The sequence below is a fragment of the Shewanella vaxholmensis genome (assembly GCF_031932135.1).
Classification (GTDB): domain Bacteria; phylum Pseudomonadota; class Gammaproteobacteria; order Enterobacterales; family Shewanellaceae; genus Shewanella; species Shewanella hafniensis.
The window spans coordinates 346,030-403,700 of the sequence record NZ_JAUOEV010000001.1 but is presented as its reverse complement, the minus strand read 5'-3'; the positions used below and the strand labels follow the sequence as shown (position 1 = coordinate 403,700).

The window sequence follows — 57,671 nt, the reverse complement described above, 5'->3', positions numbered from 1 at the left end:
AAACGAGCAAGAGTCGAAACAGTAAGATCACGCAGGATGCGAAAATGGCAAACAGCAGTGCCAGTATGCACAGTTGTGCACTGATCCTCGCTTGGGATAAATGGTCACGTAGCTCATTGGTTAAATACTTTTTGGCTGTGACTATGGCATGTTGAATAGCGACTTTATTTATCGTTAATTGCACTGCATTGGCCTGAGTTGTATTGTATCGAACTCGTTCTTGAGTTGATTGTATTTTATATAAGGGGCTGTTACCTAATGCCAAATTATCATCGTTGGCTAGATCGGCTGCAAGTGATGGATCTCAAGTATCGTCCATCTTCAGTGTATTTATCGCTTTTAGTGTTAGTTTCTATTCTTTTTGGGGCTTGGATAAGTTTTCTGCTACTAAGCAGTGATGAGCCCGTGGTTAAACACATCAGCAGCAAAACCCAACGCTTGAGTGCTGAATTAGAAACACAGACCCAATTACTAGCGACCCGAAATCTAGAGCTGTCCGTCGAGCGTGAGGCTAACGCCCAAATGCAAGATATGTTTGGCCAGCAGATGAAAAAGCAAAAAGAATTGGAACATGAGCTGGCGTTTTACCGTAGCATTATGACACCGGATGATAATGCCGAAGGTGTCGCCATCCACGGACTTGAAATGACGCCGGGCGTTTTAGCCGATGAGTACAATCTCAAACTGGTATTAACTCAGCTGCAAAAGCGCAAGCAAGCGATTCAAGGTCGAGTCGAATTGACATTAATGGGCGTGCAGGAGGGGAAATCCGTTAGCTTGAGTGTGAACAAACTCACGGGTTCTAAGTTGGAATTTGATTTTCGCTATTTTCAGGTCATAGATACCAAGGTCACTGTTCCTGCAGGCTTTAGTTTACAGCAAGTGAAAGTCAAAGTGCTGGTGCCTTCGAGCCGCTGGACCAAGAATTCGCAGACAGAACATGTCTATAGTGCCCCTGAGTTATTACAGGGTGAAAAAGAACCACGGGTAATACTTGAACAAAACAGTCAGGTAAAGGATAATTTGCCCCAGAAAACTGATGTAAGAGGTAGTAATGACTGATCAAGCTGATACAGCAATGCCAATCCAATTTACCGATGCGGCAGCCGCTAAGGTGAAAGGTTTGCTGGAAGAAGAGCAAAATCCTGCACTTAAGCTACGAGTCTATGTGACTGGTGGTGGTTGTTCTGGATTTCAGTACGGCTTTACCTTTGATGAAAAGGTCAATGACGGCGATTTTACGATAGAAAAACAAGGCGTCCTCTTAGTTGTCGATCCTATGAGCCTACAATATTTAGTCGGTGGTGAAGTGGATTACACTTCAGGACTCGAAGGTTCTCGCTTCTTTGTGAAAAACCCTAACGCAACCACAACTTGTGGCTGTGGTGCCAGTTTCTCTGTATAAAGATTGCTCACTTAGCGCTTTTAAGGTGTGAAGTGAGATCAAAAAAGCCGTCGCAATGACGGCTTTTTGTTGGGCAAAATTCAGTATGCTACGAACTTAACTCATGATATTCAGGTTAAGCTTAGGTTTAAACCACGCCTTTACCTTTTTATCAAAAGCGACCCAGACTTGCAGTAATGACAAGATGATTAACGCGATAAAAATCACATAGTCAGGCAGTTTGCCCTGCCATTCACCTAAATGCACCGTCGTCGGGCCTACCACTAAATTGCCGGGATCGTACATGATTACTGGCAGCATGCTAATCAAGCCAAGCTGCACGACTGTGTAGCCACGCAGCATAATAAGCGCCGCCTTTTGTCGACCAATAATGGCAATCACCATTAAAAGTGTTAGTAGACAAAATAACACGCCTTGTTTAGCGACTAAGCCACTCACGGACGCAACAACATACACTAGCAGCAGGGCAATCAGTCGTTTGGGTAAACGTGAACTCACGGCCGCGTCAGCCTTAGGTGTCGGTATAGCCGATTCTTGCTCGCTCATAGACATTCTCGCTTAGCGATTGAGATTAATGGCTTTGCTTAGGCGCTAATCGTTGATCTAACTCATAAGGTGGGATAACCACACCTAAATCATCTAATACTGGGAACACGGCAACGAACAGGTCGTCATCTTCCATGCCTGGCACCCATCTTTCGTGAAATTCATCGAATGGGATCGCTAATGTTTGGCAATCGCTCCACTCATCCACAGCCCAAGATTCAGCCGCTTCTTCGGTTGGCCACATTGGAATGCAATCTTCTTCTTCAGTGGTCAGCATTACGCAACCGTCTTGGTCTTGTAATGTCCAAAGAACTTTATGTTCTTTGACTTGCTCAACGAGGTAATCGTAACGGGCTTCTGGTGTCATTGCTGCTGTCTCAGCGAGGGTTTTAACAGTCTTGCTCATGAAAAATATCTCTTTTGCTTGAATAGGGCGAAGCCTGTTGTGTCTCTAATGTAAAAACCTAGGGCACAGCAAAATTCACCAGTTGGCTAAATGGTAACATTAGAGCGGGATTAGAAAAAGAACAACAGCGCCAAGAGGGCGCTGTTGTGTTAGATCTTCGATGTTTATTCTGCCGCGCGGAAGTAGCGATAGATAAAGCCTGCCAAAATGGCGCCGACAATCGGGGCTACCCAGAATAACCAGAGCTGCGATACCGCCCAGTCACCGACAAATAACGCAGGACCTGTACTGCGAGCAGGATTTACCGAAGTATTGGACACTGGAATACTGATAAGGTGGATCAAGGTTAAGCCTAGACCTATGGCAATCGGGGCAAACCCTTTTGGCGCGCGTTCATCGGTGGCACCTAAAATAATGATCAAAAAGAACAGTGTCATAACGATTTCGCAAATCATGACCGACAGCATGCTGTAGCCACCCGGTGAATGTTCACCAAAACCGTTAGAGGCAAATCCACCCGCAAGTGAAAATCCTTCCTGACCAGAAGCAATAAGATACAAGATACCCGCGCCTGCAATCCCGCCCGCGACTTGGGCTATGATATAGGGCAATAATTCTGCCGCTGGAAAACGTCCGCCAGCCCAAAGGCCGAATGACACCGCTGGGTTAAGGTGGCAACCTGAAATATGGCCAATCGCAAAGGCCATAGTGAGAACTGTTAAGCCAAATGCGAGCGCGACACCGAGTAAGCCTATGCCCACCTCGGGAAATGCAGCGGCAATTACCGCACTGCCACAGCCTCCAAGGACTAACCATAAGGTGCCAAGAAATTCCGCCGCCATTTTTTGTGACATATTCATTGATTGATTTCCTATTTAGTCGATTTATGTCTGTGTGGCTTTTGACGCCATTACATAAACCCTTGTTTATCTCGCTGGTTAAGTTTAGCTAGATAAATAACCATTCCCTTAATTAAAGTTTTGCACGCCCAGATTGTTCATGCCAAAGCTGGCCATCACAATCAGAGTGTTGTGTCTTTACTGCTTAGTTAACAATCACTTTAGTTCGTTTACATGGCATAACTGTGATCAAGCATAGATGGGTTTTCATATTGTGCATTTTTGATCATGGCTTATTGCGTCAATGAGCGGATTTTCTGGGGTATTAGCCATTTTTGTTTTTTTACCTGCATAGATTGTATAGATGGCAACCTGGTGATTGAGGGATTGCTTTTCCCTCACCTCTTGCGTATCAAGCCGTTGAGTTATTCTTATAAGTTATTGAAAATAAATAAATAGATATTTAATAGATATAAAACGGGGAAATAAACGAGGGGTATTTCGTTGTCGCTCATTACTAGGCAAAGTAAAAGGGTTGAGTTACTTGAATGTTAATTATGTGTTTCTGTGTTGCTAGCCATGATTAGACCAAAGTCCTTGAAGAAAAATCGCTGACTAAGGCTTTTGGATTAATTCAAGTAACAGTGCCAAACAACAACAAAAATGGTTTGCGATGCCTAAAAGTGAAGGTGGGAAGGATGAAGAAGAAATTATTGACCTTGGCAATCCAAGCTTCGATGTTTGGTATTGCTCCTTCGGTAGCATGGGCTGCCGATACGATTGAAGTGAATGCGGTGAATGAAAGCGCTAATCGGGTTGAAGTTGAGGTAGCTGATAAACAAGAAAGCATCGAAAAAGTGACAGTCACTGGCTCGCGGATTAAGCGTGACAGCTTTTCACTTAGTACTCCACTGCAGGGCCTAGATGCGAAAGATATCGCCGATAGCGGTATTGGATCATTGGCGGATATTCTAGTTGACCAAATTCCTGCATTAGCAGAAGGCGTTAGCAGTACAAATAGCCAATCGAGCGTGCAAAATACGGGTCTTTCAACCATTGATTTACGTAACCTAGGTACAGACCGTACCCTGACCTTGATCGATGGTCGCCGCGTAGTATCAAACAGCTATAGCGGTAACTATGTCAGCTTAAGCACGATTCCAGCCGCTATGGTCGATAAGGTCGAAATCATTACCGGTGGGGCGTCGGCTGTTTATGGTTCCGATGCGATTGCTGGGGTGGTGAACATTATCACTCAACAGAACAAGACGGGCTTTGAGATTAACGCCCGTGGTGGTGAAACCACCGAAGGTGGTGGTCGTGAAACCACTGTCGATGTAGGTTATGGTACTGATTTTAATGGCGATAAAGGTTACATCTTCGCCAGTGCGACTTACGATAAGCAACATGGGTTATTTGCGACCGACAGGGAAAGAGCCCTGTACGAGTCAAGTTTTGCCTACGATGAAAAGCAAATGTGTAATGCCATGAACACTGTCGATGGCGACCAGTGTATGCGCGATATTACCCGAGACGATTGGCGCGAACGCAGTAATGACATCATCGGTGGCCGCTTTAAATCAAACTCTTGGTGGTACGATGGCACTGAGCTTAAAACCGATTTTAAAGAAGAGCGTGATGGTTATAACGGTTACACCACAGGTTTATTAAAAGTCCCTGAGGATACCTTGGCCGCGGCGGTCAAAATGAACTATGACCTAAGTGACGATGTGCGCGCGAATGTGCAAGTGCAGTTTAGCCGCAATAACGCGTTTCGTCGTACCGATGCCGAAGGCCAAGACTATAACGACACTGAACTCTATATCGACCCTGTAACGGGTCTTCCTGGCACTATTGCTGCGGGCAGTATTTCACCAAACAATCCTTATGTGCCAGCCGAAATTGCTGCAATAGCAGGCAAGAGCATCACTTGGGATCGCCGCTTCCAAGAAGTTGGGCCCGTTGAGAGCGATAACGAGCGTACTACTTTGCGTACTTGGGCGGGATTGCAGGGCAACTTATTTGAAACTTGGACCTGGGATGCCTCACTGGGTTACGGGAAGTTTGAACAGCGTCAGCGCCGCAGCAATGAGATCAGTATTCGTCGTCTGCAATATGCTCTGGATGCTGAATACGCCGCAGATGGTGTGACTATCCAATGTGCCAGTGAAGAGGCAAGGGCCGAGGGTTGTGTTCCCGTCAATATCTTTGGTGAAGGTTCAATCAGTAAGGAAGGGGCGGACTATATCCGTGCCAATCCCTATATCAACACGGATATCACGCAATTTAATGCCCTAGGATTTATCTCAGGCGAATTGTTTGAATTGCCCGCGGGTGGCGTGCAATCGGCATTCGGGGTCGAATATCGCCGTGATACTCAAGCCGTCGATACCGATAAAGCGATGCGTGGCGATGCGATAACGTTTAACGATGTGCCGCCCTTTGAAGGGGATGTGACCGTATGGGAAGCCTTTGGTGAAGCGAATCTTCCTTTGTTAAGGGATGAGGCTTTTGCTAATAGGCTCGACCTAGACTTGTCATTACGTCTTGCCGATTACAGCCAGAAAAACATCGACTTAATGTCGAGTTATCGCGCGGGTATCCTGTGGGAGCCTATTGCCAACTATGCACTACGTGCTAACTACTCTCGCTCGCAACGTGCGCCGAATATTACCGAGCTGATTTCTCCACCCCGCGGAGATTACGACAGTATTCGCGATATTTGTGATGGGGTAACAGCAACCTCTACAGGGGCAGGGCATGATAGTTGTCGCCAAGACCCTGGTATTGCAGCCGCAATTGCGACTAACGGTATCTTTGAGGATGCGGGCGGTTCTAAATATTCGCCGAACGCTGGTAACGAAAACCTTACCGAGGAAACCGCGGATACCTATACCTTAGGCTTTACCATGGCGCCAGCCTTCCTCGAAGGCTTTAATCTGGCGGTCGATTATTACGATATCAAAGTTACCGACGCCATTGGTTCACTAAGCAACGAGGATATTCTGGCCGAATGTTATAACTCGAGTAATCCCTATGGCGCCGATAACGAGTACTGTCAGGTCATCAGCCGCGATACTGAAGGGCAAATCACCCAGGTTATCCAACAGGAACAGAACCTAAATGACATTGTCACCCGTGGTGTTGATATCGCCATGGCCTACGAGTGGCAGTTAGACGGTTACGGTGAGCTTAGCTTAAAAACTAACTGGACCCATGTGTTGGAATTCAGCACTAGCTACTATGGCGCCGATGGTTTAGTTGAAGATGACTATGTGGGTGAGCTTGCCAGCGGGATTTTTGAGGACAGAGGTTCAATCTCATTAACCTGGAGCAATGATGATTGGCGTGTACGTTGGAGCGCTAAGTATAAAAGTGCCATGGTCGATAGCCACGATAGAGTTGAAGAGTGGAACGTGCTGAAAGCCGAAAACCAAGCCAAACTCGATGCTGGCGATGCCACTGCGGTAGCCAATCCAGAAACGCCTGCATTCCTATTCTACAGCTCGTATATCACCCACGATTTGTCGGTGTCTTACACTATGGACGTAAGTCAGGCTGAATTACGTTTATACGGCGGTGTGCGTAATATTTTCGACAATCAGGGTCCTTGGGTGGCCGATACTGGTGATTTAGTCGAAACGGGTAATGGTAACTACAGCAGCGCCTATGGCGGTGGTGTTGGTCGCTATGCCTACCTAGGTGCAGAGCTTAAGTTCTAATATCGTTGAATTGATACTAACCACTTAAGTTTGCTCAACCGCATGTGGCTCCCTGCATGCGGTTTTTTATTGCCAATCACCGTTAGACACGGATATCAATAAGTTCATCGTAATCAGTTCATCGTAATCAGTTCATCGCAATAAGTTCGTAGTAATAGGTTTGGTGCACGTAGCAAGCCATAAACTGGAGAGGGTGGTACTAAGCTTTTACTGGTTTTAGACTACGGTAATTAACTTAAACTCTTAACTCTGGCATTTAACTTAAGCTTTAAGACAGGCAGTTAACACAAGCTCCTTGCTCTCGCGGTAAATCTTGGCTCCTCACATAGGCGAATGCTCTTCGGGGCGCTTTGAGTGAGAAAAACAGAGCATAAAGTCAACAGGCTAACGGCGGAATAGTAAAAGACCTAAGAGACAAAGGCTAAAGATACAGAGGCTCAATGCACCAGTGAGGGGGAGATACTCTCTTGAATACTGAATAAACACAGTATTTAGGGATAAGTGATAGCAGTAACTTGTTAAGCGATTGGCGGCTGGTTATGCCGCCAATCCTTTGATGGGATGTACTTGTGGAATGCTAAGCGTTATTTAGCTTATTGGCTCACAGGTTTGTGGACGGCAGATTTGCCTTTAAGAACTGGCTTTGTTCCCAGAGCAAGTGTTCTAGGGATTCCTTAGCCGCATAACTGTGTCCTTCAAATGGCAGGATAACTAATCTTGCTTTACCGCCAAGGCCTTGAATGGCATCGAACAAACGCTCAGATTGCAGCGGGAATGTGCCTGAGTTTTGATCCATCTCACCGTGAACTAATAGCAAGGGTGATTTGATATTATCGGCGTAATTAAACGGTGACATTTGCTGGTAAATATCATTGGCTTGCCAGTAGTAACGCTCCTCATTTTGAAACCCAAAAGGAGTGAGACTGCGATTATAGGCACCGCTTCGGGCAATGCCTGCATAAAACAAATCCGTATGGGCGAGCAAGTTTGCCACCATAAATGCCCCGTAGGAATGCCCGCCTACGGCGATTTGTTTACGATCGGCAATGCCTAAATCCACCAAGGTATCGACAGCCGCCTGTGCGTTGGCAATGAGTTGCTCGCGAAAGCTGTCATTGGGCTCTTTATCCCCTTGAGCGATGATGGGCATAGAGACTTTATCAAACACCGCAAAGCCTTCGGCGACTAATGGGATTGGGCCCATAGGGCTGATGCTGGGATATTGATTGGCGCTAAAGTTAATTTGGCCCGCGATGTCGGGATCGTTAAATTCCCGCGGATAGGCCCACATTAACACGGGTAGGGTGCCTTGCTCCTTGGTGTAATTGGCGGGTAAGTAGAGAGTGCCAGACAGGGGCACGCCATCGGCTCTTTTGTAGGTGATAAGCTGCTTCTGCATTCCCCGATACGCACTCAGTTCATCGGCCTGTTGGTAGAGCACACTTTCTTTGGCGCCATCGATTAAGACAAGGCTTGGGGCTTCAGTCGGGCTTTCACGGTTGATAATCAGTTGTAAGGGCTCAAGATTGAGCACGTAGCGCACCGACTCTAATTGCTGGGCTGGCGATTGCCAAAGCAGTGACGACTCACCCGTCAGTAATGAGGTGCGCTTTAAGAAAGGCTTATCCCCCTGTGGCGATGCCCCTTGGCCGTAGTGAATAAGCCCTGCGGTTTGCGTCGGCTGCAGGCGGATCACATGCCCTTTGCCTTGGGTGTATTCTCTGGAGAATATTCCAAGTTCTTGATATTTATCGCGCAGATTACGCTCGTTCAACGTCTGTAGCCTACTTTCTCCAAGGCGGGTATCTAGGCTACTCAGTCGCAGTAACTGTGCTTTGCTATTGCGCTGGGTCACTAAGGCGATGTTGTTCTCCGCCCAGTCGATATCGATGATCCGCCAAGGGGTTTTGGCGATGAGTTTGGCCTTTTGGGTAAAGGGCGCGTCGAGTTGCCATAGACTGTCCCGTAGCGGCGCCTCCAGCTGGCTATCGCCCTGATCTAGAGCCTCGGTAAAGGCTAAGGTTGCGCTTCGCCCTTGAACCCAATGGAACTGGCGTGGGCCTGGGAGCACTGAGTCTCTTCCTTGGGGCTTAGATTCTCCACTCTGGCTTTGGTGCAGTTGCGTTATGCGTTGGCCATCAAGATTATAAATCTCTGTTAAGGTTGGAAAATCATAATACTTTACTTGGGTTGAGAAGGGCGCGGTGAGCTGATGGGTTAAAATATAGCGCCCATCGGGTGACACCGAAAAGTCCTCAAAAATACCCGGCGCGGCGATAGTTGTCAGCTTGCCATCTAAATCCACTCGGGCCAATTGACTGGTCGTCAGTTGGCTAAAGCGTTGTTTGTCAGCGCTGGTTTTCAATAAGTCCTGATAGGTGCGCTGCGGGCTTTGTTTGCCTGAGGTTTCCTTGGTTTTCGGTGCGTAAACGGCCTGAGCCATGCTTGTGTTGGCATTGGAGGCTAACACAAAGCGAGCGAGTAGACTGTTATTGTTAGCCCACTGATAATCAAGGCTAATCGTGCCATTCAATCTGTTGTCTGACAGGCGCTTGTGGCTATCTTGAGCGAGGTTGTAAACATATAAGTAACCGCCCTCTGGCGTTATGCTCACATAGGACAGATAGCGACTGTCGGGGGAAAACTGCAGCTCAGTAATATCATGGCCGCCGGGCAAGCTAATCATTCGCTGCTGATTGTTTTGAATATTAATTAGCCTGAGTTGGTGGTAGCGTTTGCTAATACGGCTGGGTAAATATTGCTCGGCGGCGATACGTAATCCTGCCAGCTTTTGCTCTGGCTGGGCCAACGTGGCAATGCTCGGCGCCGAAATCGGGCTGATTAATGCCAGCCATTGATGATCGTTTGAGAGTCGTGTCGTGAGGCTGGTACTGTGGTTAATGGTTTGCTGCAATGCAGAGGAAGGTTTTTGGTAGTCTTGTGCTAAGGTCTGTGGGGTAAAAATTGGACATAACATCATCCCGATGCAAATCAAGGCTAAACGAAGCATGTTTGGGTCCCTAACAAAGTGCATAACTCCCGCACAGATAATTTGTAACAGGAGTAAGACGTTGACGCATAAGTTTTTATTGGTCATGCAGTTGTAAGCAATCTGTTGCTTTGTCGCAACCCGCCTCGACTCGATTCTATATTGTTTAAATCTCTATTTTAGATTTTATACGAGCTAATATTTTGAATTTTATATAGTTAGTTTAATTCATTCGTTTGCTAACTGGGCTAAGTCTTAGGTAGTATCTAACCGAATGATGCACTCATTACCCTAACCATAAAAAGATCAATAACTCAGGTGTGAGAAAAATGAAGGATAAGAATAAGTTGAGTTTTTGCTTAGGAAGTTGTCGCATTGACCCTTCCGATAACTCAATTTCATTTCAAACGCAGGCGGATGAAACGTCCCAACATGAAGCCGCTAAGGTGTCACTTCAACCTAAGTTTATTGAAGTGCTTAGCTATCTTGCCTTGCGTCATCCTAATGTGGTGACCCGTGATGAGTTGATCGAAAAAGTGTGGGAGGGCAATGTTTACGTAGGAACTAAGGCACTCACTAATGCGATTTGGCATTTACGGCAGCAATTGTCGCCACTCGAACAGGATGGTGGTGTGATTGAAACCGTGCGTAAGGCTGGGTACCGCCTCTTATTGCCCCCTGTCTACGACATTTCTGATGACACCGACATCGATAAACTCCAAATCACTGAGGCGAAGTTACAGCATACGATGCGACGACTGCATTTTATGGTGATATTGATGGGGGCGGTCATTGTGACTGTTGGTCTATTGATTGGCGTGCACCTGTACCAAGATAAACAGCGGATGACAGAGACCCAAATGACAGTGCTGACCAGAGATCCGGGATCGGAGCGTTATCCTAGGTTATCCCACGATAGGCGTTGGTTAGTGTATGGTGCGAGTCGTCCTGGCGTTACTTCTAGTCTGTATCTTAAAGATTTTAAACGTGAAGACATCCCCGCCCGTCAGTTAACGCCTTCCACATCGGCAGAGCTTCGCGCAGTGTGGAGTTTAGATGACACTAAGTTGTTTTTTGCCTCCCGAACTCAGGGAACGGGAGAGTGCCAAATTACTCAGTTAACCCTTGCAACCAATGAAACCCTCGCCTTAGCGCCTTGCTCGACCGATATGGCGGCAATAGATATTTCTGCTGACGGCCAATATCTTGCGTATGTTTCCTCCCTTGAGGCGGGTAAGGTGGGTGGTATCTACCGTTTGTCTTTGGTGCAACCTGACGCTAAGGCTGAAAGATTATCCTGCGAAGTGCACTGTAACTATGAAGACCGAGATTTAGCCTTCAGTCCTGATGGTCGTTGGCTGGCAATAGCGAGACGCTTTAGTAATATCTCGGAAGATATTTTTATTCGGGATTTAGCCAGTGCCAGTGAGAAACGCTTAACCCACGGACTAGAAGATATTCGCGGCTTGAGTTGGACACCTGATAGCCAGTCGCTGGTTTTTGCCACCGAAGATTCCGGCAGTCGCAACGGTTTTACTATCGATATTGCAACCACGCATATTCAATCTCTCGATGTAGAGGGAATGAGTTATCCCAGCAGTGTATCAGCGGAAGGTGAGCTTGTTTATCACCAGTATCGTCGTCAATTCCAAATGGCGTATTTTTCCCTTGGGGAGTCGGTATCTGGCAGTTTGTTTCCGCTCCTGTATTCTAGTATCAGCCACCGAAATCCCGATTATTCCCCCGAGGCGAAACGGATAGTATTTGTCTCTAGTGAGACTGGCTATAACGAGATTTGGGCGTCAGATATAAACGGCAAAAAACTTGAGCAACATACTCATCTCAAGTCGCGCGTAGCTTACCCGCGTTGGTCTCCCGATGGCTCTAAAATAGCTTTTATCGCCCCCGATGATCGCAATGAAGGTAATCGCATTTTTATTTTAGATTTAGCCAATAAAAATATTACTGCCTTAGCCTCGAGTTATCACAATCACGGTCGCCCCAGTTGGAATTGGCAGGGCACTGCCGTATTAGCATCGACCAGCGATGGCATCACGGAGTTTTATTTAGATAACAGTACACCAAGAGTGATCAGTCCTCTGACTATGGCTGTGGGATTTGCGAAATCGGCTAACGAATTTGTATTTAGCCGTTATGGGGGGAATGGACTCTGGCAGATTGATTTAACGCAGCCTGAGCAGGTTCGAGAGTTAATTCCTAGCAAAGTATTCCGTGCAGGTAATAACTGGGTGCTTACGGCAAACGGGGTGTATTTTAAATCGAGTAATGGTAACGAGCAGCGGCTGAATTTTTGGGAGGCGAGCAATCAACAGCTGACATCACTCCTAAGGGTTCCCCGTTCGAGCTTAAGCGGTTTTGGCTCTATGACGTATATCCAAGAGTCAAACCGCTTAGTGATGACGCTCGATGGCTTCCCACAACGGGATATCATCTTGCTTAAGCATAAGTTACTTAAATAAGTTGCTTTAAGGATTACTTAGCGCTAAATCTTCCGCCGAGTACAGCTTCGCGGGAGGCGCCTGTGACAGCTGGGAGGTTGGCGGGTAAGCCTAAGTGGTTACGCATGGCGAGCCAGGCGAAGGCGATGCCTTCGGCCCATTTAGGGTCGACGCCAAGGGCCGAGGTAGTATCCAGCTTATAACCTGGTAATAAGGCGGCAAGACGTTGCATCAGTTGGCCATTGAACGCGCCGCCACCACAGACGAACAATTCCCCTTCATTGGATAGTTTAATAATGTCTTGGGCTATGCTGTGGCAGGTTAAATCCAATAACGTCGATTGGATATCTTCTTCATCTAAATGATTAAAAGGCGATAATTGCTGTTCTAACCAAGCTTGGTTAAATAGCTCTCGCCCAGTGCTTTTAGGGTAAGCAAGGGAGAAATACGGGTGCGAAAGCAGTTGCATTAACAGGCCTTGGTCGGTTTTGCCCGATGCCGCCCATTCGCCATCTCTATCGAAGGGCTCACTTTTCACCTGCTGGATCCAGGCGTCTACCAAGGTATTGCCAGGTCCCGTGTCGAAGCCCAGCACTTGGTCACTGTTGCCCGGTAAATAAGTAATGTTAGCTATGCCGCCAATATTTAAAATAATGCGTTTTTTGCCAACTTCAGCAAAGGTTTGCTGGTGGAATGCGGGCACTAAGGGCGCGCCTTGGCCACCTAGGGCAATATCTTTACGGCGAAAATCGGCAATCACATCGATACCGGTTTCAGTTGCTATAGTGTTTGGATCGCCAATTTGCAGGGTAAAACCCACTTCAAGGTTTGGCATGTGGCGCACGGTTTGGCCATGGCTTCCAATGGCGATAACCTCTTCTTTGGCAATGGTGCATTTGCTCAGCAGATTATTGACTGCTAAGGCAAACAGTTGACCTACATTACGATCTAAACGGCCGAGGCGGTTAATTTCATCTGTACTGGGTAAGCAAAGGCGCTGTAGGCCTTTGAGCAAATGGCTCGGTATGGCTTCGGTATGGCTGGCGATAAGCTGCGGCTGCGCGCCAGAAAAGTCGACCAATACGGCATCGACACCGTCCATGCTGGTGCCTGACATCAGTCCAATATAATAAGCGTTTTTCATTGGGAGGAATCCGTCCGTCGTTATTGCATTGCCAATTGCGTTTGCTTGTTTTGCGAAAGTGTAGTCATCAATTGCTGGCTGAGTGCATCAAATTGATGTTTTTCTTTTCTCGCAATTGATTCGGCTTTAGGTAGCGTTATGGTTCTTGGGTTGCGGTGGACGCCATTGACGATAAATTCGTAATGCAAATGCGCACCCGTGACGCGCCCCGTTTTACCTAATGTACCTATGATTTGCCCTTGCTTAACGCTGGCTCCTTTGCTGACGTTGCGCTTCGTGAGGTGAAGATATTTGGTGGTATAGGTATCGTTGTGTTTGATAAACACATAGTTACCGTTGAATTGATTGTAGCCCGCTTCGATGACGCGTCCGCTCCCCGCCGCTTTAATGGGTGTGCCAATGGCGGCGACATAATCCACACCACGATGGGCTTTTACTTGGCCCGTTACTGGGTGTAAACGCCTTGGATTAAAGTTGGAACTGACATATTTAAAATCGACTGGTGAGCGTAAGAAGGCTTTACGCATGCTAGTGCCATTTTCGGAATAATAGTTGCCGTCGGTATAGCGAATGGCGGTATAGCGCTCATCTTGGTTAACAAATTCTGCGGCTAAGATATTGCCGTTACGCAAAAATTCACCATCGGCATATTCTTGCTCATAAATAATGGCAAAGTTGTCGCCTTCGCGTAAATCTAAGGCGAAGTCGATGTCCCAGCCAAATACGGTCGATAATTGCATGATCTGATTTGCACTCATGCCTGCATCGACGGCGGCGTTCCAGAAGTTGCTCTTAATCTTAGCACTGGTGAAATGGCTGCGAATTTCCACATCCTTCTCAGAGATTTTTTCTTGGTATTGCTCTTGATTCTTAGTAATCACTAAGGTTGAAATTGCATTGACGCGATAACGCACTTCGGTCAAATCACCATTAACATCCTTTGAAATCACGATTTCTTCGCCTGGCATAATCTTAAGTAAGTTTTGTTTGGCCAAGGGGAGTTGGGTGATTTCATACACGTCTTTACTGGTTAATCCTGCGCGATCAAATACTGCGGCTAAGGTGTCACCGTTTTTCACGTTAAAATGTTCGACGTCCCTGTGATGGGCACTTTCGAGGGATTCTGTCGCTGGATTATTAGCATCACCCGCGGCAAGCACGTCGGTTGACGATAATGGCGCAGCATTGGTGGGCGCATTGTCTGTTTGGCCCTCTAATAACTCTGGACGTTCAGGCGAGCGAAACGCTAAAGGCACATCATAACGGGTGTTGATTTGAGCTTGGTCATCAATGCTAGTGGTTTGTCTTGAAGCTTGCGCTTCTTCAGAAGGGAGTAGCATGGTTATCATGGTGATAACTGAAAGAATGCTGAGGAGAATTTGATGCTTTTTAGGCAACAATTTAAATAACGTTATAACCTTTCCCATTGACGCCGATACCAATAACCAGAGACTTAAATAATCCCGTTAGTGTACACACTTTCAATTGTGGTGGCTAACAAGTAACATAAGTCTCTTCATTTTATGATCATGGCCTTAGGAGTCCCTGCCGAGATGGCTGATTTAGACCAAGTATTAGCAGAAATTAGACGTGGTACCGATGAGATTTTACTCGAAGCGGATCTGCTTGAAAAACTCAAAGAAGGACGTCCACTCCGTATTAAGTTAGGTGCCGATCCTACCGCTCCGGACATCCATCTTGGACACACAGTAATCTTAAATAAATTAAGGTTATTCCAAGAGTTAGGTCATGAAGTCATTTTCTTGATCGGTGACTTTACTGGTATGGTGGGTGACCCAAGCGGTAAAAACAGTACGCGTCCACCGTTAACCCGTGAGCAAGTATTAGCGAACGCCGAAACCTATAAAGAACAGGTTTATAAGATACTTGATCCAGTTAAAACCCGTATCGAATTTAACTCAAGCTGGCTAGAGCCATTGGGCGCAGCGGGGATGATCCGCCTTGCTTCCAAGCAAACTGTGGCTCGTATGATGGAGCGCGATGACTTTAAGAAGCGTTATGCCTCGGGCCAATCTATTGCTATCCATGAGTTTATGTATCCTTTACTGCAAGGTTATGACTCAGTTGCGCTGCAGGCCGATGTTGAGCTGGGTGGTACAGATCAAAAGTTCAACCTATTAATGGGCCGTGAACTGCAAAAAGCGGAAGGCCAAAAGCCACAAGCTGTGATCATGATGCCGCTGCTCGAAGGTTTAGACGGCGTGAAGAAAATGTCTAAGTCGGCGCACAACTATATTGGCGTGAGTGAACCTGCCAACGAAATGTTTGGCAAGCTGATGTCGATTTCGGACGATTTAATGTGGCGCTACTTTGAGCTGCTATCATTCCGTCCACTGGCTGAAATTGAGCAGTTTAAGCAAGATGTGGCCAATGGGTCTAACCCACGTGACATTAAAATCGCTTTGGCGAAGGAAATCATCACACGTTTCCACGATGAAGCGTCTGCAGAAAGCGCACACCAAGCCTTTGTCGATCGCGCTAAGGGCATGATCCCTGACGATATCGAAGAAATCGAGTTAGTGGCGGGTGAAGGTATTGCGATTGCAAATCTGTTGAAAGATGCTGATTTAGTGGCGTCGACTTCAGAAGCCATGCGGATGATCAAGCAAGGCGCGGTGAAGATGGACGGCGAAAAGCTGGACGATAGCCGTATGACTTTGTCTGCTGGTACTGTCGCGGTATTCCAAGTCGGTAAACGCAAGTTTGCCAAAGTGACTTTGGTTTAAGACATTGTCTGTTAAATGAAAAGTCGTTAATCGAACAAAAAGAGCGCCTTAGGGCGCTCTTTGTTTTTAAATCTGTTTCACCCCATAAGATTAAGGCGCTGTGTTGGCTTCATGCTCGGCGATATTACATCTGTCGGTGCCAAAGTGTTGCCCATCGCTGCATTTCCACGCCAGTTGCGCCGAACTCACCTGCCATTGTTTTGCATTCTGCTTTAAGGAAATAATCAACAGCATTTGTGGATGTTGCTTGGAGAGCTCGCTCACCTGATAGGTCAAAATGCTGTCTTTATTGGTTTGGGTTCGCACTAAGGTAAATTTGTTGCCTGCGTATTGGCTGCTGATCTGACTTGGGTCTTCCGACCAAGGTTGATGTTGCGCCTGAGCGACACGCAGCTGCTGATTAAAATGACTGACGGGCTGAACGGCGTAGGACACGATAATGGGCTGTAAGGCCTGTGCTTTTGGTGCCAGCATTAAGCCATTAAGGGCGAGTAGGGCTATCAATCCAAAAAACTTCATACAAACCTCATTGAAACGAAACGACTCAGTCAACCTAGCTAAGGTGAAATACGCAGTGGTATTGACTCATTGTTAGTTTCGACCCGTTTTTAGGGATCAAGTTTCAAAGACGGGGAAATTTTGTGACTACTGCATCGCTAATTGATCAGACATGGTCTGGTAATCGATAAGATCCACATGCTCAGTCACCCTATGGTTGAGCATATCGAGTTTAAGGCTAGTGACGCCAGGAATAGCGATGTCGATGATTTTGCCAGGTTTGCCGAATTGCTCGCCCGGCCCTTTGAAGTGATAGTTACCTATCATTACTACCAAAGAGCCAGCGTTATACATATGTTCTATGTTGAAGTCGTACTCGAGTACGCCCTCATGGGCGCGCTCAAGAAAGTCGATGATGAAGCGGCCGCCGGTGTATTTACGGTTAGCGGTTTTGTCGAAGAAGATACTGTCGCGGTTATAGAATTTTCGTAGTGTCTTATAGTCGTGTTCGGTTAGTGCATTCATATACTTTACGGCTAACAGCTGTTCTTGCGGCATTTCACCTGAGTTGGCTTGCGCCGCTGCAGGATTGAGGGCAGGAACAAAAATGAGGCACAAAATAAGACACAATATTCGCAAACTATTCCCTCTTGGTTTTGAGATCAAAGGCCGGTAACGACAGATGCCACTTGATGGCGCTTAAGCGGATAAATAGGGCACTGGTCATCGCCAGAAACAGCGCCGTTTTCTCGCCCATACCGTAGGCTAAACTCACGGTATAGCCGATACCACCAATGATTGAAGCTGTGGCATAGACTTCTGTACGTAACACCATAGGAACTTGTCTGCACAGTAAGTCTCGAATAATGCCTCCTCCCACGCCTGTGATCAAGCCCATAACCACGGCAATCATGCCACTTAAGCCCATATTGAGGGCTTTTTCGGCACCAATCACAGTAAACAAGGCCAATCCAAAGGCATCTGCGACGGGTAAAATATACTCGGGTACCTTACGAGGGCGACGGACTAATAGCAAACAGGCGAGCACAGTTGCGAGGATCACTATGATGTAATTCGGGTCGCGGATCCAGAACACTGGCGTTGCACCAATTAAGGCATCACGAATACTGCCACCACCGACAGCGGTAACCGAGGCGAGCACGATTACGCCAAAGGGGTCCATTCTATGGCGTCCAGCGGCAAGTGCGCCAGATAGCGCAAATACAGCGGTACCCCATAAATCAAAAAAGTAGATCCACTGGCTCATTTACTCATCTCTTTGATATGGATATTTAATGCGTCCACAGAGATGCGGATTTCAATCACAGATAAAATCAGTGAATAGAGCAGTAATAGCAGGCTAGCGCCAAAAATCACTGAGCCAGTTTTATTAAAGCCGACATAGATGAAAATCATGCACAGTACGCACAGGGCAAAGCTAGATACGCCCGCTTCTTGCATACGACGAATAATGGAAATGCGTTGACTCAGGTTTTTGATTTGATCTTTATGAACGGGTTTCTCACCACTGCTTAAGCTCCGTATTAATGCCGCGAGGGCAAAAAAACGATTAGTATAAGCTAATAGTAACAATGAGATAGCAGGAAATAACAACGCAGGTGTTGTTAATGAAACATGCATGTTTTCGAGCAAGATAGTCAGCCTTTAACTTCACGTTGAGATAATGCGGCATCATATCACAGGCTTTGTAACCAACGTAAACTTGCCCATAACAAGGGCAGTATAATGATAAAGCTAAACCAGATAGCACAGGCACGTGAGGTCAGCTTGATTGCAGGCGTGATGTCATCACTGGTTGGCTGCGGACCATAACGTAGTTTGTCCACATTAATACGCACGCCAGCAAACTTCTGTGGTCCACCGAGTTCGATTCTCAAAATACTGGCCACGAGATTCACACTGAGAACATAACCTCGAATAGCGTGATGATTTTTAGGGGCTCTAAAAAGTTTTGCAAACGCCTTAGGCCCGCCTTGAATGGCGAGCGACAGGCTCCACAACCAAGCCGGAATCGCCAGCAAGATAATGGATACACCATTCACAGTACTGCAAAAATGTTGATACTTTGGTTGAATGGGCGGCCAGCTTAATTCGAGTTGTTTGAGCATGCGCACCGCCAGCACTAGCGGTGCTCCGGCGATAGCGAAAAAGAAAATGGTCGATGCTGTGCCGTAAATAGGCGCTGTGGCGAGTTTTTCTATGGTGGCTTTGGCTAGGCCGATTTCCGACAAACTATCGGTATCGCGCAGCACCCAAGGCTGTAACAGCTTTTTTGCGCTGGCATTGTCTCCACGTTTTAAGGCCTTAGCGATTTCATCGGCAACTTGGCTAAACCCTGCATCGGTTAAACACAGATAAAGCACTAAAAATTCGAAAAACCATGGAAAGGCGGCCAGTTCGAGCAAAAAGGTGATAATGGCCCAAAACGGGAACAGTAACAGCAACATAGCTAAAAAGCCTGCTGTGGCTTGTTGGCTTGGAGATCGTTCAGGGCGATTCACTTTGGCTGCGAGTTGCTTGGCTAAATGGCTAAACCAAATAAGCGGCTGCATTTCCCGTGGCAATGGTGCTAAGCGCGCCAATAACAAAGCAAAAAAAAGTACCAAAAAGCCTTCAAACAAAGCGCCATCTATCTCGACAAGTTGTTGATAAAAAGAGGTGTGCATTCGGTACTTTCCGCTTAAGTGATTATTTTACTGAGTCAGGATTCAGTTGCTCAAGTAGCAGCATCACCATCAACGCCGAGTGGTAACCCGCTTTGACAATATAAGAATCAAAATCCACTGGCGAGTCATTGTTGGCGTTATCCGATAAAGAGCGGATAACCACAAATGGCACACCAAACTGATGACAAACTTGAGCAATTGCCGCGCCTTCCATCTCACAGGCGGCCATAGTCGGGAAGTTTTTGAGCATGGCTTGGGTGCGAACAGGATCGCAAATAAAGCTGTCGCCAGTACAGATCAACCCTTCAATCGCTTTGACTTCACCCAGCTGAGCAATGGCCTTGTTGGCGGCTTCAACTAAATGTGCGGCAGGAATAAACGCAGCGGGTTGCTGTGCCATTTGGCCAATTTCATAACCAAAGGCGGTGACATCCACATCATGGTGACGTACTTCAGAAGAAATCACGATATCACCAATGGCCAACGTATCGACAAAGCCACCGGCAGAACCTGTGTTGATCACCGCATCTGGCGCATATTTTTCGATGAGCAGTGTGGTCGCAATACTTGCGGCGACTTTACCTATGCCTGAGCGAGTCACGACTACGTCTTTACCTGCGAGTGTACCAGCAATAAATTCAATACCAGCAATGGTTTGCGATGTCGCGTTTGTCATGGCGGCTATAAGGTGAGCGACTTCTGGCTCCATTGCGCCAATAATTCCAATTTTCATGGGAGACCTTTTTGATTCAACACTTAAGAGTGGGACACGAGAATGCTGGCTAATATACCACACAGTTTTATGCAGTCGTTATGGTGAGATTGGGATTGCTTAATAATGGCGCGGTAAAATGCGGGAGGGTTAACGGAAAAGTACGCTCATAAGATGCGCGCTTATATCTATTTCTCCATCAACCGATAGCGACAAGTCACAAACAAATGGCTGGACTTGTTTGACTAAGTCCAGCCATTGCAAAGCTTGTTAAATGACAGCGATAAAACAGTTTTTTAGCGATAAAACTAACACATTGGCGTTTAAGCTTGGCGCTTAGTCCAAGTAGTTAAGAATACCTTGAGCAGCATCGCGACCTTCGGCAATGGCTGTCACGACTAAATCAGAACCGCGCACCATATCACCACCAGCAAACACTTTAGGGTTGGTGGTTTGGAATGGATTTTCGTCTAACTTACTCGCTTTAACTCGGCCCCATTGATCGAGCTCGATGCCATGATCGGCAAACCAAGGTGCTGGGCTAGGTTGGAAACCGAAAGCAATAATTATCGCATCGGCTTCGAGCAACTGTTCGCTACCCGCAATCGCTTCGGCGCGTTGACGACCGCTGGCATCGGCTTTGCCCATGGCTGTTTCGACGCATTCAATGCCAACTACTTTGCCATCTTGGGTTTTAATCGCCACAGGTTGACGGTTAAACAGGAAATTAACGCCTTCCTCCCGCGCATTTTGTACTTCGCGGCGTGAACCCGGCATGTTGGCCTCATCACGGCGGTAAGCACAGACTACGCTGCTGGCACCTTGTCTGACGGCTGTGCGCACGCAATCCATCGCAGTATCACCACCGCCTAATACCACCACACGTTTACCTTCAAGGTTCAGGTAGGGCGTTTGCGCATCTTGCGTGCCCATTAAATGATGGGTGTTACCAATCAAATAGGGCAGGGCTTGGTATACGCCTTGGGCATCTTCACCCTCAAGGCCGGCTTTCATCGCGGTATAGGTGCCCATACCAAGGAATACGGCATCGTATTCTTCGAGCAGTTTAGTAAATGGGATATCTTTACCGACAGTAACCCCGAGTTTGAACTCAATGCCCATGCCTTCTAATACACTACGACGGGTCGCCATGACGGCCTTGTCGAGTTTAAAAGACGGAATACCGTAGGTGAGTAGGCCACCAATTTGTGGATATTTATCAAAGACCACGGCTTTAACACCGTTGCGAGACAAAATATCCGCGCAGCCCAAACCTGCAGGACCTGCGCCGACAATCGCTACTCGTTCAGCGCGCGGCGTGACCTTGCTCATATCGGGGCGCCAGCCTTGGGCGATTGCTGTATCGGTAATGTATTTTTCGACATTACCGATAGTGACAGCACCAAAGTCGTCGTTAAGGGTACAAGCGCCTTCGCAGAGTCTGTCCTGTGGACAAACACGGCCGCAGATTTCGGGCAGAGTGTTGGTCTCATGCACTAAATCCGCCGCTTCCATGATGCGACCTTGCTCCGCTAGCTTGAGCCAGTTAGGAATATAATTGTGCAGTGGGCACTTCCACTCACAATAAGGATTGCCGCAATCTAAACAGCGATCCGCTTGCTGTGCCACTTCAGGCTGAGCAAAAGGCTGATAAATCTCAATAAACTGAGTCGCACGTTTAGCCGCAGGGTGTTTGGTGGGGTCTTTGCGACCCACTTCAATAAATTGAAAATCGTTACTCATGCGCCATTACCCCGCTTTTACAACTAATTCTGGGCTCGATTTCTCTAACTTGAGCAGATCGGCCACGGCAATATTTTTAGGTTTCACTAATACGAAGCAATCTAACCAGTTACCAAAATCACTTAAGATCATCTTGGCATGTTCGCTGCCCGTTTCGGCCACGTGGGCTTCAATCAGACCTTTCAAATGTTGTTGATGAATGGGGGATTCGAGTTTTTGAGTATCGACAAGCTCAGTGTTCACACGGCGATTGAAGCGGCCGAATTGATCGAATACATAGGCAAAACCACCTGTCATACCTGCGCCGAAGTTCACCCCTGTTTTACCAAGGACAACCACAATACCGCTGGTCATGTATTCACAGCCGTTATCGCCAAGCCCTTCGACCACAGCAATCGCCCCTGAGTTACGGACCGCAAAACGCTCGCCCGCTTGACCCGCGGCGAAGAACTTGCCGCCCGTCGCGCCGTAAAGACACGTGTTACCGACAATGGCGCTGCGCTCGCTTTGGAACGGGCTGCCAATTGGCGGGTAGATGACGATTTGGCCGCCAGACATGCCTTTACCCACATAGTCGTTGGCATCGCCGCAGAGTTTTAACTCAAGGCCTGGGCTGTTCCACACGCCAAAGCTTTGGCCGGCACTGCCGTTAAAGCTCAGTTTGACCGGCGCTTTGGTGCCTTTGACGCCGTGTGTGCTCGCGATATAGCCTGACAACGTCGCGCCAACGGAACGGTCGGTGTTGTTGATGCTGTAAGCTGCATCGAAACTCTCGCCCTTATCGACAGCACTTTGGCATTCGTTTAATAAATGCTGGTTAAGCAGCCCTAAATCCGCTGGTGGATTAGTTTCTTGCCAAGTGCGTGACGAGGTTGCTGGCACCTTGGGTTGATACAAAATCGGTGACAGATCTAAGCCTTGTTGCTTCGCGGTTTGGCCTTCGAGGGCATATAACCATTCGCTGCGACCGACTAAGTCTTCAAACTTGTTCACCCCTAAGGTCGCCATCCATTCACGAACTTCCTGTGCAACAAACTCAAAGTAAGTCATCACTCGCTCTGGCAGACCATGGTAATGGTTGTCACGCAGGTTTTTATCTTGCGTCGCCACGCCAGTCGCGCAGTTGTTCAAGTGGCAAATACGCAGGTATTTACAACCTAGGGCGATCATAGGCACAGTGCCAAATCCAAAGCTTTCGGCGCCTAACAACGCGGCTTTAATCACATCTGTACCGGTTTTTAAGCCGCCATCGACTTGCAGGCGAATTTTATGGCGTAGACCGTTTTCCACGAGCGATTGATGCACTTCGGCTAAACCTAGCTCCCACGGACTCCCCGCATACTTCACTGAGGTGATTGGGCTGGCACCTGTGCCGCCGTCATACCCTGAAATCGTGATCATGTCTGCATAGGCTTTCGCTACGCCGGTGGCGATCGTGCCTACACCAGGTTCAGACACAAGTTTCACTGAAATCAGCGCTTTAGTGTTGATTTGCTTCAAGTCGAAAATCAGCTGGGCTAAATCTTCGATAGAGTAAATATCGTGGTGCGGCGGCGGTGAAATTAAGGTTACGCCAGGGCGTGCATGACGCAGTCCGGCGATTTCAACGCTGACTTTATGGCCGGGTAACTGACCACCTTCACCGGGTTTTGCCCCTTGGGCGACTTTAATCTGCAACACATCGGCATTGACTAAGTAGTGCGCCGTAACGCCAAAGCGTGCCGAGGCAATCTGTTTAATCGCAGAGTTGCGTTCAGTATTAAAGCGGCGAGCATCCTCACCACCTTCACCTGAGTTCGAGCGGCCGCCTAAGCGGTTCATTGCAATAGCCAGCGCTTCATGGGCTTCGGGGCTGAGGGCGCCGATACTCATGGCCGCGCTGTCAAAGCGTGAATATAGACCTGATGCAGCTTCCACATCGGCGACATCAAGCGATGCTTGCGCGCCCTTAATACCGATTAAGTCACGCAGTGTCGCCACGGGACGATTGTCGACGAGGTCGGCAAACTTTTTATAGGTCGCGAAGTTTTTGTCAATCAATGACGCCTGTAAAGTGTTGACCACATCAGGGTTAAAGCAGTGATATTCACCCCCTTCAACGTATTTCAGCAGGCCACCTTGCGGTAATGGCACATGGGCACGGTAGGCGGCTTTGTGCAGAATCGCTTGGTCTTGGGCGATTTCAGCAAAACTGACGCCTTCGATACGGCTAATCACGCCTTTAAAGCACAGTTCAATTACATCACTGGCGATGCCGATGGCTTCAAACTGTTGGCTACAACGATATGAACCGACAGTGCTGATGCCCATTTTGGACATGATCTTACGCAGGCCTTTTTCGATACCGTAACGGAAGTTCAGCATCAATGCTGTGGTATCGGTTAACTGGTGACGTTTCGCCAGTTCAGAAATTGACTCATACACTAAGTACGGATAAATCGCGGTGGCACCAAAGCCAAGCAATACGGCAAAGTGATGCGGATCTCGCGCCGATGCGGTTTCAACAATAATGTTGGTGTCGCAGCGGAGGCTCTTATTTACCAGCATTTGTTGCACAGAACCGACCGCCATGGCCGCAGGGATCACTTGTGCCGTTTTACCTATGGCTCTATCCGAAAGGATCAACAAAGTCGTGCCGCTGCGGGCTAAACGCTCGGCTTCGGCTGTGATGCGGCGAATGGCACTTTCTAAGCCTTCCTGTGGTTCGTAATTCAAATCCACAATGTTGGCGCGATAGTAAGTGCTATCTAATCCCAGTAACTGGTTAAAATCACTGAACAATAAGATAGGTGAGTTGAACATGACGCGGTAAGCATTACCCGTCGTTTCATTAAAGAGGTTCTGCTCACGGCCAATACAAGTGGTCAACGACATAACGTGTTTTTCACGCAATGGGTCGATAGGTGGATTCGTTACTTGAGCGAATTTTTGCCTAAAATAGTCATACAGTGAACGTGACTTTTTCGACAATACCGCCATAGGCGTATCGTCGCCCATAGAACCTGTGGCTTCTTCACCTTGTTTTGCCAGTACCCAAATGACTTGCTCTAATTCTTCACGGGTATAGCCAAATTGTTTTTGGTATTGCAGCAAAAGCTCAGGGCTTAACTCGCTGGCACCGTGCTGCTCAGAGGCTAAATCTTCCGCTGGCGTTAAAGTACGGCTGTTCTTCGCCATCCACTCTTTATAAGGGTGGCGACGTTTCAAGTCGTTATCAATTTCAAAGGATTGGTACAGGCGGCCGTTTAAGGTATCGAGTACCAGTAACTCACCCGGTCCAACGCGGCCTTTTTCAATCACTTCATCGGCTGCGTAATCCCAAATACCGACTTCGGAGGCCAAGGTCAAAATACGATCTTTTGTGATCACATAACGCGATGGACGCAGACCATTACGGTCAACGGCGCAGGCGGCATGGCGACCGTTGGTCATCACAATACCTGCCGGACCATCCCAAGGTTCCATGTGCATGGAGTTAAAGTCGTAGAAGGCTTTTAACTCGTCATCCATTTCTGGATTACTTTGCCATGCTGGCGGAATTAATAAGCGCATGGCTCGGTATAAGTCCATGCCACCGGATAACAGCATTTCCAGCATGTTATCTAAAGATGAAGAGTCTGAGCCTGTTTCATTCACAAAGGGAGCGGCCTGCTGCAAATCTGGCAGTAGTGGTGAATTAAACTTATAGGCACGGGCGCGGGCCCATTGACGGTTACCCGTAATCGTATTGATTTCGCCGTTATGGGCTAAATATCTAAACGGCTGAGCTAATGGCCATTTAGGAGAAGTATTCGTTGAGAAACGTTGATGGAATAGGCAGATAGAGCTTTTTAAGCGAATGTCCGCGAGATCGGGATAAAACGCGGGCAAGTCTACAGGCATCATCAAGCCTTTATAGACGATAACTTGGCCAGACAAACTCGCGACATAGAAGTCCTTATCGTCGGTGATTTGCTGCTCTAAGCGGCGACGCGCCATATAAAGGCGGCGTTCCAAGTCTTTTTCACGCCAGCCAATGGGGGCGTTGATCAGCACTTGGTAGATTTGTGGCAGGCTAGCCTTGCCGATTTCACCTAACACATCGGGATTGACCGGCACTTTGCGCCAGCCTGCAATACTTAAGGTTTCACGCTCGAGTTCGCGCTCAAGAATAAACTTGGCTTGTTCGGCCAGTTCATCATCTTGACTTAAAAACAGCATACCTACGGCAAATTTACGGCTCAAATGCCAATCATTTTCCGCGGCAATCGCTTCAAAAAATTGCACTGGCAATTGCATTAATAAACCACAGCCGTCGCCAGTGCGACCGTCGGAGGCAATGCCACCGCGGTGCTTCATGCGATCTAGACCATGGATTGCCGTGCGCACTATACGGTGGCTGGCTTCGCCATCCATCTGTGCTATCAACCCAAAACCACAATTGTCCCGCTCAAAACTGGGATGATATAAGCTCATACAAAAACCTCCCTAGACCTCAACTGATTACTACTCGGGGAGAAAATGTAAAGACTTTCTATAGATATGCACCCGAACCACCCAAATTAGCCTGAGATTCAATAAAGGTCAAACCAAAAATTTGCATAAAACATGGGTATTAATTCATGTTTTATACACAAGCTATAATTGCTTTACGTTAACGTCAACAGTAAAAGGTGCTGTATAACATTATGAATAAAAAGAATTTTAAAAATGAGGAAACTGTGGGTTTACTAAAATGTAACATGCTGGTGGGATTGTTTTTGATTTAGAAATAGTGATTTTTATTGCAAACACAGTAAATAAATAAAAAATTAAAATTGTTGAATTATTATTCATTTTGGTGTGAGCGATATCTCAATGGTAAGCGCGTTAATTTGAGGATGCGCACATTTCTGACAATAAGGGTATGGGTCAGGTGGGAATTTGATGTAGCGCCAAGAAACCTCTCGCTACCTTGTTTACACTAAGCTTTTTCTTCTATTTGTTCACGTATTTTCTTTTCTATTTGTGATTTTATCTTGGTTATTCTCAATGAAGCGATATGAAATTTGGTGGGTGCTCTGATGGGGCTTGATGCATATGTGAACACCTTTGGTGCCGTTTGCAAGGCGCGATATGGTACGCGACTGCGAAAACTCACCATAGATGCCAAGTTTACTTGCCCCAACCGTGATGGCACCTTGGGGCGTGGAGGTTGTACTTTCTGCAATGTGGCCTCATTTAGCCACCAAACTGCTGATGTGCTGAGTATTACCGAGCAGATCGAACAGGGTAAGAGTCGTTATCGTGAGGCTAAGCCTCAGGCGCAAGCCGATAAGTTTATTGCGTATTTTCAGGCTTACACGAGCACTTATGATGAGTATCAGGTGTTAATGGCTAAGTACGATGAAGCCGTAAAAGATGGCGAGATAGTGGGTTTGTGTGTAGGAACTCGCCCCGATTGTGTGCCAGATAATGTACTGGATTTACTGGCAAGTTATCAGGCAAACGGTGTTGATGTGTGGTTAGAACTTGGGTTGCAAACCGCTAAAGATGAAACGCTGCGCAAGATCAATCGCGGCCATGATTTCGCCTGTTATTGTGACACTGTGTCGAGGGCGAGAGCTCGCGGTCTTAAGGTGTGCACTCATCTTATTCTTGGCTTACCCGATGAAACCCATAGCGATTATATGGTGACCTTAGCGGCGGTATTGCAGCAGGGCGTTGATGGCTTGAAGCTGCATCCTTTGCATGTCGTCGAAGGCAGCACTATGGCCAAGGCGTGGCGAAGTGGGCGCTTACCTTTACTGAGTCTTGAAGATTATGCTCGCAGTGTCGGCGAGATGATCCGCCATACACCCGCGGAAGTGATTTTCCACCGCGTCACCGCTTATGCGAAAAAACCTATGCTATTAGCACCAGATTGGTGTGCCTATCGATGGGATGGATTGGTGGCTATTGTGGATAATTTACAGCTTTATGGTGGACAAGGGCACGTATTAGCGCAACGATAGAGGCAAGTTAGTGGGATACATTTCCTCCTTAAATGCTATGTCGTCGCTATTATTTTGTAAGTGTTTACTTACGACTATTAGTTTGTTTTTTGTTAATTTTAATCTGAATTTGACCATGGATATCGCTATAAGTTGCACAGACAGTTTTAGTGGGTATCATGTGATAAATTCGTTTTAAGCATTGGACCACTTAAGGGAGGCCTCATGGCCACAGTTGAATTAGAAGTAATCCTAGATCTCAATACTCTCGAACAGTACTGTAGCGCCATTGGTGCCGGTACTTTACTAAAGAGTGTGGTGTTATTTGAGCAGTTAATGCCTGAATATGTAGGAAATCTAGTGAAGGCTAACGACGCTGCAGATAGAGATACCTTATGTTCAGAAGCGCATAAATTTAAAGGTGCCGCAGGTTCGGTAGGTTTAAAACGCATTCAGCAAATCGCCCAGTTATTACAACACGGTGAAGAGCCAAGATGGGATGCTGAACACGGCGCTTGGGTTGCTGAGATCGTCGAACATGCGAGTGCGGATCTACAACAGTTAAAGTTGTTCCTCCAAGCTAAAGCATAAGATATCGATACGCTAAGGCGCAGCAATAACATCTGTTGTTGCGCCCAATTGAGTGAATGATTGCGTTAGATTATTGGGTTCGTTATTGCGTTAGTTTGACGGCTGAGTTTGTTGCCTTTTACGTTTCCCCGCGAGTGCTTTTCTCCTCTTTGTTTGTTACTCCCACTTAAGTTTTACAGCTAATCGGTTGAATGTCGATTCGGCTCACACTCTTGAAATCTAATGCCGCGTTATTGGCTTTCAGTTATGCTAGAGTAGATTTAATTTCTTAATTCATAACCTTAATGGCAATCGAGAAAATGAAAAGTTTACCTAGCTTAAAAAACTTATTCTATTTGGTGAATCTCCATCAAGAGCAGAATTTTAACCGCGCGGCTAAGGTGTGTTTTGTCAGCCAATCGACGCTTTCGAGTGGGATCCAAAACTTAGAAGAGCAGTTAGGGCATCAGTTGATTGAGCGAGACCATAAGTCGTTTATGTTTACCGCTATTGGTGAAGAAGTGGTGCAGCGCGCCCGTAAAATTCTCACCGATGTGGATGATTTGGTAGAATTGGTGAAAAACCAAGGCGAGCCGATGACAGGCGATATACGTTTAGGGTGTATACCTACGATTGCGCCTTTCCTATTGAGCCGTGTTATTCGTCAATGCCAGCAATCTTATCCTGCGATGAGTTTATTACTGAAAGAAGATACCACTGAGCGTTTGCTGGATGCCTTAGGTAAGGGTGAGCTGGATTTATTGATCCTTGCTTTGCCTGTGGATACCAGCGGTTATCACAGTATGAAAGTGGGTAAAGATCCATTCAAAATGGTGATCCATAAGGATTTAGCCGGAGAAATCCATCAGCCGATCGATTACCAAGCCTTGCCAGACGAGAGTATTTTCCTGCTGCAAAGCGAGCATTGCATTACGGGGCATGCCATCACTGCCTGTCAGCTTGGGGATAGCGCGAAAGTGAATCCGTTTGCCGCCACCAGTTTGCATACCTTAGTGCAGATGGTGAACAGTAAGCTGGGCACCACATTCCTGCCGCAAATGGCAATCGATGCGGGTATTTTGAATGACACTGATTTGGTGGTGATGACGCCGCCGGGTGAAGCGCCTTACCGTGATATCGGCCTTGTCTGGCGTCAAACGACCAGCCGGATCTTAACCTTCCGCACCTTAGGTTTAATGATCCAAAAGTTATTAACCAAAGAAGCACAATAAGCTGGCTGCAACAGCACAAAGTGTCACTGCAAAAAGTGTTAATGCAACTCAACGCTTAAATATGATGAGAAATTAGAGTGGGGAAACGCCAAACACTTCGATGGAGTGTTGTTTCCCTTTGAGTTTGACGGGACCAAGATTCGATAGGTGATATTGCGTGTTGGGATTATCTAAACGTCCCGCGAGTGCGCCCGAGATCAACATGCGTTGCCCCAAGGGATTACACTGATCTTGCAGTCTCGCTAGGGTATTGAGCACATCACTAAAGAAACTAATCTCTTGTTTTTGCACGCCAACAACCGCTGCTACGACTTGGCCGCAATGGGCCGCCGCTTTAAACTTAGGCACAAAGCCATAGTGTTCTTCAAAGTAACGTCTTTGCCAATTAAGCTGCTGACTAAATTCAAAATAGATATTCATGCAGCGGTCGTGGACTATCCCTTCTTCTAAAGGCCAGTGGATCAACACGGCATCGCCCATATAGCGATAAATCTCGGCTTCGTTGTTGGTCACAGTATCCGACAGCAAACTAAAGCTATCTTGGATCAAGCGACTAAAACGGTAATCCCCAAGTGATTCGGCGTGTGTGGTCGAGGCGACCATGTCTAAGTAAAGGAATAATCGCTGCTCGTACCTTGGCTTGTGGTATTTACCTAGGCCAATGTTGAGCAGAATACGTGGGCCAACTAACAGCGCCATTTGCTCAACGAAGGCTAAACTGACTCGCACGACCACCAGATAGACGATCAATGCTTGGAATGAAGGACTGTAGAGAATGTGCGCCGTCAGCATTTGTCTTAGGGTCGACATGTGATTTTCGATGGCCCACATATTCAAAAATTGGGTCATGTAAGCTAATGTCGTCGCCCCCAGTAATAAAAACAAGCCTTTAAAGATGACAGAAAACACATAGGGGAGGCGATTGATAGCACTGAAATCAGCAATAACGTTGGACATCCAATGCAGGCTGCCAAAAATTATCCCCATATAGATAGCAAGTGTCGCGAGATCGGCCGAACCTACCGCCCATTGGGGCAGTTCTGGTGATTGGGCATATCGAAAAAACACGAATGCAGCCATGGCAATCGCCCAAGCTAAAATCGCAAAAAGGAGTTTTTTTGCTTGTCTACGTGCTCTCACTGCGTGATGGGTATCCGAATACGGCTGTGATTTCAGAATGCCGTAGTTTATAGAAAAGAGTCACCTTAGTGCCAGTGAAATTTGTGATCTGGATCAATCTAAGTCTATATCGTCACTAAATATTAACCAAAAACCTTATTAAGTATCATGGCGGTGAAACTGGTCTTTAAATAAAAACCCCTAGGGTTGGTCATTTTGAGGCTGCCATCTTCGGCAATGCTTTGCGTTAACGCTTTACTGTTGGCAGCTTTAGGACGTAATTGCAGTACTTCGCCGTGGCGTGCGGTGAGTTTCTCGACTTTGCCGAGGGCGATAAGCTCCATGATCTCTTCCCAATCCTGTTGCAGTAATTGCAACTCCTGTGGATCAGGCTCCCACAATATCGGGGTGCCAATACGGCGCTCTCCCACAGGAATATGCCTCTCACCTTCAACGGGTACCCAAAGGACGCGCTGTAACTTATGGCAGACTAAGCTATTTTGCCAGGTTAACCCTTGGATATTTGACAGCGGTGCCACGCAGACATAAGTGGTCTCCAGTGGTCGCCCTTGTGCATCTATGGGGATGGTTTTAAGTTCTACCCCTAAATGTAGAAAATCTTGCTCAGGTTTAGACCCCGCCGTCGCGCCTAATTCCATTTCGATTAATTGGCCGACCCAGCCTTTATCACGTTTAAGATCCTTGGGAACATTTAAGCCTCTTTGTGCTGCTATTTGCGCCAAACTCACGCCAGCCATCAGATGGGCGCGTTCGAGTAACTCAGGGAGATTTTCGGGCGGGATAATTTGATTCATGGTTGGATTTTACTTAAAAATAACCGCTTAGCAATGGCGGTTGAAAAGTGAGCGCCAAAGTTCGGGTAAAATTATAACGAATGCTTTTGAACTAAGTGCCTGATTTTAAATTTTATATCTGAGTTACTCCCCGTTTTGCAAAAAAGTGTTCAAAGTTACTCTCTGCTTTCCCTTGCGTTCCCCACACACTTATCCACAGATATTATGGATAACTCAGTAAAATGCGTCCCTTAACCTAATAAAAACCCCAAGTCAATGCGAATAAAGGGCATTTATTCTGGCTTTTGTGGACAGTTGTGGACACTATTTGTGTATAAAGTTGTGTAGTGTTGTGAGAACTATAGAAATACCTCTGACTGGTTAAATAATGAGCTTTATTGTTTTTTTTGCCATTTTAAAATGAAGGTATCTATTTAAGTTGTTGAATTTAATTTTAATTAAGTTTTAACTCTAAATTATTTAAATGGCGGTAAACAGATGTTTTTTGAGCGTTATAACAAGTTCACCTGAGTTTCAAACAGAGATATCCACAGAAAATGTGGATATCCCCGCATTTCATCCCCTAGCTTTGTTGATAAATGTCTTTTAAGTGTGATTTTATCCAATGTCTAGGGTGAAATAGAGGTTTGCTGAGAGACTAGCTTTATGAAACAATCAGTTTATTAAAATTTAATGTGATTTGGAGTCCATGTGATTGATAGCGACGGCTTTCGCGCAAATGTGGGCATTATAATTTGTAACAGATATGGCCAAGTCATGTGGGCCAGACGCTTCGGTCAACACTCATGGCAATTTCCTCAAGGTGGTGTCGATGATGGCGAGACAGCAGAAGAGGCAATGTACCGTGAGTTATATGAAGAAGTGGGCCTAAGACCCGAACACGTGCATATCCTAACCTCGACCCGTTCTTGGTTACGCTATCGTTTGCCAAAGCGTTTAGTCAGGCAAGACAGTAAACCTGTGTGTATTGGGCAAAAACAAAAGTGGTTTCTGTTACAACTGAAAAGCCAAGATAGTGCGATTAATTTAAGTTCCTCTGGGCATCCTGAATTTGACGATTGGCGCTGGGTAAGTTATTGGTATCCTGTGCGGCAAGTCGTGTCATTTAAGCGTGATGTTTATCGTAAGGTGATGAAAGAGTTTGCGGTAACGGCATTGTCATTCCAGACCCTAGAAATACCTAGGAAACGGGGAAGGCAAAAAACAACGGGCTGATTTTCAAAAGAGGATTGAAAACAGTGTTAAATACGCTTAGGGATATTACTCAGGCTGTGGCATCTGCCCACAGTTTGGAAACCGCACTAGAAGTCTTAGTCTCATCGACTAAAGCGGCGATGGAAACCCAATGTTGCTCCATCTATATCCTAGAAGAGCAAGAACTGGTGTTATCTGCAACCGACGGTCTTGAAAAAAGCGCCGTTGGTCGAGTACGTATGCCACTGACCGAAGGTTTAGTCGGACTCGCAGCCCAGCGGGAAGAGGCCGTTAACTTAGCGGATGCAAGGCTTCATCCCAGATTCAAACTTTTCCCTGAAGTCGCCGAAGAAGAGTACCGCGCCTTTCTAGCCGTACCTATCATCTACCAGAAAGCGGTGGTTGGGGTGATAGTGGTACAGCAGGCGAGTGCGCGCCAATTCAGTGAAGGTGAAGAAGCTTTCCTGATGACACTCGCCGCCCAGTTAGCGATGGCGGTGCGCGGTTTAAAACAAAAAGCTCAAGTCAGTTCCCACCACCAACAAATTCTATTTCAAGGTACGTCGGCGTCGAATGGTATCGCCATTGCCTATGCTTTTGTGCTTGGTGGAGAAATTCCCCTTGAGCAGCCCGACGTGCGCTCTGACGATATTGCCTATGAATCGAGCCGTTTAACAACGGCTATGGTGCGCTGTAAAGAAGCGATTGGCGCTTTGTCTCAGCGGTTTGACCGCGAGCAAGATGACGAAGTCGTCTCTATTTTCAATGCATTACAGCTATTACTTGATGACGCCAGTTTAGGGGGGGAATACGCCCGTGAGGTGCAATTAGGTTGGGCTGCTGAATCGGCGGTAAGCCGAGTGTCCTTGCGTTACATTCAGCAATTTTTGGCGATGGAAGATCCTTATCTTAAGGAGCGAGCAAGCGATATCCGCGACTTAGGCCAAAAAGTATTACGCCAGCTGATTGAGCCAGAGCGTTTAGAGCTTGAACCCGATAAACCTGTCATTTTAATTACCCGCGAAGCCGATGCGACTATGCTGGCTGAGTTTCCAAGGCAGAAACTTGCGGGGATTGTCACTGAGCTTGGCGGCGTAAACTCCCATGCCGCTATTTTAGCCCGCGCCTTAGGTGTGCCGGCCATTACCGGTGTAGAACAACTGTTATCCGCCAATATTGATCAAAAGCTCTTAGTGGTGAACGCCAGCCGTGGCCAGCTATTGGTGTCGCCATCACCGGCGATTGTTGGTGAGTATCGCAGCTTAATTTCGGCGCAAAAAGCGCTGCAACGCCAGTATGCTCAAGAATTAGCACTGCCTTCTGTTACCTTAGATGGCTCACGTATTCGTTTGTATTTAAATGCGGGCTTACTCAGCGGCGTGGCCTCTGAAATTGCCGAAGGTGCCGACGGTATTGGGCTGTATCGCACCGAAATTCCTTTTATGCTGCAACAACGTTTCCCGAGTGAATCTGAGCAAGTGAAAGTATATCAACAGGTCTTGTCGGCGGCGTCTGGTCGACCTGTGGTGATGCGCACTTTGGATGTTGGCGGTGATAAACCTTTGCCGTATTTCCCGATTAAAGAAGACAATCCTTTCCTTGGTTGGCGCGGGATCCGTTTGTCGCTGGATCATCCAGAATTATTTTTGGTGCAGTTACGGGCCATGTTGCAGGCGGGTGGAGATGGTAAGCAATTAAGTATTTTACTGCCTATGGTCAGTAATTTAGATGAAATTGATCAATCCTTAGAATATCTGCAGCAAGCCTATGTCGAACTTAAAAACGATGTAAATAGCAACATAGTGATGCCACGCATCGGCATTATGCTCGAAGTGCCGGCGATGTTGTATCAATTGGATGATGTGGCAAAACGGGTAGATTTTATTTCCGTTGGCAGTAATGACTTAACCCAGTATTTGCTTGCGGTTGACCGTAACAATCCGCGGGTGAGCTCGTTATTTGACAGTTATCATCCGGGGATACTGCGGGCTTTGCATCAGGCTCACTTAGATTGTCGATATCATAAACTTGATATCAGTATTTGTGGAGAGCTCGCGGGCGAGCCTATGGGCGCCATTTTGTTGGTGGCCATGGGATACGATCAATTGAGTATGAATCAGGGCAGTTTAGCGCGAATTAATTATCTATTGCGCCGTGTTGCAAGGGCCGATTTAGATCAATTGCTCGCTCAAGCCTTGAGCCTATCAAACGGCTTTCAAGTGCGGGAACTGGTTAAAGAATATTTAAACCAGCAAGGTCTCTCGACAATTCTTAATTAACTAATCTTGTCTTTTGCTTTAAGCTAAGGCCCTCAATTTATCACGCTGTAGGTACTCGTGTGGATAGTTTGTTGTCGGTGTTTTTTATTTGCTTAGCTTTAGGTGCATTTGTCGGCTTTATGGCGGGATTATTAGGTATCGGTGGCGGCTTGATTGTAGTGCCTGCGCTGCTTTATATTCTGCCTTCCGTTGGGATTACTTCTGCGCAATTACCCCATATTGCGATTGCCACTTCGCTGGCGGCCATTATTCTCACTTCTATCTCATCAATGCGAGCGCATCACAAGCGGGGGAACGTGCCCTGGGGATTGTTTCGTACTATGTTCCCTGGGATTGTGCTCGGTGCGTTGATGTCAGGTTTCATTGCCGAACAGATCCCTGCTGCAACTCTTAAACAAGGCTTTGCGGCTTTTGTGATTTTAATGGCGATTCAGATGGCGTATCCCCTTAAAACTGAATCGAACCGAGAATTACCTAGTTCAATTATTCTGTTTGTGGTTGCTGTAATCGTCGCTGTAATTGCAGGATTAATGGGAATTGGTGGCGGAGTATTGTTAGTGCCGTTTTTAACCTTCTTTGGTCTGCAGATGCGTTACGCGGTTGGGTTTTCGGCGGCGACGGGTTTGTTGATCTCCCTGTCGGGCAGTTTCGGCTATATCATCGCAGGCCTTAATGCGCCCGAGTTACCTTATGGCACCTTAGGTTTTATCTTTTTACCTGCTTTGTTCGGTTTAGTGATCACTTCTGTCCTGATGGCGCCTGTTGGCGTGAAAGCGGCAAGCACTTGGCCAACATCGGTACTTAAAAAGATATTTGCACTGTTATTGCTGTGTGTCGGCTTTAAATTAATTCTGACCTAGTTTTTATGTTTACCTCTATTTGAGGCTGCTAATGGATGTGTTATGGCGTTGAGTTTCCCCAATATCGATCCCGTGATCGTATCATTTGGACCCTTTAATCTGTTTGGACAAACCTTTGAACCTGCACTGCGTTGGTATGGTTTTACCTATTTAGTCGGATTTGTTGCGGCTATGTGGTTGCTCAATCGACAAGCTGACCGCTCCAAGGGAGTATGGTCGCGGGAGCAAGTGTCAGATTTACTCTTTTATGGTTTTCTTGGGGTGATATTGGGCGGGCGTGTCGGTTATGTGCTTTTTTATCATTTCGATTATTTCCTCGCCAGCCCTATGTATTTATTTAAAATCTCCGAAGGCGGCATGTCCTTCCACGGCGGTTTGATGGGCGTGATAGCGGCGATGATTTATATCGCCTGGAAACAAAAGCGCACCTTCTTTGCGGTCGCCGATATGGTGGCACCTGTGGTGCCTATCGGTTTAGGCGCAGGGCGTATTGGTAACTTTATTAATGGTGAACTCAGGGGCAGAACCACAGACGTGCCATGGGGCATGGTGTTTCCAACAGGAGGACCCGAACCGCGTCATCCTTCCCAGTTGTACCAATTTGCACTTGAAGGTGTGGCGCTATTCCTATTACTTTACTGGTTTAGTAAACGTACCGATAAAGTCGGTGCCGTCTCTGGTATGTTCTTAGTCGGTTACGGTATTTTCCGTATTATGGTTGAAACGGTGAGACAACCCGATGCACAGTTGGGACTCTACTGGGGATTGATGACCATGGGGCAGATACTGTCTATTCCTATGGTGTTAATCGGTTTGTACTTGATTTTTCGTAAGCAAGGTAAGCAGCAATGAAACAGTATTTAGACTTAATGAAGCACATCTTAGCCGAAGGTGTGGATAAATCGGATCGCACAGGTACGGGGACTCGCTCAGTATTTGGCTATCAAATGCGCTTCGATTTGAGCAAAGGTTTTCCTTTGGTAAGCACCAAAAAATGCCACATGCGCTCTATCATCCACGAATTGCTGTGGTTCCTGAAGGGTGAAACTAACGTTGCCTATTTACGCGAAAACAAGGTCAGCATTTGGGATGAATGGGCCGATGATAATGGCGATTTAGGGCCGGTTTATGGTGCCCAGTGGCGTAGCTGGCCAACCCAGAGTGGCGATGCTATCGATCAGATTTCACAAGTAATTGCTCAGATAAAATCTCAGCCAGATTCTCGCCGCCTTATCGTTTCTGCCTGGAACGTGGGCGAGCTGGATAAAATGGCCTTGGCGCCGTGTCATGCGTTTTTCCAGTTCTACGTGGCTGATGGCAAATTATCTTGTCAGCTGTATCAGCGCAGCTGTGATGTGTTCCTTGGCTTGCCATTTAACATCGCCAGTTATGCTTTGTTAACTATGATGGTGGCCCAGCAATGTGACTTGGCCTTAGGTGATTTTGTGTGGACCGGTGGCGACACTCATTTATATTCTAATCATATGGAACAGACGGCACTGCAGTTAAGCCGTGAGCCAATGCCGTTGCCAACCATGACGATTTTACGTAGACCTGAATCAATTTTTGATTATCAATTCGACGATTTCGAGCTAACAAACTACGCTCCACATCCCCATATTAAAGCACCTGTCGCCGTGTAACGTGCATTTTCTCGACCAATACCTCGGAATAACCGAGGTGTTAGGTCGAAACTTACGATTATATTTGTTGTTACAATTCGTCTACACTCAATTCATTATGATTTTTAGGAGTGCACGATGGAAAAAGCAATTAGAAATTTTCTGAGCCAAGAATCGGCTGGCGGTATCCTATTATTGGTTGCTGTTGCCTTAGCTATGCTGATGGCCAATTCCCCTTTATCTGGACTTTATCAAGGCTTTTTAGGCACTGACGTACAAGTTAAAATTGGCGAGCTCGATATTCATAAGCCGCTAATTCTGTGGATCAACGATGGCCTGATGGCTGTATTCTTTTTGCTTATTGGTTTAGAAGTTAAACGTGAGTTACTCGAAGGTGCCTTATCGAGTGTTGCTCAAGCCTCTCTGCCTACCTTTGCAGCCATTGGCGGCATGTTAGTCCCTGCTGGGGTGTACTTACTGTTTAACTATGGCGATCCGGTCACACAAGCGGGCTGGGCGATTCCTGCCGCGACGGATATTGCGTTTGCTTTAGGTATTATGGCGCTGCTTGGGAGCCGCGTTCCCGTTTCACTGAAAGTCTTCTTACTTGCTTTAGCGATTATCGATGACTTAGGCGTCATAGTGATTATCGCGCTGTTCTACAGCACCGACCTATCAACCATCAGTTTAGTGATTGCCAGTTTAGCGATTGCGGGACTAGTTGGGTTAAACCGCAAAGGGGTCACCTCACTTTTACCCTATGGCATCTTAGGATTAATCCTTTGGGTCGCCGTACTTAAGTCTGGAGTGCATGCGACTCTGGCTGGCGTCATCATCGCTTTCTGCATTCCATTACGGGCAAAGGATGGCAGCTCACCTTCAGAAGGCTTAGAGCACAGTTTGCACCCTTGGAGCACCTTCTTCATTCTGCCAGTGTTCGCTTTCGCCAATGCGGGTGTTTATGTCGGCAATATGAATTTGGAGACGTTAATTTCTCCGGTACCTGTCGGTATTGCACTGGGCCTGATGTTAGGTAAGCCCATTGGTGTGATGGTGTTTAGCTATATTGCGGTGAAACTTAAATTGGCTCAGTTACCCGATGGCGTAGGTTGGAAGCAAATTGCCCCAGTCGCGGCCATGTGCGGTATTGGTTTTACTATGTCGATGTTTATTGCGTCGTTAGCCTTTGAACATGCAGACCCTATGTACGGTGACTTAGCACGCCTAGGAACCTTAATCGGTTCGATTATGGCGGCGTTAGTTGGGTATTTCTGGTTATCAAAAGTGTTACCTAATAAAGGAGTATAACTATGATAAAGTTGAAATTAATGGGAATGGCAACACTCTTATGTCTATCGACAACCGCGACGGCATCGCAAATATCGGCCTGTAATCAGGATGCGAACTCGAAGACTTGCCAAAGCTATCTTGAAGGGATAGTGGATGGCGCTCTGATGTTTAAATCTGATTCCTTAGGGGCGAGATTAGAAACCAATGGTTATGAATCAAGGGCGCTTAAATATCGCGGCGGTAAACGTTTCCAAGAGGCGAATCGGACCTATTGCGCTGAACGTATCCCTGAACGTCATGTTTTAGTGTCAGGTATCACTGAAGCGGTAAGTCTGGGTAATGCGACTGATTTGGAGCAATTACAAGGCATAGTCACAAACTTGCTTGATTGCCAGCGTTTGCAATAAACTGATTTAAAACAATAGATTTATAATCCCTCTGTGCCTTGGGCGTATGAGGGACGATTCACACTGGATGAGCATGCTGCACTTGAATTACAACCACCTGTATTATTTTTGGATGATTAAGAAAAAGGGCTCGGTTGCTAAGGCTGCCGAAGCCCTCTGTTTAACGCCGCAAACGATAACGGGGCAAATTCGTGCCCTAGAAGACAGGTTGAATGGCAGTTTATTCAAGCGAGTAGGGCGGACACTGGAAGCCACTGAGTTAGGTGAGTTGGTATTTCGCTACGCAGATAAGATGTTTAGTCTTAGCTATGAAATGCTCGATTTACTTAACTATCAAAAAGATGATGCCATGCTTTTCGAAGTGGGTATCGCCGATGCTTTGTCTAAAGCCTTAGTCAGCCGTGTTTTGTTATCCGTCGTCCCCAATGACAGTTCTATGCATTTAGCTTGTTATGAGGCGACCCACGAAAGCCTGATGGCGCGTTTGCGTGAGCATAAACTGGATATGATCCTCTCCGATTGTGCTGGTGAATCACTGAAGTATCCCGAAATCTTATCTAAAAAGTTGGGCGAGTGTGGTGTGAGTTTTTTCTCCGCTGATACTTATAGCGCTGATTTCCCCGCCTGTTTAGAGCAAGGCCAGCTATTAATCCCCGGCCGCAGAACCTCACTTGGACAGCAGTTATATCGCTGGTTTGACGAGCAAAATCTTAAAGTCAGTATCTTGGGTGAGTTCGACGATGCGGCCATGATGAAGGCCTTTGGTTACCTTAAACGGGGGATTTTTGTCACGCCGTCGATTTATCGCCAAGAAGTGATTTCCCATGGGATGAATTTGCTCGGTGAAACCACGGATGTGAAAGAGGAATACCATGTGATGTTTGCCGAACGTATGATCCAACATCCTGCGGTAAAGCGCTTGTTAGATACAGATTTCAGCGATCTCTTTGCGGGACGCGATATGCAAGTAAAACAATGCTAATTTTGTGAGCCAATGTGAAGGGTTAATCGACACTTTAGTCACTGAACTGATAGACTAATGCCAAATCTGTGTTGGGAGAAATACCTTGGAATTAATGAACATCGCAAGGGTTCGCTGGGCATGTCGCCGCGGGATGCTGGAATTAGACGTTTTGTTTCAACCTTTTGTTGAAAATTTCTATCAAGAAATGTCCGATGAAGATAAAACCGTGTTTATCCGTTTGTTGGAATGTGAAGATCCCGAATTGTTTGCTTGGTTTATGGGCCATGAAGTGTGCCCTGATGCTGAGCTTGCGCGCATGGTAGTGAAAGTCCGTGGAAGACCGGCACCATAGTTTCAGTGTAAAAGCCTCCTTCGACCAACGACTCTCGTTGGTCGTTTTTATTTGTGTCTGTTCTAGCTCATTTTTACTCTGGCCCCAGAGCGATAATCTCGCCTTATCCCTGCTTAAATATCTGTTTATCCTGCTAGTTTGTGTTTTCTTGCTATCACAGTTGTGGCGACTGCAGCATTGGCGTTTAGATTTTGTGCTTAGTGATAAAGGCGAGGGACGTTTGTCAACGGGTGAGCACTTTCAGGTATTAAAGCGAACTTGGGTGACCCCCTTTGTTTGCTTGATGTATATCGAAGTGGATACTCAGTTGCGGCTCTTGATGGTTTGGGCGGATATGCTAGACGATACTGACTATCGGCATTTATGTCGGCTGTTGCTGCGGGCTAAAATACAACAGACTAAACCTCATACCGAGATTTAGTCTGTTTATCACTAAGTCACATAAGAGCCTAAGCACATAAGAACCTAAGCTGTTACTTTTCGGGTAGTAAAATTGTTGGGCGCGGCGCGTCTAATTTCTCTGGATGGTCAATATTAAAATGCAGACCACGGCTTTCTTTACGCTCCATGGCACAGCGAATAATCAACTCGGCCACTTGCACTAAGTTACGTAATTCGAGCAAGTTATTGCTGACTCTGAAGTTACTGTAATACTCCTGAATTTCTTGCTGTAACATCAGGCAGCGACGCAGAGCACGCTCCAGACGTTTATCCGAGCGCACAATCCCGACGTAGTCCCACATGAATAACCGCAGTTCGTGCCAGTTATGGGCGATGACCACTTCTTCGTCCGAGTTAGAGACTTTACTTTCATCCCATGCGGGAATTTGTCCTGGCATTTGAATTTTATACAGCTGGCTCTCTATGTCCTGTGACGCCGCACGGGCAAACACTAAACATTCGAGTAGCGAGTTACTCGCCAGACGATTCGCGCCATGCAAGCCCGTATAGGCCACTTCACCAATGGCATAGAGACCATTGAGATCGGTTTGACCGTGCATATCAGTCATCACACCACCACAGGTATAGTGCGCGGCAGGGACCACAGGGATTGCATCTTTAGTGATATCAATTCCCAGCTCTAAGCAACGGCTATAGATGGTCGGGAAATGTTTCATCACAAAGTCAGCATCTTTATGGCTGATATCCAGATACACGCAATCGGCACCGAGTCGTTTCATCTCATAGTCGATGGCGCGGGCAACGATATCACGGGGTGCGAGTTCAGCGCGTTCATCAAAGTCCGGCATAAAACGGCTGCCGTCTGGACGACGCAGATAAGCACCTTCACCACGCAGGGCTTCAGTAAGTAAGAAGTTGCGCGCATCGGCATGGTACAAACACGTCGGGTGGAATTGGTTGAACTCCATATTCGCCACGCGGCAACCTGCACGCCATGCCATGGCAATACCATCGCCGCTAGCGACATCGGGGTTTGAAGTATATTGATAAACCTTAGAGCTACCGCCGGTCGCTAACGCAACAAACTTGGCCTTGACGGTTTCGACGTGTTCTTCGTTACGATTCCACACATAAGCGCCTAACACACGATTACCTGGGCGATTTAACTTACGGGTGGTGATGAGGTCGATGGCGTTATAGCGTTCTAAAACTTGAATGTTGGGGTGGGCGAGTGCGCGTTCTTGTAGCGTCGTTTGCACTTCTTTGCCTGTGGCATCGGCAGCGTGCAGAATACGTCTGTGACTATGGCCGCCTTCACGGGTTAAATGGTAAGGTGCGTCTTTTGCATTACCGTCAGTGGTTTCTTCTTTATCGAAGGCAACGCCACATTCGATAAGCCATTGCATCGCACTCTTAGCATTTTCAGCGGTAAAAGTGACGACGTCTTTGTCGCATAAACCCGCACCTGCGATTAATGTGTCTGCAACATGGGATTCGATAGTGTCACTTTCGTCGAAGACGGAGGCGATACCGCCCTGGGCGTAGTAAGTCGACCCTTCCGAGAGTGGGCCTTTTGAAAGCAGAATTACTTTTGCTTTTTCAGCAAGATGCAAAGCTAGTGTCAGACCTGCGGCACCGCTACCTATGACTAATATGTCAGATTGGTGTTCAACTACTTGTTTCATCGGGTATCATGATGTGACTGAAGAGTGCCAACTATGGTAAACCAACTCACGGATTATGGGTACTTTCCTTTTAACCTTACTTTTTTTGTATATTTTTTAGAACTTTTTCAAAGTACGCGAGTCTACATAAGTGAATATGATTCGAGCGACTGAGAAATCAGCATTTTAGATTTAGGAGAAGTCGGCTCGGATGAGTGGACAATTAAGTGATCAACAATTAGTTGAGCGCGTACAACAAGGTGATAAAAACGCTTTTAACCTGTTAGTGCTTAAATATCAAAGTAAAGTCATTAGCTTGATATCCCGTTATGTACGGAACCAAGCGGACGTTGCCGATGTCGCACAGGAAGCGTTTATCAAAGCTTATCGAGCTTTGCCAAACTTTCGCGGTGAAAGTGCATTTTATACTTGGTTGTACCGCATCGCAGTAAACACTGCGAAGAATTATCTCGTATCACAGGGGCGCAGAACGCCCGCAAATGATGTTGATGCAGAAGATGCCGAATATTATGAAGGCAGTGACGCGCTGAAGGAGTTCGCCTCCCCAGAACGGCTATTGTTATCGGAAGAAATCAAAAAAGTGATTTTCGATACCTTAGAAACGCTTCCAGAAGAATTACGAATGGCCATCTCGTTGCGTGAACTTGATGGAATGAGTTACGAAGATATTGCCATAGTCATGGATTGCCCCGTAGGGACCGTAAGATCGCGTATCTTCCGAGCTCGAGAGGCTATCGATAAAAAGCTCCAGCCGTTGCTGGAAGCCTAAATTCTTATTTTAAGAAACCCTTATATTTAGACAGGTGAAAAATGGATAAATTAGGTCAAGAATGGGTATCTGCCGCAGTCGATGGAGAGACTGATGCGCAGACCATGGCAGAGTTATCTGCTGATACACATTCACATGATAAATGGCATAACTATCATATGATAGGCGATGCCATGCGTGGCGAGTTGCCGCAGAATATTGTGTTAGATCTCTCTGCTAGCATTGCCGCCGCCATTGATCTTGAGCCAGCGATAGTTGCGCCTAAGCATCATGCGTCTAAGGTTGCTGCACCTGTAACCCCGCAAATTGCCGCCAATGCGCAGCAAAACCGCGTCGTACCTTTGTTTAAGCAATTTGGCCAATATGCCATTGCTGCGACGGTTGCTATGTTTGCGATTGTCGGTGTGCAGAATTACAATCAGAGCGCCGATGATGCCGCGTCACCATCGCCCGTATTGATTACCAGACCGCTCATTGGTAGCGCATCACCTGTGAGCCTACAAACGGGTCCAGTTCAACAGAATCAAGGTTATACCAATGATCAGGTGAACGAGCAGCGTCGCCGAATTAATACTTATATTCAAGATCATATGTTGCAACAACGATTGAATACCGGTGCGGTTGTAGAGGACAATACCGAGGTCGTACCCGTTCCGGTCAATCAATAACGAGGAGTTAGCTTGCGTCTAATCCTGTTGGCTTTATTAGCCTTGGTCTTTCCTGCGATGGCGCAGGAAGATATGCCTGCCAAAGTCTGGCTCGAGAAAATGAGTCAGGCCTTACGAGAGAAAGAGTTTAAAGCATCGATTATTCAACTTCAGGCCGATCATATTCGGCCTTTGGTTTACCTGCACGGTAAAGTGAATAATCAAGAAGTAGCCTTTCTAGAATACCTTAACGGTCCACCTAAAAATGCTGTGCGTGTCGGCAATCGTGTCACTTTTATTGAGCACGACGAGCCTGCATACAGTATTGTTTCTAATCATATTCAAGGTGTTTGGCCTGCCGCTTTTTCTGCCAATATGGCGGATTTAGAAGTGGGTTATCAGTTTGTGCTTGGTGGTCGCACCCGTATTGCTGGGCGCCCGGGGCAAATGATCCGCCTGTTGCCCAATGATGAATTCCGTTATGGCTTTCAAATTTGGCTTGATATGGAAACTTATCTGCCGCTGCGATACGACATGCTGACTCAAGATAAGCAATTGCTTGAGCAGATCATGGTGATTGAACTCATCGAATTCAGCGAGCCGCCAGCCATTTTGCAAGAAGCCTATAAGCAAGAATGGCCGGCAGTTATCGATCAAGCCGAGCGCCAAGACGGTCAAAACTGGCAATTTGCTTGGTTACCCGCAGGTTTTACTGTGGTCGTGCGTGATCACCATAGATTGATTGGTAGCCATGAGGCGGTGGAATACATAGCACTGACCGATGGACTAGCTAATATTTCAGTTTATGTGGCGCGGGCGGGGACGAGTCCATTGCCTGAAGAATTAATCACCCGCAATGGTTTGTCGTTAGTCTCAGAAAAAGTGGGTAATGCCGAAGTGGTTGCTGTGGGTAAAGTGCCGACAGAAACCCTAACACGCATTGCTAAAAGTCTGACGCTAGAATAGGACGCCGATTATGATGGAAGAAATTGCTCGAGTCGTCGCCAGTGATAGCCAAGGCTGGTTGACGGTTGAAGTCGAACTTAAGAGTACCTGCAAGAGCTGCAGTAACAGTGAGTCTTGCGGGACTTCTGCTGTGGCTCAGGCTTTTTCCTCGAAAACCCAGCAATTTTCGATTCAGAGTGACCGCCGCTGCGAGGCGGGTGAGTTACTCAAATTAGGACTTCCCGAGAGCGTAATCCTCAAAGCTGCGGCATTAATCTATTTAATGCCGCTGTTTGGTTTGTTTGTTGGCGCGGCGTTAGGCCAATTTTTAGGCCAGTTGCTTGAGTTTAATCCTAACCTCGGTGCCATGGGCTTTGCGGCCGTTGGTGCCTTGCTTGCGTGGTCTTTTGGTAAGCAACAGGCCAAACGCTTAGAAGTCGATGCTCAACCTGTGATTTTGGCCTATTTGGGCATGAGCATCAATTTACAAGAATTAGCTCAATAATTTCAATGTGTTATTTTTTATCAAATAACAGCTAACTGCGGTTTTGGGCGTTGTTTTATCGGTCTGTCCTAAGTAGGAGTGAATGTGATTGGTATTGAAACCGCAATCAGGTACAATTTCGCTCCTTTGAACCGTATCCATTTTCAGTATTAGTCATTGCAGCATAATGAAACAAATTAGAAACTTCTCAATTATTGCCCATATCGACCATGGTAAATCGACGCTATCAGATCGTCTTATTCAGGTTTGTGGCGGTTTAACCGACCGTGAAATGGATGCTCAAGTTTTAGATTCTATGGATCTAGAACGTGAGCGTGGTATTACGATTAAGGCACAAAGTGTCACTTTGGATTACAAAGCCAAAGATGGCCTTGTCTATCAACTCAACTTTATTGATACCCCAGGTCACGTTGACTTCTCCTACGAGGTCTCGCGCTCATTAGCAGCCTGTGAAGGCGCTTTGCTGGTGGTTGATGCGGGTCAGGGCGTTGAAGCTCAGACACTGGCAAACTGTTACACCGCGCTGGATATGAATCTAGATGTGGTACCTATTTTAAACAAGATTGACTTACCACAAGCCGATCCAGAACGTGTTGCTGCCGAGATTGAAGATATCGTCGGTATCGATGCCATGGATGCTGTGCGTTGTTCGGCTAAAACCGGTGTCGGTGTCGACGAGGTTTTAGAAGTCATTGTTGCCAAAATTCCACCGCCAGAAGGCGATCCTAACGCACCATTGCAAGCCTTGATCATCGATTCTTGGTTTGATAACTACCTAGGCGTAGTGTCTTTAGTGCGAATTAAACACGGTAGCCTGAAAAAAGGTGACAAGTTTAAGGTGATGTCTACAGGACAAAACCACACTGCGGATCGCGTCGGTATTTTCACCCCAAAACAAACTGATAAAACCGAACTTAAAACCGGTGAAGTAGGCTTTGTGATTGCGGGTCTTAAAGAAATTCACGGCGCGCCTGTGGGCGATACATTAACTTTGGCCAAAAACGGTGCAGAAAAGCCGTTACCTGGTTTTAAGAAAGTGAAGCCTCAGGTATACGCTGGCGTATTCCCTATTTCTACCGACGAATATGAAAACTTCCGTGATGCGCTGAACAAACTCAGCCTGAACGATGCGTCATTATTCTTTGAACCTGAAAGTTCATCGGCACTCGGTTTTGGTTTCCGCATTGGCTATTTAGGCCTGCTGCACATGGAAATCGTCCAAGAGCGTTTAGAGCGTGAATACAACCTAGAGTTGATCACTACTGCGCCAACCGTAGTGTACGAAGTGGTGATGACCAACGGTGAAACGATTTACGTCGATAACCCGTCTGATTTACCAGCGATTAACAACATCGAAGAAATGCGTGAGCCGATTGTTGAGGCCAACATTTTAGTGCCAAAAGAATACTTAGGTAACGTGATTACCTTGTGTATTGAAAAACGTGGCACGCAAGTGAACATGGTTTACCACGGTAACCAAGTGGCTGTGACGTATCATCTGCCAATGGCGGAAGTGGTCATGGACTTCTTCGACCGTTTGAAATCCACTAGCCGTGGCTATGCATCACTCGAATATAACTTTATTCGTTTCGATCCCGCTGACATGGTGCGTTTAGATATTCTCATCAACGGCGACAGAGTCGATGCCTTGGCTATGGTTATCCATAGATCTAACATTCGTCACCGTGGTTTAGCTTTAGTCGATAAGATGAAAGAGCTTATCCCGCGTCAGATGTTTGATATCGCGATTCAAGCGGCTGTGGGCAGTCAAATTATTGCTCGTTCAACCGTGAAAGCCTTGCGTAAAGACGTAACGGCTAAATGTTATGGCGGCGACGTTTCTCGTAAGAAAAAACTCTTAAATAAACAAAAAGAGGGTAAGAAACGGATGAAGCAAGTGGGTAACGTTGAGGTGCCACAGGAGGCATTCTTAGCGGTACTTAAGCTAAACGAGTAATCGTTAGCATAAGAAATGACCATTTAGTTGACTATTGCGCCGCTGTTTGCGGCGCTTTAGTTAGGTTATCGTATTGGTTTATCACTTTGGTTTACCAAGGTCGAATACGGTAAGTTAACTAAAGTATGATATTCGCTGAGTTAGGCACCTTTAAATGATTTTAAAGCAGGAGTTCAATAAGCAATGGCAGCGTATTTTTCCATTATTCTAGTGCTAATCACCCTGATCTCGGGACTTATTTGGTTAGTCGACGTGCTCGCATTCGCCCCTAAGCGTCGTGAGAGTTTAGCGTTAGCCAAGGCCTCGCAAGCGACGTTAACCGAAGAAGCTGAGTACCAAATCATCCGTGAGTCGACCATAGTCGAAACCGCGCACTCTATTTTCCCTGTGATTGCCTTTGTGTTGATTCTGCGTTCATTCATATATGAGCCATTTCAAATCCCATCGGGTTCTATGATGCCAACCCTCTTAGTAGGTGACTTCATTCTGGTGGAAAAATTCAGTTATGGGCTTAAAGATCCTGTATGGCGCACTAAACTGGTTGAAACCGGCGAGCCAAAACGCGGTGATGTGATCGTGTTTAAATACCCTGAAAATCCGCAAATTGACTACATCAAACGTGTTGTCGGTTTACCGGGTGATAGAATTATTTACCGTAACAAGCAGTTGATGATCCAGAAGGCCTGTGGCGTTGAGCAAACAGATTGCCCAGAACCACAAGTTATCGCCCGCACTGAAATCAGTCGTGGTGATTACAGCCAAGATGGCGTGCCATTACTGCGTTACACGGAGCAACTGGGCGAAGTCGCCCACGATATTTTGATCAACCCAAGTCGTCCCGACATGCTGGGATATTTTAAGCGCGAAGGTAATTTACCCGCGGGTGAGTTTTTAGTGCCTGAAGGCCATTACTTTGCCATGGGTGATAACCGCGATAACAGCACCGACAGTCGTTTCTGGGGCTTTGTGCCAGAAGAAAACCTTGTTGGTAAAGCGGTAGCGATTTGGATTAGTTTTGAATTTGACCGTTCAAAAGCCGACTTCCTCCCAACTTGGGTACCGAGCGGCGTGCGTTTTGAGCGTGTAGGTGGAATTAAATAGCATGGAACCGATTAAAAATTTGCCACGTTTGTGTCGTACTTTAAGTTATGAGTTCAAGAATATTGAGCTGTTGACTCAAGCGTTGACCCACAGAAGTGCGGCAAATAAACACAATGAACGCTTAGAGTTTTTAGGTGATTCAATTTTATCTATTGTGATTTCTGATGCTTTATATCATCAGTTTCCGAAGGCGACCGAAGGCGATTTAAGCCGGATGCGCGCTACCTTAGTGCGCGGTGATACCTTAACGATCATCGCCCAAGAATTTAAGCTCGGCGATTATTTGTATCTAGGTCCTGGTGAATTAAAAAGTGGTGGATTTAGACGCGAGTCGATTCTTGCCGATGCGGTTGAAGCCATTATTGGCGCCGTTTACCTTGATTCCGATCTCGAAGTTTGTCGTGCATTACTGCTGAAATGGTATGCCGAGCGTTTGGCCGAAATTCAACCCGGGATCAGCCAGAAAGACGCAAAAACCTTACTGCAAGAACATTTACAAGGGTTTAAAAAGCCGCTGCCTGATTACCAAGTAATCAACATAGAAGGCGATGCCCACGATCAGACATTTACCGTTGAATGTCGTATTGAAGACTTGAGCCAAAGCGTCATTGGTGTGGCGAGTTCACGCCGTAAAGCCGAGCAAATCGCGGCCGCTCAAGTATTGGAGTTACTAAAGAAATGACCAAAAAAACAGACTTGTCAGGTATCGATGCTGCAAAAGCGGCAACTGAGCCGAGTTTAGATGAGTTACTGGCAAGGATGAATGCGGCCGCGCCAACGCCGTCGGCCCATTACGATGTCACTTATTGTGGCATGGTGGCGATCATTGGTCGCCCTAACGTCGGTAAATCGACGTTAATCAATCGTTTGCTTGGCCAGAAGGTGAGTATTACTTCTAAAAAACCGCAAACGACGCGCCACCGTATCATGGGTATTCATACCGATGGTCCTAAGCAAATCGTGTTTATCGATACACCGGGTTTGCACATTGAAGAGCAGCGGGCGATTAACCGCCTGATGAACCGCGCGGCGGCCAGTTCACTTGCCGATGTCGCTATGGTCATTTTCGTGGTCGATGGCATGACGTGGACCGCCGATGATGAGATGGTGCTCAGCAAGTTACGCCGTGGCGGCGAAGAGCGTCAGACGATTCTGGCGATCAACAAAGTCGATAATATCAAAGACAAAGAATCACTGTTCCCGTATTTGGAAGAAGTCGCCAAAAAATATCCTTTCGATGAAATTTTGCCAATTTCAGCCAGCAAGGGTACTAACGTCCAGCGAATTTTAGAGCTGGCAGCGGCATCGATTCCTGAAGGACCTTTCTTCTTCCCTGAAGATTATGTTACTGACCGTTCGCAACGTTTTATGGCGTCGGAAATTGTGCGTGAAAAACTGATGCGCTTCCTAGGTGATGAATTACCCTATGATGCCACGGTTGAGATCGAACAGTTTAAGATGATGGAAAATGGCGTTTATCAAATCAATGCCCTGATCCTCGTCGAGCGTGAAGGTCAAAAACGTATGGTGATCGGTAGCAAGGGCGAACGTATTCGCACTATTGCGACTCAAGCCCGCTTAGACATGGAAACCTTGTTTGATAATAAAGTCTTCCTTGAAGTGTGGGTGAAAGTGAAATCTGGTTGGGCCGATGATGAACGCGCCCTGCGTAGCTTAGGTTACGGCGACGATTAAGCATTAATTCCAGCGAGCGCGCTTACCGATGAAACGTGGCTATGTTCTGCATCATCGTCCGTATCGAGAGTCCAGTGTCTTAGTTAACCTCTTAGTTGACGGCATTGGACGGGTCGATGTGGTTGCCCGAACCGGCAGCGGTAAGCGCTCTATCAAGAGTATTCTCCAGCCCTTTCAACCGCTGATCTTCGAATTTAGCGGTAAGTCTGAATTAAAAACCTTAACCCAAGTCGAAGCCGCTGCACCTGCTGTGCCTCTATCGGGCCAAAGTTTGTTTGCTGGCATGTATATCAATGAGTTATTGGTTCGCACTTTGTCTGTGCAGCACAACGCTGAAGAGTTATTCCTCATTTATCATCAAGCCTTAGTCGGCCTTGCCGCGAAGTTTTGCCAATCCCAACTGCGTTATATTGAGCTCGCCTTGCTGCGGGAATTAGGTTTTATGCCGTCGCTTAGCCGCGATACTCAGGGCGAACCACTGGTTGCTGAAGATTATTACCAGCTCGTGCCTGAGTTAGGCTTTCAATTTGTGCTCAACTCCCGTGCGCGTAACGCCTATCAAGGCGCAATGTTGACGGCGCTTAACGATAATCAACTCACCGACGCACATTTTTTAAGCGCTAAGTTGCTGATGCGCTCCCTGTTAACACCATTACTTGGTACGAAACCTCTACTGAGTCGACAATTGTTCGTCAGCACTGCCGTACCAACTAAGATAGATGGGAATAATTCGCCCTAGCTCCTGTTTTTTAGCGTGAGCCTAAGTACAATAGGCCGCAATATCAGCGTTAAACATTAAGGAGTTCCCGATGAGCCGTATCTTATTGGGCGTGAATATCGACCATATTGCTACTCTGCGCCAAGCCCGTGGCACCAGTTATCCTGATCCTGTGCATGCCGCCGCCGTTGCTGAACATGCTGGCGCCGATGGCATCACTATCCATTTGCGTGAAGACAGACGCCACATCATAGACCGCGATGTATATTTGCTGGCAAAAACCTTGAAAACCCGCATGAATTTTGAATGTGCAGTGACTGAGGAAATGCTTAACATCGCCTGTGACATTAAGCCGACCTATGTTTGTTTAGTGCCAGAAAAGCGCCAAGAAGTCACGACTGAAGGCGGTTTAGATGTGGCGGGGCAGTTAGATAAAATCACTGCTGCGGTCACTCGTTTAGCCGCTGAGGGCATTCAAGTTTCCTTATTTATTGATGCCGATAAAACCCAAATCGATGCCGCTGTTGCCGCTGGCGCACCGCTTATCGAAATCCATACTGGCTGTTATGCCGATGCGAAAACGGAAGCAGAAGAAGCCACTGAGTTAGCGCGTATTAGCGAAATGGCCAAATACGCCCATGGCAAAGGTTTAGTGGTTAACGCGGGTCATGGTTTGCATTATCACAACGTGAAACCGATTGCGGCGATTCCTGAGTTATATGAACTCAATATCGGTCATGCGATTGTCGCCCGTGCCGCGATTGACGGTTTAGCGACAGCAGTGAAGGACATGAAAGTGTTAATGCTTGAAGGTCGTCGAGGCGAGTAATGGCGATTGTCGGCCTAGGCACAGATATCGTCGAGATTGAGCGTATTCAGGCGCATGTGGCGCGCGCAGGTGACAAGCTGGCGAAACGTGTGCTGACCGAGGCTGAGTTGGCCATTTATATTGCCCATAGTCAGCCAAGCCGTTATCTTGCCAAGCGTTTTGCCGCCAAAGAAGCTGCAGCCAAAGCGCTCGGTACGGGTATTGGCCGCGGCGTGTCGTTTCAGCATATTCACATTGGCAACAATGAGGATGGTGCGCCGACGATTCACTTTACTGAAGGGGCGCTTACGCGCTTACAGCAGCTTAAAGCGACGGTTGGGCATATCTCTATTGCCGATGAAAAATCCTATGCGATTGCGACGGTAATCATAGAGTCTCAATAAACCCGAGTTTTGTGTTTGTCGTCTATCAAGAAGGAACCTCAGGGTTCCTTTTTTCATTTATGGATGGGTATCAAAATAAGTGCCAAATCAGTTAATGCAACAATTTATTTACTTTTGCTGTTCAGCTTAATTGTTTTACGTTAGTTTATGGCTTGCGCGCCTCTCAATTTGGCGCAGGCAAGAGCAGGGGAAAATGAAGAGGAACCCAGAATGAAATCCGCCGCAGAGCAGTTATCGACCTACAAAAGTGTGCACTTAAATCAGCGTAATATTCAGACCCATTTTATTGGTATCCCACTGATTATTTGGTCTGCTTTCCTGTTGCTGGCCACTGTACGTATTCCGCTTGGCAGTCTGGGTGAGACCAGTTTAGCCGTGATTGTCGGCGTGTTAGTGTCGGCCTACTATGTCCGTTTGCACTTAAGGCTTTCAATGGGGCTGATCTTATTTATGGTTCCTGTGCTGCTCACGACTGAATGGGCGGCACATATCGCCGGTGCCACTTGGCTTGCCCTAGGGGTATTTGTGGTGGGCTGGGTGTTTCAGCTAATCGGCCATCAATATGAAAAAGCCAAGCCTGCCTTTGTGGATGACTTAAATCAGCTATTAATTGGGCCATTCTTCTTGATGGCGGAAGTGTATTTTATGTTGGGCCTAGAAAAGGCGCTCAATGCCCAGATAACGCCGATGGCGATTGAAAAGCGCCGCGCACTTGAGGCGAAAAAGATTTAACTCGTTACATCACTTGGGAAAAGTATTGCTCGGGGGAGCAGTCGGCCGAACGACATATTAGTATGTGGTTCGGCCGATTTTTTATGGGGAAAATCGAAAGCTAAGCTCTAGGCGGGTGATAATGCAGCGGTATAATACGCACGGTTTTAATCATATTTTCTGCCACATCGATAATCTCTAAGGGATAACCGGCTAAACGTAAACTCGTGTTAGCTGAGGGGATTTCCTCTAGGTATTCTAGGATCAGACCGTTGAGGGTTTTAGGGCCGTCGGTCGGGAAGTTCCACTTCATTTCTTTATTCAAATCGCGAATGGTAATGCTGGCATCGACTAAGTAACTGCCATCTTGCTGCACTTTGATATCTTCACTCGGCGTGGTTAACATTGAAGTAGTAAAGTCGCCGACAATCTCTTCGAGAATATCTTCGAGCGTCACCAGACCTTGAATGTCACCATATTCATCAACCACTAAGCCGATGCGCTCTTTGTTCTGTTGAAAGTTAGCCAACTGCACATTGAGTGGCGTACCTTCAGGCACAAAATAGAGTTCTTTCACCGCGCGCAGCAGAGATGACTTACTAAATTGCTCTTTCGATTGTAATCGCAGGGCATCGCGCAAATGAATAAAGCCCACCGCATCGTCAACTGTGTCGCGATACACTAACACTCGGGTGTGCGGGCTTTGGATCACCTGGCGATTGATGACTTTAAATTCGTCATTGACGTTAATCCCGTAGATATCCGAGCGCGGCACCATAATGTCTTCAACGGTGACTTTCTCTAAATCTAGGATAGATAACAGCATTTCTTGGTGACGTTGGGGGATAAGTGCCCCCGCTTCATGTACGACAGTGCGTAACTCTTCTTGGCTTAAAGCATCGCTACTATTAACGGTTTTAATTCCCATCAAACGTAAAAAACCTGACGTGATGAGGTTAACGCCTTTCACTAAGGGCGCTAATAGGATCAACAACCAGCGCAGCAGTATGCTGGAGGGGAAGGCGATACGTTCGGGATTTAGTGCGGCGATGGTTTTGGGGGTGACTTCAGCAAATACCAGTACAACGAGTGTCAGCACACCGGTAGCGATGGCGACACCTAAGTCCCCCCAGAGACGCATACCAATAATGGTGGCGATAGCCGATGCTAAAATATTGACTAAGTTATTGCCGATTAAGATCAAACCAATCAAACGGTCAGGACGCTCAAGTAACTTCAAAGCTCTAATCGCCCCTTTATGGCCATTGCTGGCTAAGTGGCGTAGACGGTAACGGTTGAGTGTCATCATGGCGGTTTCTGAGCCTGAGAAATAGGCAGAGAATAGGATAAGCACTAGTAAAACGATCAGGAGTGCGCTTGTCGATATAGCGTCCAAAAAAGGCTCCAATATGGCCAGTAAACTTAAGTAAATACCGACATTTAAAAAAAGTGTCAAGTCGGCAGCGGCATTAACTGCCTTTGCCGACTTAAATGTTTAGTTGAGGATTAACTCTTTGACAATGCGCGCGCCAAAATAAGCGAGCGAAAGTAAGGTGGCGCCAGTCAAAGTGTAAATGACTGCGGTACGAATTTTACAGCCGACCCAATACTGTTGCCACAACATAGTTATGTATACAAACCAAGCCATTATCGACAGGATTGCCTTATGACCTTTGCCATCTGCAAACATGTCTTCAAGGAAGATAAAGCCGGTTGCGAGTGACAAACTGAGCAAGATAACGCCGATAATCACTAAATGATAAAGTTGTTTCTCAACTGTCATCAGTGGCGGAATGCCTGGGCTCAGCATAAATTGTTTTTTCTTCAGCTTATTTTGGATCATCGCCAGTTGTATCGCATACAGGGCGGCAATCATCAGGGCACTGTAGGCCATGAGTGACAATACTACGTGGGCTAATACTTCAGGATAAAGCTCAAAATGCGTGATGAACTTAGGCGGTAATAACCAGAGTAGGGCTACCGAGAGCACAGAGCAGGCGTAAACCACGGGCACTACGACGATCACCTTCAGCCTGAACATCAACACTGTAAAAGTAAAGGCGATAATCCAGTTCACTAAGGAAATCACGTTCGTCAGGCTAAAGTTTTGCCCATCAGTGGTGAAAATCACTTGGGATAATGCAGCAGCATGCAGAATGACCGCAATGGCCGCTATGCCTGCGACGGCGCGGCGATTCGGACCGTCGGGGTGGAACAATCGACTCGTCACTAGTACCAATGCAATGCAATAAAAAAACATGGCTGAGGCAGAAAAGATGACCATGGGTAATTAACCTATTTGTGTAGTTAAAGGTGCCTTATAAACGGGGCATACAGATCAATATTTTCCCTAGAATAACATGAGCTGTCGGCAAATGGGCAGTGACATGAGTTGCAAAATTTAGCAGATTCTTATTGTTAGGGTTAAATAGTGTGTTAACGACAATAAAACATGACTCAGCGCAAGTAAAACACTTAACCACAATCAAGATGGGTGCAGCAGTAGCATAATGCGCATGCATCGTTATAATACAGCCCATCAATCGAGATTCTTAAAGGTATAGAACAGGACGATGTTTGAGAACCTAACCGACAGACTGTCACGCACACTGAAAAATATCAGTGGCCGTGGTCGCTTAACTGAAGAAAACGTTAAGGAAACCCTGCGCGAAGTGCGTATGGCACTGCTGGAGGCCGATGTTGCCCTGCCTGTGGTGCGCGAATTCGTTAATAATGTAAAAGAACGTGCCGTTGGCCAAGAAGTCTCTAAAAGCTTAAGCCCTGGTCAAGCCTTCATTAAGATAGTTCAAAGTGAACTTGAAAAATCCATGGGCGAGGCGAATGAAGCCTTAGATTTAGCCACTCAGCCGCCTGCTGTGATCATGATGGCGGGTTTGCAAGGTGCGGGTAAAACCACCAGTGTGGCCAAACTGGGTAAATTTTTACGCGAACGCCATAAAAAATCGGTATTGGTTGTCAGTGCCGACGTTTACCGCCCAGCGGCGATCAAACAGCTTGAGACGTTAGCGCAAGAAGTCGCGGTGGAGTTTTTCCCATCGGACGTTAGCCAAAAGCCAATCGACATTGCGAAAGCGGCGATTGCCCACGCTAAATTAAAGTTCATCGATGTGGTGATCCTCGATACCGCGGGTCGTCTGCACGTCGACGAAGCCATGATGGACGAGATCAAAGGCTTACACGCTGCGGTCAAGCCTATTGAGACCTTGTTCGTTGTGGATGCTATGACAGGTCAAGATGCGGCGAATACGGCTAAGGCGTTTAACGAAGCTTTGCCACTGACAGGAGTTATCTTAACCAAAGTCGATGGTGATGCCCGCGGTGGTGCTGCGTTATCGATTCGCCATATTACCGGCAAGCCGATTAAATTCCTCGGTGTCGGTGAAAAGACTGATGCGTTAGAACCGTTCCATCCCGATCGTATTGCCTCGCGTATTTTGGGTATGGGCGATGTGTTATCGCTTATCGAAGAAGTTGAGCGCGGCGTCGATAAAGAAAAGGCCATGAAACTGGCTTCGAAAGTGAAGCAGGGTGGCAGTTTTGATTTAGAAGATTTCCGTGAGCAATTACAGCAAATGAAAAACATGGGCGGCATGATGAACATGCTGGAAAAACTGCCCGGTGTGGGTCAATTGCCCCCAGAAGCCTTAGCGCAAATCCAAGACGGCAAGATGACAGGCCAAATGGAGGCCATCATTAATTCGATGACGTCCAAAGAGCGTAAGAACCCTGATTTAATCAAGGGCTCACGCAAGCGTCGTATTGCTGCGGGTTCTGGCACGCAAATCCAAGACGTAAACCGTTTATTGAAACAGTTTACGCAAATGCAAAAGATGATGAAAAAAATGTCTGCTAAGGGCGGCATGCAAAAAATGATGCGCGGAATGCGTGGCATGATGCCGCCTGGAATGAAATTTCCAGGTCGTTAATCGGACATTTTTAGTTAAACCTAGCACTTTATCAGTCGGTTGACTCTGGTAACAATGAACCGCTTACGAAGGACGCAGGCGTAATAATCGCCATCTTTGGTTGCATTAGTTGGAAACTCAGGTAAAATCTTCCGGCTTTCTATCTGGGACTCTTCGCGAACACGGGGTTCCAGTTTTTATTTTTGCTTCAAAGCAAATCATTAGAGGATTGAAAACGCATGGTTACCATTCGTTTAGCTCGTGGCGGCGCAAAAAAGCGTCCATTTTACAACATCGTTGTTGCTGATAGCCGTAACGCTCGTGACGGTCGTTTCATTGAGCGTGTAGGTTTCTTCAACCCATTGGCCCGTGGCCAAGAAGAAACATTACGTTTAGACCTAGCTCGCGTTGAGCACTGGGTTTCTAACGGTGCAGCTGCTACAGAACGCGTAGCAAAATTGATCAAAGACGCTCGTAAAGCAACTGCTTAATAGCGTTAAGGTATAGATTGATGAGCAGTAACCAACAGCCAGTCGTACTGGGGAAATTAGGCTCCTGTCATGGCATTAAAGGTTGGCTGAAAATCACCGCCTATACCGATTCTGTTGAAGGTATCTTTGACTACTCGCCTTGGCTTATTAAAGAAAATGGTGAGTGGCGCGAAATAAAGGTCACCCAGTGGCGTTATCAAGGCAAGGCCGTTGTTGCCTTACTTGATGGCGTAGAAACACGGGAGCAAGCGCAAATGCTCACAAATTGTGAGATTGCGATTTTGCCGGAACAGATGAACGATTTGCCAGCAGATGAATTCTACTGGCGTGATCTCATCGGTTGCGAAGTGGTCAA

At 46.8% G+C, this 57,671-nt stretch carries 53 protein-coding genes (2 of these 53 only partly in view); 33 read left to right on the top strand and 20 right to left on the bottom strand.

The window, feature by feature from the left end; all coding sequences use genetic code 11:
- A protein-coding gene (locus tag Q4Q46_RS01615) for a chloride channel protein (protein WP_006080740.1) crosses the window boundary here: on the bottom strand, positions 1-184 show its start. 1,541 nt of this gene lie to the left of the window's left edge; 184 of the gene's 1,725 nt are visible here — the first part of the coding sequence; its start codon is at positions 182-184; its stop codon lies beyond the left edge, outside the window.
- 74 nt (positions 185-258) lie between these two features.
- On the opposite strand from Q4Q46_RS01615, the gene Q4Q46_RS01610 reads away from it, so the two are divergent.
- Complete coding sequence (locus Q4Q46_RS01610) at positions 259-1,062, top strand: DUF6776 family protein (protein ID WP_311905050.1); 804 nt, start codon at positions 259-261, stop codon at positions 1,060-1,062.
- Complete coding sequence (erpA, locus tag Q4Q46_RS01605; protein WP_006080742.1) at positions 1,055-1,405, top strand: iron-sulfur cluster insertion protein ErpA; 351 nt, start codon at positions 1,055-1,057, stop codon at positions 1,403-1,405. Before Q4Q46_RS01610 ends, erpA begins: the two co-directional genes overlap by 8 nt.
- A gap of 96 nt (positions 1,406-1,501) precedes the next feature.
- On the opposite strand, the gene Q4Q46_RS01600 is transcribed toward erpA, so the two are convergent.
- The 3 genes from Q4Q46_RS01600 to aqpZ all read right to left on the bottom strand — a co-directional run bounded on the left by Q4Q46_RS01600 (position 1,502) and on the right by aqpZ (position 3,217).
- Positions 1,502-1,951 (bottom strand): hypothetical protein, encoded by a 450-nt coding sequence (locus Q4Q46_RS01600; protein WP_006080743.1) that lies wholly within the window; start codon positions 1,949-1,951, stop codon positions 1,502-1,504.
- 25 nt (positions 1,952-1,976) lie between these two features.
- Complete coding sequence (locus Q4Q46_RS01595) at positions 1,977-2,357, bottom strand: DUF2750 domain-containing protein (RefSeq protein ID WP_006080744.1); 381 nt, start codon at positions 2,355-2,357, stop codon at positions 1,977-1,979.
- A gap of 164 nt (positions 2,358-2,521) precedes the next feature.
- Positions 2,522-3,217 (bottom strand): aquaporin Z, encoded by a 696-nt coding sequence (aqpZ, locus tag Q4Q46_RS01590; protein ID WP_006080745.1) that lies wholly within the window; start codon positions 3,215-3,217, stop codon positions 2,522-2,524.
- A 677-nt stretch (positions 3,218-3,894) separates the two neighbouring features.
- Between aqpZ and Q4Q46_RS01585 the strand changes: the two genes are divergently transcribed.
- Complete coding sequence (locus tag Q4Q46_RS01585) at positions 3,895-6,918, top strand: TonB-dependent receptor plug domain-containing protein (RefSeq protein ID WP_311889471.1); 3,024 nt, start codon at positions 3,895-3,897, stop codon at positions 6,916-6,918.
- A gap of 601 nt (positions 6,919-7,519) precedes the next feature.
- Here Q4Q46_RS01585 and Q4Q46_RS01580 read toward each other — a convergent pair.
- The gene (locus Q4Q46_RS01580; RefSeq protein ID WP_311889469.1) at positions 7,520-9,928 is read right to left on the bottom strand and encodes a S9 family peptidase; all 2,409 of its coding nucleotides are present in this window, start codon (positions 9,926-9,928) and stop codon (positions 7,520-7,522) included.
- A 308-nt stretch (positions 9,929-10,236) separates the two neighbouring features.
- Here Q4Q46_RS01580 and Q4Q46_RS01575 point away from each other — a divergent pair, with 308 nt between their 5' ends.
- Positions 10,237-12,387 (top strand): winged helix-turn-helix domain-containing protein, encoded by a 2,151-nt coding sequence (locus tag Q4Q46_RS01575; RefSeq protein ID WP_311905049.1) that lies wholly within the window; start codon positions 10,237-10,239, stop codon positions 12,385-12,387.
- A gap of 13 nt (positions 12,388-12,400) precedes the next feature.
- On the opposite strand, the gene Q4Q46_RS01570 is transcribed toward Q4Q46_RS01575, so the two are convergent.
- A complete protein-coding gene (locus tag Q4Q46_RS01570; RefSeq protein ID WP_012088585.1) occupies positions 12,401-13,510 on the bottom strand; it encodes an anhydro-N-acetylmuramic acid kinase in 1,110 nt (369 codons plus the stop codon).
- A gap of 20 nt (positions 13,511-13,530) precedes the next feature.
- A complete protein-coding gene (locus tag Q4Q46_RS01565; protein WP_012088586.1) occupies positions 13,531-14,937 on the bottom strand; it encodes a peptidoglycan DD-metalloendopeptidase family protein in 1,407 nt (468 codons plus the stop codon).
- Positions 14,938-15,063: 126 nt separating this feature from the next.
- On the opposite strand from Q4Q46_RS01565, the gene tyrS reads away from it, so the two are divergent.
- A complete protein-coding gene (tyrS, locus tag Q4Q46_RS01560; RefSeq protein WP_012088587.1) occupies positions 15,064-16,257 on the top strand; it encodes a tyrosine--tRNA ligase in 1,194 nt (397 codons plus the stop codon).
- Positions 16,258-16,347: 90 nt separating this feature from the next.
- On the opposite strand, the gene Q4Q46_RS01555 is transcribed toward tyrS, so the two are convergent.
- The 8 genes from Q4Q46_RS01555 to gltB all read right to left on the bottom strand — a co-directional run bounded on the left by Q4Q46_RS01555 (position 16,348) and on the right by gltB (position 26,352).
- Entirely contained in the window at positions 16,348-16,776 is a 429-nt protein-coding gene (locus Q4Q46_RS01555) for a hypothetical protein (protein ID WP_012088588.1), read from the bottom strand.
- 126 nt (positions 16,777-16,902) lie between these two features.
- Positions 16,903-17,394, bottom strand: a complete 492-nt coding sequence (locus Q4Q46_RS01550; RefSeq protein WP_012088589.1) for a nuclear transport factor 2 family protein — start codon at positions 17,392-17,394, stop codon at positions 16,903-16,905.
- Between the two features lies 1 nt (position 17,395).
- Positions 17,396-18,022: a trimeric intracellular cation channel family protein gene (locus tag Q4Q46_RS01545; protein WP_006080751.1), complete on the bottom strand. Its 627-nt coding sequence runs from the start codon at positions 18,020-18,022 to the stop codon at positions 17,396-17,398.
- The gene (locus tag Q4Q46_RS01540; RefSeq protein WP_126493519.1) at positions 18,019-18,396 is read right to left on the bottom strand and encodes a DUF2721 domain-containing protein; all 378 of its coding nucleotides are present in this window, start codon (positions 18,394-18,396) and stop codon (positions 18,019-18,021) included. Before Q4Q46_RS01540 ends, Q4Q46_RS01545 begins: the two co-directional genes overlap by 4 nt.
- A 56-nt stretch (positions 18,397-18,452) precedes the next feature.
- Complete coding sequence (locus Q4Q46_RS01535) at positions 18,453-19,442, bottom strand: cobalamin biosynthesis protein CobD/CbiB (RefSeq protein WP_106649835.1); 990 nt, start codon at positions 19,440-19,442, stop codon at positions 18,453-18,455.
- 22 nt (positions 19,443-19,464) lie between these two features.
- On the bottom strand, positions 19,465-20,175 hold the full coding sequence (locus Q4Q46_RS01530; protein WP_259582913.1) for a 5'-methylthioadenosine/adenosylhomocysteine nucleosidase: 711 nt from the start codon (positions 20,173-20,175) through the stop codon (positions 19,465-19,467).
- Between the two features lie 315 nt (positions 20,176-20,490).
- Positions 20,491-21,897 carry a glutamate synthase small subunit GltD family protein gene (locus Q4Q46_RS01525; RefSeq protein WP_107402372.1) on the bottom strand — a complete coding sequence of 469 codons (1,407 nt, stop codon included), beginning with the start codon at positions 21,895-21,897 and terminating at the stop codon, positions 20,491-20,493.
- Between the two features lie 6 nt (positions 21,898-21,903).
- The gene (gene gltB / locus Q4Q46_RS01520) at positions 21,904-26,352 is read right to left on the bottom strand and encodes a glutamate synthase large subunit (RefSeq protein WP_311905048.1); all 4,449 of its coding nucleotides are present in this window, start codon (positions 26,350-26,352) and stop codon (positions 21,904-21,906) included.
- A gap of 587 nt (positions 26,353-26,939) precedes the next feature.
- Here gltB and mnmL point away from each other — a divergent pair.
- The 3 genes from mnmL (at position 26,940) to oxyR (ending at position 29,650) form a co-directional block, all read left to right on the top strand.
- Positions 26,940-27,869, top strand: a complete 930-nt coding sequence (gene mnmL, locus Q4Q46_RS01515; RefSeq protein WP_012088595.1) for a tRNA modification radical SAM protein MnmL/YtqA — start codon at positions 26,940-26,942, stop codon at positions 27,867-27,869.
- A 204-nt stretch (positions 27,870-28,073) separates the two neighbouring features.
- Positions 28,074-28,439, top strand: a complete 366-nt coding sequence (locus Q4Q46_RS01510) for an Hpt domain-containing protein (protein ID WP_006080758.1) — start codon at positions 28,074-28,076, stop codon at positions 28,437-28,439.
- A gap of 299 nt (positions 28,440-28,738) precedes the next feature.
- Positions 28,739-29,650, top strand: a complete 912-nt coding sequence (gene oxyR, locus Q4Q46_RS01505; RefSeq protein WP_086010628.1) for a hydrogen peroxide-inducible genes transcriptional activator OxyR — start codon at positions 28,739-28,741, stop codon at positions 29,648-29,650.
- Between the two features lie 72 nt (positions 29,651-29,722).
- Here oxyR and Q4Q46_RS01500 read toward each other — a convergent pair whose 3' ends face one another.
- The gene (locus Q4Q46_RS01500; RefSeq protein ID WP_006080760.1) at positions 29,723-30,790 is read right to left on the bottom strand and encodes an adenylate/guanylate cyclase domain-containing protein; all 1,068 of its coding nucleotides are present in this window, start codon (positions 30,788-30,790) and stop codon (positions 29,723-29,725) included.
- A gap of 122 nt (positions 30,791-30,912) precedes the next feature.
- The gene (gene mutH / locus Q4Q46_RS01495) at positions 30,913-31,584 is read right to left on the bottom strand and encodes a DNA mismatch repair endonuclease MutH (RefSeq protein ID WP_106649841.1); all 672 of its coding nucleotides are present in this window, start codon (positions 31,582-31,584) and stop codon (positions 30,913-30,915) included.
- 690 nt (positions 31,585-32,274) lie between these two features.
- Between mutH and rppH the strand changes: the two genes are divergently transcribed.
- The 10 genes from rppH (at position 32,275) to Q4Q46_RS01445 (ending at position 40,973) form a co-directional block, all read left to right on the top strand.
- Complete coding sequence (rppH, locus tag Q4Q46_RS01490) at positions 32,275-32,799, top strand: RNA pyrophosphohydrolase (protein WP_006080762.1); 525 nt, start codon at positions 32,275-32,277, stop codon at positions 32,797-32,799.
- A 23-nt stretch (positions 32,800-32,822) separates the two neighbouring features.
- Positions 32,823-35,057: a phosphoenolpyruvate--protein phosphotransferase gene (ptsP, locus tag Q4Q46_RS01485; protein ID WP_311905047.1), complete on the top strand. Its 2,235-nt coding sequence runs from the start codon at positions 32,823-32,825 to the stop codon at positions 35,055-35,057.
- A gap of 59 nt (positions 35,058-35,116) precedes the next feature.
- Entirely contained in the window at positions 35,117-35,917 is an 801-nt protein-coding gene (locus Q4Q46_RS01480; protein ID WP_311905046.1) for a sulfite exporter TauE/SafE family protein, read from the top strand.
- 42 nt (positions 35,918-35,959) lie between these two features.
- Entirely contained in the window at positions 35,960-36,769 is an 810-nt protein-coding gene (gene lgt / locus Q4Q46_RS01475; protein WP_311905045.1) for a prolipoprotein diacylglyceryl transferase, read from the top strand.
- Positions 36,766-37,560 carry a thymidylate synthase gene (thyA, locus tag Q4Q46_RS01470; protein WP_006085062.1) on the top strand — a complete coding sequence of 265 codons (795 nt, stop codon included), beginning with the start codon at positions 36,766-36,768 and terminating at the stop codon, positions 37,558-37,560. The genes lgt and thyA overlap by 4 nt, the downstream gene beginning before the upstream one ends.
- Before the next feature lie 117 nt (positions 37,561-37,677).
- Positions 37,678-38,847 carry a Na+/H+ antiporter NhaA gene (gene nhaA / locus Q4Q46_RS01465; RefSeq protein ID WP_006080767.1) on the top strand — a complete coding sequence of 390 codons (1,170 nt, stop codon included), beginning with the start codon at positions 37,678-37,680 and terminating at the stop codon, positions 38,845-38,847.
- Between the two features lie 2 nt (positions 38,848-38,849).
- Positions 38,850-39,236 (top strand): hypothetical protein, encoded by a 387-nt coding sequence (locus Q4Q46_RS01460; RefSeq protein ID WP_311905044.1) that lies wholly within the window; start codon positions 38,850-38,852, stop codon positions 39,234-39,236.
- Between the two features lie 73 nt (positions 39,237-39,309).
- Entirely contained in the window at positions 39,310-40,218 is a 909-nt protein-coding gene (gene nhaR, locus Q4Q46_RS01455) for a transcriptional activator NhaR (RefSeq protein WP_063884532.1), read from the top strand.
- Between the two features lie 85 nt (positions 40,219-40,303).
- The gene (locus Q4Q46_RS01450; protein ID WP_006080770.1) at positions 40,304-40,552 is read left to right on the top strand and encodes an FAD assembly factor SdhE; all 249 of its coding nucleotides are present in this window, start codon (positions 40,304-40,306) and stop codon (positions 40,550-40,552) included.
- Positions 40,533-40,973, top strand: coding sequence for a protein YgfX (locus Q4Q46_RS01445; RefSeq protein ID WP_311905043.1), 441 nt, complete (start codon positions 40,533-40,535; stop codon positions 40,971-40,973). The genes Q4Q46_RS01450 and Q4Q46_RS01445 overlap by 20 nt, the downstream gene beginning before the upstream one ends.
- A 52-nt stretch (positions 40,974-41,025) precedes the next feature.
- Here the strand turns inward: Q4Q46_RS01445 and nadB are convergent, their stop codons facing one another.
- On the bottom strand, positions 41,026-42,639 hold the full coding sequence (nadB, locus tag Q4Q46_RS01440; protein ID WP_107946831.1) for an L-aspartate oxidase: 1,614 nt from the start codon (positions 42,637-42,639) through the stop codon (positions 41,026-41,028).
- A gap of 190 nt (positions 42,640-42,829) precedes the next feature.
- Here nadB and rpoE point away from each other — a divergent pair, with 190 nt between their 5' ends.
- From rpoE to Q4Q46_RS01380, 12 genes are all read left to right on the top strand, one after another.
- Entirely contained in the window at positions 42,830-43,408 is a 579-nt protein-coding gene (gene rpoE, locus Q4Q46_RS01435; RefSeq protein ID WP_006080773.1) for an RNA polymerase sigma factor RpoE, read from the top strand.
- A gap of 41 nt (positions 43,409-43,449) precedes the next feature.
- Entirely contained in the window at positions 43,450-44,076 is a 627-nt protein-coding gene (locus Q4Q46_RS01430) for a sigma-E factor negative regulatory protein (protein ID WP_259527067.1), read from the top strand.
- Between the two features lie 12 nt (positions 44,077-44,088).
- Entirely contained in the window at positions 44,089-45,021 is a 933-nt protein-coding gene (locus Q4Q46_RS01425; protein WP_259215204.1) for a MucB/RseB C-terminal domain-containing protein, read from the top strand.
- A gap of 10 nt (positions 45,022-45,031) precedes the next feature.
- Positions 45,032-45,505: a SoxR reducing system RseC family protein gene (locus Q4Q46_RS01420; RefSeq protein ID WP_011846168.1), complete on the top strand. Its 474-nt coding sequence runs from the start codon at positions 45,032-45,034 to the stop codon at positions 45,503-45,505.
- Positions 45,506-45,671: 166 nt separating this feature from the next.
- The gene (gene lepA / locus Q4Q46_RS01415; RefSeq protein WP_220592334.1) at positions 45,672-47,462 is read left to right on the top strand and encodes a translation elongation factor 4; all 1,791 of its coding nucleotides are present in this window, start codon (positions 45,672-45,674) and stop codon (positions 47,460-47,462) included.
- A gap of 183 nt (positions 47,463-47,645) precedes the next feature.
- Positions 47,646-48,563, top strand: coding sequence for a signal peptidase I (lepB, locus tag Q4Q46_RS01410; protein ID WP_311905042.1), 918 nt, complete (start codon positions 47,646-47,648; stop codon positions 48,561-48,563).
- A gap of 1 nt (position 48,564) precedes the next feature.
- A complete protein-coding gene (gene rnc, locus Q4Q46_RS01405) occupies positions 48,565-49,245 on the top strand; it encodes a ribonuclease III (RefSeq protein WP_006080779.1) in 681 nt (226 codons plus the stop codon).
- Positions 49,242-50,258, top strand: coding sequence for a GTPase Era (gene era, locus Q4Q46_RS01400; protein WP_006085067.1), 1,017 nt, complete (start codon positions 49,242-49,244; stop codon positions 50,256-50,258). Before rnc ends, era begins: the two co-directional genes overlap by 4 nt.
- A 28-nt stretch (positions 50,259-50,286) precedes the next feature.
- A complete protein-coding gene (gene recO, locus Q4Q46_RS01395; protein WP_220776556.1) occupies positions 50,287-50,997 on the top strand; it encodes a DNA repair protein RecO in 711 nt (236 codons plus the stop codon).
- A gap of 70 nt (positions 50,998-51,067) precedes the next feature.
- A complete protein-coding gene (gene pdxJ / locus Q4Q46_RS01390) occupies positions 51,068-51,805 on the top strand; it encodes a pyridoxine 5'-phosphate synthase (RefSeq protein ID WP_311905041.1) in 738 nt (245 codons plus the stop codon).
- Positions 51,805-52,188 carry a holo-ACP synthase gene (gene acpS, locus Q4Q46_RS01385; RefSeq protein WP_259543807.1) on the top strand — a complete coding sequence of 128 codons (384 nt, stop codon included), beginning with the start codon at positions 51,805-51,807 and terminating at the stop codon, positions 52,186-52,188. The genes pdxJ and acpS overlap by 1 nt, the downstream gene beginning before the upstream one ends.
- A 210-nt stretch (positions 52,189-52,398) precedes the next feature.
- Positions 52,399-52,920 carry an Mpo1 family 2-hydroxy fatty acid dioxygenase gene (locus tag Q4Q46_RS01380; protein WP_311905040.1) on the top strand — a complete coding sequence of 174 codons (522 nt, stop codon included), beginning with the start codon at positions 52,399-52,401 and terminating at the stop codon, positions 52,918-52,920.
- Positions 52,921-53,020: 100 nt separating this feature from the next.
- Here the strand turns inward: Q4Q46_RS01380 and Q4Q46_RS01375 are convergent, their stop codons facing one another.
- Both Q4Q46_RS01375 and Q4Q46_RS01370 read right to left on the bottom strand, forming a co-directional pair.
- Positions 53,021-54,295 (bottom strand): HlyC/CorC family transporter, encoded by a 1,275-nt coding sequence (locus tag Q4Q46_RS01375; RefSeq protein WP_106651789.1) that lies wholly within the window; start codon positions 54,293-54,295, stop codon positions 53,021-53,023.
- A gap of 99 nt (positions 54,296-54,394) precedes the next feature.
- Positions 54,395-55,183 (bottom strand): cytochrome C assembly family protein, encoded by a 789-nt coding sequence (locus Q4Q46_RS01370; RefSeq protein ID WP_006080786.1) that lies wholly within the window; start codon positions 55,181-55,183, stop codon positions 54,395-54,397.
- 289 nt (positions 55,184-55,472) lie between these two features.
- On the opposite strand from Q4Q46_RS01370, the gene ffh reads away from it, so the two are divergent.
- The 3 genes from ffh to rimM all read left to right on the top strand — a co-directional run.
- Entirely contained in the window at positions 55,473-56,846 is a 1,374-nt protein-coding gene (gene ffh, locus Q4Q46_RS01365) for a signal recognition particle protein (RefSeq protein ID WP_006080787.1), read from the top strand.
- A 218-nt stretch (positions 56,847-57,064) separates the two neighbouring features.
- Positions 57,065-57,316, top strand: coding sequence for a 30S ribosomal protein S16 (rpsP, locus tag Q4Q46_RS01360; RefSeq protein ID WP_006080788.1), 252 nt, complete (start codon positions 57,065-57,067; stop codon positions 57,314-57,316).
- Between the two features lie 20 nt (positions 57,317-57,336).
- Positions 57,337-57,671: the 5' portion of a ribosome maturation factor RimM gene (gene rimM / locus Q4Q46_RS01355; RefSeq protein ID WP_006080789.1), read on the top strand. 196 nt of this gene lie beyond the right edge of the window; only the first 335 of its 531 coding nucleotides appear in the window; its start codon is at positions 57,337-57,339; the stop codon falls past the right edge of the window.

Excerpts from the sequence above, each read along its gene's own strand:
- Q4Q46_RS01610 (WP_311905050.1), top strand. The coding sequence starts at position 259 with ATGCCAAATTATCATCGTTGGCTAGATCGGCTGCAAGTGATGGATCTC.
- erpA (WP_006080742.1), top strand. The coding sequence starts at position 1,055 with ATGACTGATCAAGCTGATACAGCAATGCCAATCCAATTTACCGATGCG.
- Q4Q46_RS01600 (WP_006080743.1), bottom strand. The coding sequence starts at position 1,951 with ATGAGCGAGCAAGAATCGGCTATACCGACACCTAAGGCTGACGCGGCC.
- Q4Q46_RS01595 (WP_006080744.1), bottom strand. The coding sequence starts at position 2,357 with ATGAGCAAGACTGTTAAAACCCTCGCTGAGACAGCAGCAATGACACCA.
- aqpZ (WP_006080745.1), bottom strand. The coding sequence starts at position 3,217 with ATGAATATGTCACAAAAAATGGCGGCGGAATTTCTTGGCACCTTATGG.
- Q4Q46_RS01585 (WP_311889471.1), top strand. The coding sequence starts at position 3,895 with ATGAAGAAGAAATTATTGACCTTGGCAATCCAAGCTTCGATGTTTGGT.
- Q4Q46_RS01580 (WP_311889469.1), bottom strand. The coding sequence starts at position 9,928 with ATGCTTCGTTTAGCCTTGATTTGCATCGGGATGATGTTATGTCCAATT.
- Q4Q46_RS01575 (WP_311905049.1), top strand. The coding sequence starts at position 10,237 with ATGAAGGATAAGAATAAGTTGAGTTTTTGCTTAGGAAGTTGTCGCATT.
- Q4Q46_RS01570 (WP_012088585.1), bottom strand. The coding sequence starts at position 13,510 with ATGAAAAACGCTTATTATATTGGACTGATGTCAGGCACCAGCATGGAC.
- Q4Q46_RS01565 (WP_012088586.1), bottom strand. The coding sequence starts at position 14,937 with ATGGGAAAGGTTATAACGTTATTTAAATTGTTGCCTAAAAAGCATCAA.
- tyrS (WP_012088587.1), top strand. The coding sequence starts at position 15,064 with ATGGCTGATTTAGACCAAGTATTAGCAGAAATTAGACGTGGTACCGAT.
- Q4Q46_RS01555 (WP_012088588.1), bottom strand. The coding sequence starts at position 16,776 with ATGAAGTTTTTTGGATTGATAGCCCTACTCGCCCTTAATGGCTTAATG.
- Q4Q46_RS01545 (WP_006080751.1), bottom strand. The coding sequence starts at position 18,022 with ATGAGCCAGTGGATCTACTTTTTTGATTTATGGGGTACCGCTGTATTT.
- Q4Q46_RS01540 (WP_126493519.1), bottom strand. The coding sequence starts at position 18,396 with ATGCATGTTTCATTAACAACACCTGCGTTGTTATTTCCTGCTATCTCA.
- Q4Q46_RS01535 (WP_106649835.1), bottom strand. The coding sequence starts at position 19,442 with ATGCACACCTCTTTTTATCAACAACTTGTCGAGATAGATGGCGCTTTG.
- Q4Q46_RS01530 (WP_259582913.1), bottom strand. The coding sequence starts at position 20,175 with ATGAAAATTGGAATTATTGGCGCAATGGAGCCAGAAGTCGCTCACCTT.
- Q4Q46_RS01525 (WP_107402372.1), bottom strand. The coding sequence starts at position 21,897 with ATGAGTAACGATTTTCAATTTATTGAAGTGGGTCGCAAAGACCCCACC.
- gltB (WP_311905048.1), bottom strand. The coding sequence starts at position 26,352 with ATGAGCTTATATCATCCCAGTTTTGAGCGGGACAATTGTGGTTTTGGG.
- mnmL (WP_012088595.1), top strand. The coding sequence starts at position 26,940 with ATGGGGCTTGATGCATATGTGAACACCTTTGGTGCCGTTTGCAAGGCG.
- Q4Q46_RS01510 (WP_006080758.1), top strand. The coding sequence starts at position 28,074 with ATGGCCACAGTTGAATTAGAAGTAATCCTAGATCTCAATACTCTCGAA.
- oxyR (WP_086010628.1), top strand. The coding sequence starts at position 28,739 with ATGAAAAGTTTACCTAGCTTAAAAAACTTATTCTATTTGGTGAATCTC.
- mutH (WP_106649841.1), bottom strand. The coding sequence starts at position 31,584 with ATGAATCAAATTATCCCGCCCGAAAATCTCCCTGAGTTACTCGAACGC.
- lgt (WP_311905045.1), top strand. The coding sequence starts at position 35,960 with ATGGCGTTGAGTTTCCCCAATATCGATCCCGTGATCGTATCATTTGGA.
- thyA (WP_006085062.1), top strand. The coding sequence starts at position 36,766 with ATGAAACAGTATTTAGACTTAATGAAGCACATCTTAGCCGAAGGTGTG.
- nhaA (WP_006080767.1), top strand. The coding sequence starts at position 37,678 with ATGGAAAAAGCAATTAGAAATTTTCTGAGCCAAGAATCGGCTGGCGGT.
- Q4Q46_RS01460 (WP_311905044.1), top strand. The coding sequence starts at position 38,850 with ATGATAAAGTTGAAATTAATGGGAATGGCAACACTCTTATGTCTATCG.
- nhaR (WP_063884532.1), top strand. The coding sequence starts at position 39,310 with ATGCTGCACTTGAATTACAACCACCTGTATTATTTTTGGATGATTAAG.
- nadB (WP_107946831.1), bottom strand. The coding sequence starts at position 42,639 with ATGAAACAAGTAGTTGAACACCAATCTGACATATTAGTCATAGGTAGC.
- rpoE (WP_006080773.1), top strand. The coding sequence starts at position 42,830 with ATGAGTGGACAATTAAGTGATCAACAATTAGTTGAGCGCGTACAACAA.
- Q4Q46_RS01430 (WP_259527067.1), top strand. The coding sequence starts at position 43,450 with ATGGATAAATTAGGTCAAGAATGGGTATCTGCCGCAGTCGATGGAGAG.
- Q4Q46_RS01420 (WP_011846168.1), top strand. The coding sequence starts at position 45,032 with ATGATGGAAGAAATTGCTCGAGTCGTCGCCAGTGATAGCCAAGGCTGG.
- lepA (WP_220592334.1), top strand. The coding sequence starts at position 45,672 with ATGAAACAAATTAGAAACTTCTCAATTATTGCCCATATCGACCATGGT.
- lepB (WP_311905042.1), top strand. The coding sequence starts at position 47,646 with ATGGCAGCGTATTTTTCCATTATTCTAGTGCTAATCACCCTGATCTCG.
- rnc (WP_006080779.1), top strand. The coding sequence starts at position 48,565 with ATGGAACCGATTAAAAATTTGCCACGTTTGTGTCGTACTTTAAGTTAT.
- era (WP_006085067.1), top strand. The coding sequence starts at position 49,242 with ATGACCAAAAAAACAGACTTGTCAGGTATCGATGCTGCAAAAGCGGCA.
- recO (WP_220776556.1), top strand. The coding sequence starts at position 50,287 with ATGAAACGTGGCTATGTTCTGCATCATCGTCCGTATCGAGAGTCCAGT.
- pdxJ (WP_311905041.1), top strand. The coding sequence starts at position 51,068 with ATGAGCCGTATCTTATTGGGCGTGAATATCGACCATATTGCTACTCTG.
- acpS (WP_259543807.1), top strand. The coding sequence starts at position 51,805 with ATGGCGATTGTCGGCCTAGGCACAGATATCGTCGAGATTGAGCGTATT.
- Q4Q46_RS01380 (WP_311905040.1), top strand. The coding sequence starts at position 52,399 with ATGAAATCCGCCGCAGAGCAGTTATCGACCTACAAAAGTGTGCACTTA.
- Q4Q46_RS01370 (WP_006080786.1), bottom strand. The coding sequence starts at position 55,183 with ATGGTCATCTTTTCTGCCTCAGCCATGTTTTTTTATTGCATTGCATTG.
- ffh (WP_006080787.1), top strand. The coding sequence starts at position 55,473 with ATGTTTGAGAACCTAACCGACAGACTGTCACGCACACTGAAAAATATC.
- rpsP (WP_006080788.1), top strand. The coding sequence starts at position 57,065 with ATGGTTACCATTCGTTTAGCTCGTGGCGGCGCAAAAAAGCGTCCATTT.